Below are 57,671 nucleotides of genomic sequence, written 5' to 3' on the forward strand. Positions count from 1 at the left end.
GGGAGGCACGCACGCGTGCCTCCCTCTTCCTGTTGCCTTCTGCCGCGCTTACTCCTGCTTCTTGCGCCGCGTCCCGAAGACGATCTCGTCCCAGCTCGGTACGGCGGCCCGGCGGCCGGGGCGGACGCCGTCGGCCTCGGCCTGGCGGTCGGTGGCGCCGATCAGCCGGTCGCGGTGGCTGCCGACGGAGCGGGGCATGAGAACGTCCGCGTAGGCGGAGCCGGCCGAGGCCGCCGGGGCCGGGGGCTCCTCCGCCGCCGGTTCCGGCGCGGGCTCCTCCGGGACCTCCGCGGGGCGCTCCGGGACCACCATGTCGCCCCGGAAGCTCGGCACCGCCTCCAGCAGGCTGGTCAGCGAGTCCCGTTCGCCCGTGCTCTCCTCGGCCGGTTCGGACGACTGTGCGGGCAGGCTCGGCCGCTCGCGGTCCCGGTCGCCGGAACGGTCCAGCGGGCGGTCGCGCGGCAGCCGCGCGATGCGCGGCACGAACGGAAAGCTGGGCTCCGGTACGGCGAGGTCGTCGGACTCGCCGATCAGCGAGCGTGCCTCGTCGTCGACCGCCTGGACGAGCCGCCGGGGCGGGTCGTAGGTCCAGCTCGCCGAGTGCGGTTCGCCCGCGACCAGGTAGACGAGCAGGACCTCCCAGGTGCCGTCGTCGCGGCGCCAGGAGTCCCACTGCACGGTGTCCTTCTCGGCACCGCGCAGCACCAGCCGCTCCTGTACGGCCTCGCCGAGCAGTGGCCCGGAGTTCTCGCCGGGCCGGCGGACGGGCGTCTTGCGGGCCCGCTCGGCCATGAAGGCGCGCTCGGCCAGTACCGGACCCTCGAAGCGCCGCACCCGGTCGACGGGGATCCCGGCGAGCTGGGCGACCTCTTCCGCGGTCGCGCCCGCCCGTATCCGCGCCTGGATGTCTCGCGGCCGGAGATGGCTCTCGACCTCGATCTCGATCTGGCCGAGCCGGGGCCGGTCGCCGCGTACGGCGGCACGGAGCCGTTCGTCGATCGGAAGGGTGTACTCCGTAGAGTCGGCAGCCTTGAGCACCAGCCGTGTGCCGTCATTGGAGACGGCCACGACACGCAGTTCGGGCATGGGGACCTCCCGGGTGGTGCCTGCCGACGTCACGTGCGTCGCTGCTTCCGCTAGTCGAGTGTGGCCTGCCCGGGTGCAGCCTGCCACAACCTTGCCGAGTTGCCCGGCGTGTCGGGCGTGAGCCCTGGGCCGCCGTTATGGCACGGTTACCTATTCGCAACGCTAAGTGACCAAAGCTGTCACCCTGTGCAACTAGCCCCCTCCCGGCGGTCCTGCAAGGCCTCGGACGCCCCGGCGGGAGACCGGACCCAGGGTTCGCAACAGTACTCCATTCGGGCCACGTGCGTGGATTGGCGCGCCGCCCAACTTCTGGCAACAACCGCTCCTCGGCCGTTGTTTGCCCATCTCGGGCGATCTTGAACGTGGCGTACTTCACGCAATCCTCAGAAACGGAACTATTGGTTTCGTCCGTACGTCCCTTTCCTGCGTGGTCGATCGAACAAGTGCGGGAAGGGCGGGAGGGGTTGGGAATGCGCGAAAGGCCCGGTTCTGATGACCGGGCCGGTGCGGGGGAGGCTGCGAAGGGGAGTTCGGGGCCGGGCGGCTCCTCGGCTACTGACCGAGAACCCTTCGCAAGTAGTCGTTCTGGAACAGCCGGTCCGGATCGAGCCGGTCCCGCAGCGCCGTGAACTCACCGAAGCGCGGGTAGACCTCGGCGAAGTAGTCGGCGTCCCGGGTGTGCACCTTGCCCCAGTGCGGGCGGCCCTCGTGCGCGGTGAAGATGCGCTCGGCGGCGGTGAAGTACGCCTGGTACGGCGTGCCGCGGAACATGTGCACGGCGATGTACGCGCTGTCCCGGGCGGACGCGGTGGACAGGGCGATGTCGTCGGCGGGGGCGGTGCGGACCTCGACCGGGTAGCTGATCCTGAGGTCCGAACGGTCGACCATGGCCTTCAGTTCCCGCAGCGTGTCCACCAGGGCCGCGCGCGGGACGGCGTACTCCATCTCGACGAACCGCACCCGGCGGGGCGAGGTGAAGACCTTGTAGGGGATGTCCGTGTAGGTCCGTGCGGACCAGGCGCGGGTGGAGATCCGGGCGATGGACGGAATGGTCGCGGGCGCCGCGCGGCCGACCATGTTCACCGCCTGCCAGAGGCCGTTGGCGACGAACTCGTCGTCGAACCAGCCGGCCAGCTGTCCCACCGGCTGTGCCGGGCCCGCGCTGCGGTTGTTGCGCTTGGTGTTGGTCGACGCGGTGTGCGGGAACCAGTAGAACTCGAAGTGCTCGTTCTCCGTGCTGTGTTGGTCGAACTCGGACAGCACCCGGTCGAAGGTCATCGGTTCCTCGCGGGCCGTGACGAGGAAGACCGACTCCACCGCGAAGGTGATCGCGGTGACGATGCCCAGGGCGCCGAGACCGACCCGCGCCGCCGCGAAGACCTCCGGGTTCTCCTTCTCCGAGCAGGTGAGCACGGACCCGTCGGCGGTGACCAGTTCGAGTTCCCTGATCTGCGCGGCGAGCGACGCGGACTCGCGGCCGGTGCCGTGGGTGCCGGTGCTGGTGGCCCCGGAGACCGTCTGCTCCATGATGTCGCCCATGTTGGTCAGCGACAGGCCCTCCCGGGCCAGGGCCACATTGAGTCGCTTGAGCGGGGTGCCGGCCTCGACCGTGACGGTCATGGCCTTACGGTCGATGTTGCGGATGCCCGTCAACAGTTGAGGGCGGATCGAGACACCGTCGGTCGCGGCGATCGAGGTGAAGGAGTGGCCGCTGCCGACCGCCTTCACCTTCAGGCCGTCCTCCGCCGCCTGCCGTACGGCCGCCGCCAGCTCGTCCACGGAGGCGGGCGTGACCTCCCGCGCGGGGCGGACGGTGACATTCCCTCCCCAGTTACGCCACGTGCCGCTCTTCCCGCTCGCTGTGCTGCCCAACGGAGCCTCCCCGACCCGTGACCGGCCTGCTGAGCCGGCGGTACCCGAGGAAACCGACCGCGACCGCGACGGCTCCGGACACGGCCGGAACCCCGTACCCGGCACGGGCGCCGGCCGCGTCGATCACCCAGCCGGCGACCGAGGAGCCGAGCGCCACCCCGACCGCCAGGCCGGTGCTCACCCAGGTCATGCCCTCGGTGAGTTTCGCGCGAGGTACGTGCTTTTCGATGAGGGACATCGTCGTGATCATCGTCGGTGCGATGGACAGGCCCGCAACGAACAGCGCCACGGCCAGAAGCGGCAAGTTTCCGACCAGTAGGAGGGGGATCATACTCACGGCCATCGCACATATGCCCAGCAGCCACCTGCGTTCCGGTCTCCCCGCGAACCGCATGAGCCCGAAGACCGCTCCGGCCACGCAGGAACCGGCCGCGTACAGCGCCAGGACGACGCTGGAAGCGGCCTTGTGGCCCCGTTCGTCGGCGAAGGCGACGGTCACCACGTCGACCGCCCCGAAGATGGCTCCGGTGGCCACGAAGGTCGCCACCAGGACCTGGAGGCCGGGCGCGCGCAGCGCCGAACCGTCGCCGTGGTGCCCGCGCGGGTGCGGCTCGGGCTCGGTGGCCCGCTGGGCGGTCAGCCAGAAGACGCCGGCGGCGAGGAAACAGGCGGCCAGCAGCGGGCCCGCCTCCGGGAACCAGGTCGTGGACAGGCCGATGGAGAGGATCGGCCCGAAGATGAAGCACACCTCGTCGACGACGGACTCGAACGAGTAGGCGGTGTGCAGCTGCGGGGTGCCCCGGTAGAGGGCCGCCCAGCGGGCCCGGATCATCGCGCCCAGGCTCGGCACCGCGCCGATCCCGGCGGCGCACCCGAACAGCACCCAGTCCGGCCACCCGTAGTGCGCGGCGAACAGCAGCCCGGCCGCGGCCGTGAGCGCGAGGAGGGTGGCGGGGCGCAGGACGCGGCGCTGGCCGTGCCGGTCGACCAGCCGGGACACCTGCGGGCCGAGCGCGGCGGCGGACAGCGCCATGGTGGCCGACAGCGCGCCCGCGAGCCCGTACCTACCGCTGAGCTGGGAGATCATCGTGACCACGCCGATGCCCATCATGGACAGTGGCATCCGGCCGACGAAGCCCGCGGCGGAGAAGCCCCTGCTGCCGGGGGCGGCGAACAGGGCGCGATAGGGGCTGGGCACGGGGATCTCCGACAGATGTGCGAGGTAAGGCGTGATGGCGGCTGATACAGCTTACGAGCGCGGCCGCCGTGTTGCACCCGCTCGGCACCCGGGATAAACCTCCCGAATCCGACTCTTCACGCTCCTGTTTCCGGGCTGTCAGCGCCGGGTGGCAGGATCGGCTCATGTCAGACGCGCTCGATGCCACCCCCTACGACGCCCTGCTCCTGCTCTCCTTCGGCGGCCCGGAAGGCCCGGACGACGTGGTTCCGTTCCTGGAGAACGTGACGCGCGGGCGCGGTATCCCGACCGAACGTCTCAAGGAAGTCGGACAGCACTACTTCCTGTTCGGCGGGGTCAGCCCGATCAACGACCAGAACCGCGCCCTGCTGGACGCCCTGCGCAAGGACTTCGCCGAGCACGGCCTGGACCTGCCGATCTACTGGGGCAACCGCAACTGGGCGCCGTACCTGACGGACACCCTGCGCGAGATGGTCGCCGACGGCCGCCGCCGCGTCCTGGTGCTCGCCACCAGCGCCTACGCCTCCTACTCGGGCTGCCGCCAGTACCGCGAGAACCTCGCGGACTCGCTGGCCGCGCTGGCCGCCGAGGGCCTCGAACTCCCGAAGATCGACAAGCTGCGGCACTACTTCAACCACCCCGGCTTCCTCGACCCGATGATCGACGGGGTCCTCCAGTCCCTCGCCGACCTCCCCGAGGACGTCCGCGCGGGCGCCCACATCGCGTTCACCACCCACTCCGTCCCGACCGCGAGCGCCGACACCTCGGGGCCGGTCGAGGCGCACGGCGAGGGCGGCGCGTACGTCGAGGAGCACCTGGACGTGGCCCAGCTGATCGCCGACGCGGTCCGCGGGCGCACCGGCATCGACCACCCCTGGCGGCTCGTCTACCAGTCCCGCTCCGGCGCCCCGCAGATCCCGTGGCTCGAGCCCGACATCTGCGACCACCTGGAGGCGCTGCACGGCGCCGGGGTCCCGGCCGTCGTCATGGCCCCCATCGGCTTCGTCTCCGACCACATGGAGGTCCTCTACGACCTCGACACGGAGGCCACGGCCAAGGCCGAGGAGCTGGGTCTGCCGGTACGGCGGTCCGCGACCGTGGGGGACGACCCGCGGTTCGCCGCCGCGATCCGCGAGCTGGTGCTGGAGCGCGCGGCCGTGGAGAACGGGCGGGAGGCCATGCCGTGCGCCCTGGGCACGCTCGGCGCGAGCCACAACCTCTGCCCGGTCGGCTGCTGCCCGGCCCGTGCACTCCGCCCCGCCGCGGCCGGCGCCGACAGCCCCTACGCGTGAGGAGCCCCGTGACCGACGCCCCGCACAAGGACCTGCTGGACCTCGCCCGGGAGGCGGCCGCCCGCGCGGGCGAGCTGCTGCGGGACGGCCGTCCGGCCGGCCTCACCGTGGCCCGGACCAAGTCCAGTCCGATCGACGTCGTGACCGAGATGGACATCGCGGCGGAGAAACTGATCACCGACCTGATCGCCGGTCACCGTCCCGACGACGGCTTCCTCGGCGAGGAGGGCGCGTCCACGCAGGGCACGAGCGGTGTCCGCTGGGTGATCGACCCGCTCGACGGCACGGTCAACTACCTGTACGGGCTGCCGACCTGGGCGGTCTCCATCGCCGCCGAGCAGGACGGGGAGACCGTGGTCGGCGTCGTGGCGGCCCCGATGCGCGGCGAGACGTACCACGCGGTGCGCGGCGGCGGGGCCTGGGCGACCGGGGCGTGGGAGGGCGAGCGGGAGCTGCGCTGCCGCCCGGCGCCGCCGCTGGACCAGGCACTGGTGTCGACCGGCTTCAACTACGTCACCGACGTCCGCACCCACCAGGCCGAGGTCGCGGCCCGGCTGATCCCGCTGCTCCGCGACATCCGGCGCAGCGGTTCGGCGGCGATCGACCTGTGCGACGTGGCCTGCGGCCGACTGGACGGGTACTACGAGCGCGGGCTGAACGCGTGGGACTGGGGAGCGGGGGACCTGATCGCCCGCGAGGCCGGCGCCCGCACCGGTGGACGCCCCGGAGAGCCCCTGTCGCGCGACCTGACGATCGCCGGCGCCCCGGGCGTCTTCGAGCCCCTCCAGCGGCTCCTGGAGGACTTCGGGGCGTGGCACGACTGAGGGGCGCCGCCCGCGTGGGCTGAGGGGCTTCGGCACCGCCGGAGACCGCCGTGCCGGCCGGGCGCCGTCGCGGCGGGGAGCAACCACTGGTGGGGAGCCCGTTTCGACAGCGGGGAAGTCGGCAGCGGCGAACGGTCGGCCGGGCACCGCCGGAGACCGCCGTCGTGGCTCGGCGCCGTGGCGGCGGGAAAAGATTCCGGGCGGCGTTGCGAGAACTGCAGGCGCCGTCGCTCCGGGTGCACGCAGCCGGTCTCGAGAAAAAGATCTCGCGCCTTGCCAGCCGGCAGGAATCGAACGCCGTTGCGGTGGGAAAGGATCAGGTACGAGCAGGGCCCCGGCGCTGGATTCGCCGGGGCCCTGTTCTCGTGGTGCCGTGCTGCGGGACTGTCAGACGCTGGTCGCGCCGACTTCCACACCGTGTTCGGCTGCGAGGCGGCGCAGGTCGTCGAGCTCGGCCTGTTCCACTTCGACGAGGAAGTCGTCACCCTCGTCACGAGCCCTCGTGATGTCGGACTCGGTCGCCTTTATGCGCTGCAGAAGTCCTGCGGTGAATGCGTCCATGCTGCGCCCCCTCGTCCTGGGTCGTGGGTCGGTGGCACGGGGGTGTGCCGTTCAGAAGGGGCGATCACGTCTCTTGCGGGTGCCCAGCGCTGCCCTGCTGGGCGGCGACGGTGCCGGACACCCCCAACGTCCACTCTGCTGTAGCGGCGTTGTACGTACCGCATGGTGCTGCGGCACATGCAGAGCGTGATCGCGGGGTGTACATGCCGTCCTCCCCCCGCTCCCCTCCGTGGAAACCTCAACCGCAGGAGAAAATCTCGCATTCCCGCCCGGCGGCCTCCGATCCCGCTGCCGAGACCCCTGTCTTACTGCCGACTTATGGCCGAAAAGGGCAGGATGGAGGTCTCACCCCATGGAGACCCCTGCCCGCGTGCGCCGGTGCGCGCTACGCGAGTGGACAGAGGAAGGACAAGCGACGTGCGCGTACTCGTCGTCGAGGACGAGCAACTGCTCGCCGATGCGGTGGCCACCGGACTGCGCCGGGAGGCCATGGCCGTCGACGTCGTGTACGACGGTGCAGCCGCCCTGGAGCGCATCGGCGTCAACGACTACGACGTGGTCGTCCTCGACCGCGACCTCCCCCTCGTGCACGGCGACGACGTCTGCCGCAAGATCGTCGAGCTCGGCATGCCCACCCGCGTGTTGATGCTGACCGCGTCCGGTGACGTCAGCGACCGCGTCGAGGGCCTGGAGATCGGCGCCGACGACTACCTCCCCAAACCCTTCGCGTTCAGCGAGCTCATCGCGCGCGTGCGGGCCCTCGGCCGCCGTACCAGCGTGCCGCTGCCGCCCGTCCTGGAGCGCGCCGGCATCAAGCTCGACCCGAACCGCCGCGAGGTCTTCCGCGACGGCAAGGAGGTCCAGCTTGCGCCGAAGGAGTTCGCCGTCCTGGAGGTGCTGATGCGCAGCGAGGGGGCGGTGGTCAGCGCCGAGCAGCTCCTGGAGAAGGCGTGGGACGAGAACACCGACCCCTTCACCAACGTCGTGCGGGTGACCGTCATGACGCTGCGCCGCAAGCTGGGCGAGCCCCCGGTGATCGTCACCGTCCCCGGCTCGGGTTACCGGATCTGATGACCGTGGCCACCACTCCCGCACCCCCACAGGCACCCCCCAAGCCCACCTGGGACCCCAGAAGGCCGCAGCCTGTCCTCCCGTGGCTGCGCCCGACCATCCGCATACGGCTCACCCTGCTGTACGGCGGCATGTTCCTGATCGCCGGCATCCTGCTGCTGTCGATCATCTACCTGCTCGCAGCCCAGGCGATCAGCACCGGCAACCAGCCGCTGTTCAAGATCATCGAGGGCGTGAACATCAAGGTCTCCAGCGACAACTGTCCGGCGATCACCAGCGCCAGCGCCGGTACCCAGATCCAGATCCCGGACTTCAACGCCGCGATCGCCCAGTGCGTGGACCGCCAGCGCCAGGCGGCCCTGGACGACCTGCTGAGCCGCTCGCTGCTGGCCCTGCTGGGCCTGGCCGTGATCGCCTTCGCGTTCGGCTACGCGATGGCCGGCCGGGTGCTGTCCCCGCTCGGCCGGATCACCCGCACCGCCCGCGCGGTGGCCGGCTCGGACCTGTCCCGCCGGATCGAGCTGGACGGCCCGGACGACGAGCTCAAGGAGCTCGCGGACACCTTCGACGACATGCTGGAACGGCTGCAACGGGCCTTCACCGCCCAGCAGCGCTTCGTCGGCAACGCCTCGCACGAGCTGCGCACGCCCCTGGCGATCAACCGCACGCTCCTGGAGGTGCACCTCTCGGACCCGGGCGCACCCGTGGAGCTGCAGCAGCTCGGCAAGACGCTGCTGGCCACCAACGAGCGCAGCGAGCAGCTCGTGGAGGGCCTGCTGCTGCTCGCCCGCAGCGACAACCAGATCGTCGAGCGCAAACCGGTCGACCTGGCGGAGGTGGCCTCCCAGGCCGTCGACCAGGTGCACGCCGAGGCGGAGGCCAAGGGCGTGACGATCCGGGGCGTACGGAAGCCCGCGGTGGTGCAGGGCAACGGCGTGCTCCTGGAGCGGATCGCCCTGAACCTGCTGCAGAACGCGGTGCGCTACAACGTGCCCGAGGACGGCTGGGTCGAGGTCAACACGGAGATCCAGCACGGACAGGCGGTGCTGTACGTCGCGAACACCGGACCGGTGGTGCCGGCGTACGAGATCGACAACCTCTTCGAGCCCTTCAGACGGCTCCGTACCGAGCGCACGGGCAGCGACAAGGGTGTCGGCCTCGGCCTTTCCATCGTGCGGTCGGTGGCCCGGGCGCACGGCGGGTACATCGCGGCCCAGCCCCGGGAGGGAGGCGGCCTCGTGATGCGGGTCACGCTGCCGGTCTGATGCCGTTACAAGATCGCGACACACGCAGGGGATGTTCGCTTTGCGCTGAATTTTCCAGCGGCGCGGCACATTCCCCCGTGTGTGATCGATCACAAGGGCGGATTTCCGGCCATCTACTCTCCGTGATCATGGCTAGGGGAATAAAGGCGGGAAAATCCCTGTTTTCAGGGGTCTTGATCACGGGAAGTACAGGGTGAGGCGCCTTTGAAGTGCCTCGACAGGACCGTGTACGGTCCCCATCGCCATTCAACCTGATCACTCTCGAGGGGTCCGGTTGGGTGTCGATTGAGTAACAGACCTTGATGTGAGGCAAAATCTCCGCCTCGGGTCGGGCACAAGTCCGGCCTCTCACGCGTTACGTGCGCTGGAGACACCGCAGACACCCAGAGGGGGAGAGCGACATGGCAACCGATTACGACACTCCACGCAAGACCGACGACGACGTCGACTCGGACAGCCTTGAAGAGCTGAAGGCCAGGAGGAACGACAAGTCAACGTCCTCGGTGGACGTCGACGAGTTCGAGGCCGCCGAAGGCCTGGAGCTGCCCGGCGCGGACCTCTCGAACGAGGAGCTGGCCGTCCGGGTGCTGCCCAAGCAGCAGGACGAGTTCACCTGCATGAGCTGCTTCCTGGTGCACCACCGCAGCCAGCTGGCCCGGGAGAAGAACGGTCAGCCGATCTGCCGCGACTGCGACTGAGGACGGGTCGGGCATGACTGGCTCGACCCCACCTCGGAAGCGCCGCTCCCTGCTGCCGGGAGCGGACTCGGGGCCGTCCGACGGCCCACGTGCGCGTGAAGACGAGCGGGGCTCATCCGAACAGGGAGCCTCGCTCGAACCGGCGGCCGGCCGGGGTGACCTCCCGGCGCCGGCGGATCAGACCGCGCCCGTCGCCCGGCGACGGGCCGCGGCCATCCGTGACAAGGCCGTGGACATGGCCCGGGAAGGCGCCCGTAAGGGCGGCAGCCGCGCGAAAGCGGGGCTGGCGTACCTCGCGGACCGGATCATCGAGATCGCCCCGCGTGTCCCCGTACGCGACCTCGCGGCCCTGCGCCGGCAGTTCCCGGGCCTCGGGCCCGAGCAGCTCGCCGACAAACTGGTGGCGGGCGCGGCGGGTGCGACCTCGGCGGTCGGGGCCGGTGTCGGGGCGGCCGCGATGCTGCCGGTGCCGCCGGCCATGCCGACCGAACTGGCCGCCGAGATCACCGGGGTCGCGGCGATCGAGCTGAAGCTGATCGCCGAGCTCCACGAGGTGTACGGGGTGCGGCCGCCGGGGAACCTGAAGGCCCGCAGCACCGCGTATCTGTCCTCCTGGTCGGGGGAGCGCGGCATCGACGTGATGAAGCCGTCGACGATCAACACGGCCCTCGGGGGCCAGATGAAGCGCGAGCTGCGCCAGCAGATCATGAAGCGGGTGGTGCGGGACCTGCCCAACCTGATGCCGTTCATGGTGGGCGCGGCGGTGGGAGCGGTCATGAACCGCCGGGACACCAGAAAACTCGCGGCGCGGATCCGGGCGGACCTGAGAAAGATCCAGGTGCCGTGGGAGGAACTGCCGGAGCTGCCGCCGCTGGAGAAGCCGGCCGAGCCGCTGGCGATCGCGGAGCTCCCGGAGGACTTCGGCGGCTGATTTCCGCGTGGCCGCCGCGCGCGGGGTCGGCACCGCAGGACTCGGCCGCCGTGGCCGAGCGCCGCCGCGGCGGGCAGAGGCGGAGCGCCGTCGTGCCGGGCGGAGAGATCAGCGGCAGGCAGAGAGATCAGCGGCCGGGAGAAGGCCGGACCGTGGAGGACCAGGGCGGCCGGCGGGGCCGGCCAGTCGGCCTGAGCGGCCCGGAATCACGGCAAGACCGGCCAGACGGCTCAAGCAGGCCCCGGAGGGGGCCCGCAGACGGCTGCCGGGGCGCTCAGCGGGTCCGGCGAAGTCCACTGCGTTCGACAGCGCTCCGAAGGGGCGCGGCGCTGTATCGGCATGCGGCTCCGCCGCGATGGGGGTCCCCCCGGGTTCGAGCGAAGCCGAGAACTTGGGGGAGCGGCCGGCCGCGACGGCACCGCAGTCGGCAGATCGCGGCACTTCCAGCGGGGGCGCTTACCCCTGCGGGCTCTTCGCCGCCTCGATCGCCGCCGCCAGGGCCTCCGGCTCCCGGGTCGACAGGTACAGGTACGGCGTCGGGTCCTCCGGGTCGGTGACCTCCACGCGAAGGGCCCTCGGGATGTAGGAGCGCAGCAGGAGGAAGGCGCGGACGTCGGCCTTGTACGTGCGCCAGGCGCGCGCCTCGTCCGGGTCCAGGACCTCCGACGAGCCCAGGGCCGACACCGGGATCCTCGCCTCGCCCGCGATCAGCGAGTCGCCGACGACCCGGATGCGCGGGGAGCCGTACGAGCTGGCCACCACCGCTGCCGCCGCGGTGCCGCCCACCAGGCCGCCCAGCATCGGCAGGGTGCCGAACGGCAGCAGGACCAGGGCGAACGAGACGCCGATCAGGAAGCTGAGGAACCACCACGACCGGGGGGCGGTGAGGCGTTCTTCGTACGGGGTGGCGGAGAGCTGCATGGAGCCAAGCTTGGCACGGTGTCCGGATTCACTGGACGCGCGGGTAAGGTCTGCGCCTGTGAGTGGTAGTTCCGCAGCTCTTCAGCCTCCCGCCAGTGCCCGGAAACCGGAGCGGCACCCCGACGCGCCCGCGCCCGGTGAGCTCATCGGTGCACACTACGAACACTGTTTCGGGTGTGGTCATGGGCAGTCCCACGGGCTGCACCTGGAGGCACGGGCCGGCGAGGGAGTCTCCCTCACCGCCGAGTTCACCGTGCGCCCCGCCCACCAGGGCGCCCCGGGCCTCGCGCACGGCGGAGTGCTCGCCACCGCCCTCGACGAGACGCTGGGCTCGCTCAACTGGCTGCTGCGGAAGATCGCCGTGACGGGACGGCTGGAGACCGACTTCGTGCGGCCCGTGCCCGTCGGCACCACGCTCCACCTGGCGGCCGAGGTGGTCGCCGTGGCCGGCCGGAAGATCTACTCGACCGCCACCGGACGCATGGACGGCCCCACCGGACCCGTCGCCGTCCGCGCCGACGCCCTCTTCGTCGAGGTCCCGGTCGAGCACTTCGTCGACAACGGCCGTCAGGAAGAGATCCAGGCCGCCATGAAGGACCCCGACCAGGCCCGGCGGGCCCGCGCCTTCGAGGTGAATCCGTGAACTCCGCGAACCCCGTGGCCCCGGCCCGTCCGGCGAGCCCGCTCGGCGTCCTCGTCCGCCGCGTCGACCCCGACGTACCGCTTCCGGCGTACGAGCACCCCGGTGACGCGGGAGCCGATCTGCGTACCACCGAGGCGTGCGAGCTGGAGCCGGGAGAACGGGCCGTACTGCCCACGGGAGTCTCGATCGCCCTCCCGGAGGGGTACGCGGCCTTCGTGCACCCTCGTTCGGGGCTCGCCGCCCGATGCGGTGTGGCCCTCGTGAATGCCCCGGGGACGATTGATGCCGGGTACCGTGGGGAGATCAAGGTGATCGTGGTGAATCTCGACCCGCGCGAGACGGTGCGGTTCGAGCGCTTCGACCGGATCGCCCAACTGGTCGTCCAGCAGGTCGAGAGGGTCCGCTTCCACGAGGTGGCGGAACTTCCCGACTCGGCGCGGGCCGAGGGGGGCTTCGGGTCCACCGGCGGTCATGCCGCGGTGGGCGACGTGAGCGGCACAAGCGGTCAGGCCGCCGAGGGCGGTCGGACGGGTGGGAATCGATACGCTTCGGTCGTATCCGACCGGGAAGGACAGTGACGTGTTCGGACGTCGCAAGAAGAAGGGTGCCGCCGAGGATGCGGCCGGCGAGGCCGAGCAGGTCGTCGACAGCGTCGACACCGAGGCGGACGAGGAAGAGGGCGAGCGCGAGCGCGTTCGTCTGGAGCCGGAGCCCCGGCCCGACGGGCCGTGGGACGACACCGAGGTGCGCGAGGCCGGCGAGGGCCGGGTGGACCTGGGCGGTCTGTTCGTGCCCGGCGTGGACGGCATGGAGCTCCGGGTCGAGGTCGCGGGCGACGCGATCGTCGCGGCGACCGTCGTGCTCCGGGACAGCGCCATCCAGCTGCAGGCCTTCGCCGCGCCCAAGCGCGAGGGCATCTGGGGCGAGGTCCGCGAGGAGATCGCCACCGGTATCACCCAGCAGGGCGGCATCGTCGACGAGGTCGAGGGTCCGCTCGGCTGGGAGCTGCGCGCCCAGGTGCCGGTGCAGCTGCCGGACGGCACGGGCGGCTTCCAGGTCGTGCGGTTCGTCGGTGTGGACGGTCCGCGCTGGTTCCTGCGCGGTGTGATCTCCGGGCAGGGCGCGGTGCAGCCGCAGGCGGCCGGGCTCCTCGAGCAGATCTTCCGGGACACCGTCGTGGTCCGTGGCGAGGGCCCGATGGCGCCCCGCGACCCGATCGTCCTGAAGCTGCCCAACGACGCCCAGATGGTCCCCGAGGGCGTCCAGCAGGAGGAGTCCTCGCGCTTCTCCGGCGGCATGGGCCAGCTCCAGCGCGGACCGGAGATCACCGAGGTCCGGTAGCAGAGCCGAGAGCGGCGCAAGAACGACAAGGGCCGTACCCCGCACCCCGGGGTACGGCCCTTTCACATGCGCGGGCGTTCCGGTGTGAATGACTCCGGCTTCCTTCACACCTTGACGGAAGCTTGGTCCGTACCTACGGTCTCCGTTCAACGCCTATGTTCACAGAGGCGCCCCATGTTCACATACAGGAACGTGAGAACGGAGTCGCTGTGCGTCGCTTCCCCCTGCTCGCGGCCGTGGGAGCCCTGCTCCTGGGCGCCTTCTCGGCCCCCGCCGCCCACTCCGCCCCCAGTACCTTCGTGCACCCCGGAGTGACCGTCTCCAAGGCCCAGCTGGACTTCGCCCGCACCGAGGTGCTGGCCGGCGCCCAGCCCTGGAAGGCGGCCTACGACCAGATGCTGGCGAGCAAGTACGCCGACCTGAACCGCACCCCCACGCCTTGGGCGACCGTCGAGTGCGGCTCGTACTCGAACCCCAACTACGGCTGCACGGACGAGCGCGAGGACGCGATCGCCGCCTACACCGACGCCCTCGCCTGGTACATCACCAAGGACGCGCGCTACGCCCAGAAGGCCATCCAGATCATGGACGCCTGGTCGGCCACCATCACCAGCCACACCAACAGCAACGCGCCCCTCCAGACGGGCTGGGCGGGCTCCTCCTGGCCCAAGGCCGCCGAGATCATCAGATACACGTACACCGGCACCTGGGCGAACGAGGCCCGCTTCGCCACCATGCTGCGCAACGTCTACCTCCCCACCGTCATCAAGGGCTCCAACTCCAACGGCAACTGGGAGCTGTCGATGATGGAGGCCGCCGTCGGCATCTCCGTCTTCCTGGAGGACAAGACGTCGTACGACACGGCCATGGCGAAGTTCCGCACCCGCACGGCCGCGTACGTCTACCTGGCCTCCGACGGCTCGGTGCCCAAGACCGTGCCCAGCCAGAACCTCGACACCACCGCCAAGATCGTCTCCTACTGGCAGGGCCAGTCCACCTTCGTCACCGGCCTCACCCAGGAGACCTGCCGGGACTTCACGCACACCGGGTACGGCATCTCCGCGATCTCGCACGTCGCCGAGACCAGCCGGATCCAGGGCGACGACCTGTACGGCACGGACGTCGGCGAGCGGCTGCGGCAGGCGCTCGGCTTCCAGGCCAAGTACCAGCTGGGCACCGCCGTCCCCAGCTGGCTCTGCGGCGGCACCCTGAACCTCGGGCTCGGGCCCGTCACCGAGGTCGGCTACAACGCCCTCCACAACCGCCTGGGCATCGCCATGACCAACACCCAGACGCTCACCCTGAACAACCGCCCCGCGGGCAGCAACAACCTCTTCGTCGCCTGGGAGACCCTCACCGACGGCGACAACCCCAACTGAGCGCAGGATGACGGGCGCCGGAGCCGCGGCTCCGGCGCCCATCAGGGTTACGTCAAAGATGCCCGCTGCCGGGCTCCCTGCCCCGTTCGCCCGGATTGTTGGCCGTAAGGTCGACGCTGCGTAGGCGGCAGTTGCAGGAAGACAATAGGACCATGGCACGCGGCAAGCTTCGGATCTATCTCGGTGCGGCACCGGGCGTGGGCAAGACCTACGCCATGCTCTCCGAGGCGCACCGGCGGGTGGAGCGGGGCACCGACTGTGTGGTCGCCTTCGTCGAGCACCACGACCGGCCGCGCACCGAGGTGATGCTGCACGGCCTGGAGCAGGTCCCCCGCAAGGAGCTGGAGTACCGGGGCGCCGTGTTCACGGAGATGGACGTGGACGCCGTACTGCGCCGGGCCCCGGCCGTCGCCCTGGTGGACGAACTCGCCCACACCAACGTCCCCGGCTCCCGCAACGCCAAGCGCTGGCAGGACGTCGAGGAACTGCTGGCCGCTGGCATCGACGTCGTCTCCACGGTCAACATCCAGCACCTGGAGTCGCTGGGCGACGTCGTCGAGTCCATCACCGGCGTGCGCCAGCGCGAGACGGTGCCCGACGAGGCGGTACGGCGCGCGGACCAGATCGAGCTGGTCGACATGTCGCCCCAGGCGCTGCGCCGGCGAATGGCGCACGGCAACATCTACCAGTCGGACAAGGTCGACGCGGCCCTGTCCAACTACTTCCGGCCGGGCAACCTCACCGCCCTGCGCGAGCTGGCGCTGCTGTGGGTGGCCGACCGGGCCGACGAGTACCTGAAGCAGTACCGCAGCGAGCACCGGGTCTCGGCGATCTGGGGCTCGCGCGAGCGGATCGTGGTCGGGCTCACCGGCGGGCCGGAGGGGCGGACGCTGATCCGGCGGGCCGCCCGGCTGGCCGAGAAGGGCGCCGGCGGCGAGGTGCTCGCCGTCTACATAGCGCGCAGCGACGGCCTGACCTCGGCCTCCCCGAAGGAACTCGCCGTCCAGCGCACCCTGGTCGAGGACCTCGGCGGCACCTTCCACCACGTCGTCGGCGAGGACATCCCCGCGGCCCTGCTCGACTTCGCACGCGGGGTCAACGCCACCCAGATCGTGCTCGGCTCCTCGCGCCGCAAGGCCTGGCAGTACGTCCTCGGACCCGGCGTCGGCGCCACCGTCGCCCGCGAGTCGGGACCCGACCTGGACGTCCACATCGTCACCCACGGCGAGGCCGGCAAGGGACGCGGACTGCCGGTGGCCCGGGGCGCCCGGCTCGGCCGGGGCCGGATCATCGCGGGCTGGCTGGTCGGACTGGCCGGCCCCGTCGTGATGGCGGTGCTGCTGAACACCGTCGACCTCGGCCTCGCCAACGACATGCTGCTCTTCCTGACCCTCACGGTCGCGGCCGCGCTGCTCGGCGGGCTCTTCCCGGCGCTGGCCTCGGCGGCCTTCGGGTCGCTGCTGCTGAACTACTTCTACACCCCGCCCCTGCACCGGCTGACCATCGCCGACCCGAAGAACATCGTGGCCATCGTGATCTTCTTCGGGGTCGCGCTGTCCGTCGCCTCGGTCGTGGACCTCGCGGCCCGCCGCACCCACCAGGCGGCCCGGCTGCGCGCCGAGTCGGAGATCCTCTCCTTCCTGGCCGGCAACGTGCTGCGCGGCGAGACCAGCCTGGAGGAGCTCCTGGAACGCGTCCGGGAGACCTTCGGCATGGAGTCCGCCGCCCTCCTGGAGCGGGCGGGCGACGTCGAACCGTGGAGCTGCGCGGGCCGCGCCGGGTTCGGGCCCGCCCTGCAGCGGCCCGAGGACGCCGACGTCGACATGCCGATAGGCGACCACATGGCCCTCGCGCTGACCGGCCGGGTGCTGCCCGCCGAGGACCGCCGGGTGCTCGCCGCCTTCGCCGCCCAGGCGGTCGTCGTCCTTGACCGCAGGCGCCTCCAGGAGGAGGCGGAGCAGGCCCGCGCGCTCGCCGAGGGCAACCGGATCCGTACGGCCCTGCTGGCCGCCGTCAGCCACGACCTGCGCACCCCGCTGGCCGGCATCAAGGCGGCGGTGTCGTCGCTGCGCTCGGACGACGTGGACTGGTCCGAGGAGGACCGCGCGGAGCTTCTCGAAGGCATCGAGGAGGGCGCCGACCGGCTGGACCACCTCGTCGGCAACCTGCTCGACATGTCCCGGCTGCAGACCGGCACCGTCACCCCGATCGTCCACGAGACCGACCTCGACGAGGTGGTCCCGATGGCACTGGTCGGGGTAGCGGACGGCAGCGTGGACCTGGACGTCCCCGAGACCCTGCCGATGGTCGAGGCCGACGCCGGGCTCCTTGAGCGGTCGGTGGCCAACCTGGTCGAGAACGCCGTCAAGTACAGCCCGTCCGACCGGCCCGTGCTGGTCTCCGCCAGCGCCATCGCGGACCGGGTGGAGGTACGGATCGTGGACCGCGGGCCCGGCGTGCCCGACGAGGCCAAGGAACGCATATTCGAGCCCTTCCAGCGCTACGGTGACGCTCCGCGCGGCGCCGGGGTCGGACTCGGGCTCGCGGTCGCCCGGGGCTTCGCGGAGGCGATGGGCGGCACCCTGAACGCCGAGGACACGCCCGGTGGCGGGCTCACCATGGTCCTCAGCCTCCGCGCGGCAGGATCGGTCACCGCAGCGGCAGCAGCAACGGCAGAACCGGAAAGGCAGGCCTCATGACCCGTGTGCTCGTGGTCGACGACGAGCCGCAGATCGTGCGCGCCCTCGTGATCAACCTCAAGGCGCGCAAGTACGAGGTCGACGCGGCCCCCGACGGCCGTACCGCCCTCGAACTGGCCGCCTCCCGCCACCCCGACGTGGTCGTCCTCGACCTCGGCCTGCCCGACATGGACGGCGTCGAGGTGATCAGGGGGCTGCGCGGCTGGACCCGGGTGCCGATCCTGGTCCTCTCCGCCCGCCACTCCTCCGACGAGAAGGTCGAGGCGCTCGACGCCGGCGCCGACGACTACGTCACCAAGCCCTTCGGCATGGACGAACTGCTGGCCCGGCTGCGGGCCGCCGTACGCCGCGCCGAGCCCCTCGCCGGGGGCGGCGACGACGACGTCCTGGTGGAGACCGAGGGCTTCACCGTCGACCTGGCGGCGAAGAAGGTCAACCGGGCCGGCCGGGACGTCCGGCTCACCCCGACCGAGTGGCACCTGCTGGAGGTACTGGTGCGCAACACCGGGCGGCTGGTCAGCCAGAAGCAGCTGCTGCAGGAGGTGTGGGGGCCGTCGTACGGGACGGAGACCAACTACCTGCGCGTGTACATGGCACAACTGCGCCGCAAGCTGGAGGCGGACCCGTCGCACCCGAAGCACTTCATCACCGAGCCGGGGATGGGGTACCGGTTCGAGAAGTGAGCCGCGGGTCGGCCGGGGGTCCGGGGGTTGTCCCCCCCCGGGGGGTGCAGCATCACCGAGCCGGGGATGGGGTACCGGTTCGAGAAGTGAGCTGGTTCGAAAATGTGAGCTGGGTCGAGGAGTGAGCCGGGTCGAAAAAGTGAGCCGGGTCGCGAAGTGAGCTGGACTACGGCGGTGTCGGTGGGCCCCGGTACGCTTCAGACATGAGTGCTGTTCCTCGTTCCGAAAAGCCGGCCGGCCGGTTCCGGCGCATGCTCGACCGGCTCTCCTCGTCGCAGGAGGACCTGGAGTCGGAGGAGCTGCGGGAGGACGCCGACACCACGGGCTGCATCCGGATCGGCGACTGCCACGACCGGCAGATCGTCACCGTTACTGGTACCTTGCGCACGGTCACCCTGCGGCCGCGCGCCGGAGTCCCGGCCCTGGAGGCCGAGCTGTTCGACGGCTCCGCCGCGCTGGACGTGGTGTGGCTCGGCAGGCGTTCCATCGTGGGCATAGAACCGGGGCGCAGGCTGATCGCATCGGGCCGGATCTCGCTGAGCCGGGGCCGCCGGGTGCTGTTCAATCCCAAGTACGAACTGAGACCCCTCGGTAGGGAGTAGCCGGTGACGTCGCTCGACAAGCCGACCGAAGACACGCAGGCGGAGGACGCCCCGCAGCAAGACGCGCGGGCGGTGACCGAGGCCGCGCTCTTCGAGGCGTTCGGCGGTGTCCGGGGCATGGTCGAGACGGTCCTGCCCGGCCTGCTCTTCGTCACGATCTTCACCATCAACAAGGACCTGCACTGGTCGGCGATCGCCGCCCTCGCGGTCTCCGTGGTGCTGGTCGTGGTCCGCCTCGCCATGCGGGACACCGTCAAGCACGCCTTCAGCGGTGTCTTCGGCGTCGCCTTCGGTGTCGTCTTCGCGATGATGACCGGCAACGCCAAGGACTTCTACCTCCCCGGCATGCTCTACACGCTGGGCCTGGCGCTGGCGTACATCATCACGACCCTGTGCGGGATCCCGCTGATCGGCCTGATCCTCGGCCCGGTCTTCAAGGAGAACCTCTCCTGGCGCACCCGCAACCCCGGCCGCAAGAAGGCGTACGCCAAGGCCAGCTGGGCCTGGGGCCTGATCCTGCTCGCCAAGTGCGCGATCCTCTTCCCGCTGTACTGGTGGGCGAACACGGCCCAACTCGGCTGGGTGCTCGTCGCGTTGAAGATCCCGCCGTTCCTGCTCGCCGTCTGGCTCACGTGGGTCTTCCTGGCGAAGGCGCCGGCGCCGATCGACGTGTTCGCGGAGATGGAGGCGGCGGAGAAGGCCGAGCAGGCCGAGGAGGAGCGCAAGGCCGCGCTGGCCGCGGAGAGCGGTGAGACCTCGGGCAGCAGCGGACGCCACCGCAAGTAAGCACGTACGGCAGAAGGGCGCCCTCCGCAGCGGAGGGCGCCCGTCTCAAGGCCTGCCAGGGGCAGGAGTCTTGCCGCCGGAACCGCAACACGTGCAACACCGGCTCCACGCGGGCGCGGGCCGCCGCGCCCCCCCCCTACATTACCCTCGTCCGGCAGAGGGCCGCCCCCCGCGGGGGGGCCCCCCCTTCTCTCTGCCTGCCTGCGTCAGCTGTCTTCCCGCCGTACCGACAGCAGGTCCTCCAGCTGCTCCTCGCGGGCCTGGGCCGCGACGAAGAGGAGTTCGTCGCCCGCCTCCAGGGAGTCCTCGCGGGAGGGGGTGAGGACCCGGGTGCCGCGGATGATCGTGACCAGGGAGGTGTCCTCGGGCCACTCCACGTCGCCGACCTGGGTGCCGGCCAGCGCCGACTCCTCGGGCAGCGTCAGCTCCACCAGGTTCGCGTCGCCGTGGCTGAAGCGCAGCAGCCGGACCAGGTCGCCGACCGACACCGCCTCCTCCACCAGGGCCGACATCAGGCGCGGCGTCGAGACGGCGACGTCCACGCCCCACGCCTCGTTGAACAGCCACTCGTTCTTGGGGTTGTTGACCCGGGCGACGACGCGCGGAACGCCGTACTCCGTCTTCGCGAGCAGCGAGACGACCAGGTTCACCTTGTCGTCGCCGGTCGCGGCGATCACGACGTTGCAGCGCTGCAGCGCCGCCTCGTCGAGGGAGGTGATCTCACAGGCGTCGGCAAGCAGCCACTCCGCCTGCGGCACCCGCTCGACCGAGATGGCGGTCGGGGCCTTGTCGATCAGCAGGACCTCGTGGCCGTTCTCCAGCAGCTCGCCCGCGATCGAGCGGCCGACGGCACCGGCCCCGGCAATGGCGACCCTCATCAGTGACCGCCCTCCTCTTCCGGACCCCCGGCGAAGGCGGCCTCGACCTTGTCGACGTCGTCCGTCCGCATCATCACGTGCACCAGGTCGCCCTCCTGCAGGACCGTCTGCGAGGTGGGCAGCATCGCCTCACCGAGCCGGGTCAGGAACGCGACCCGGACACCGGTCTCCTCCTGGAGCTTGCTGATCTTGTGGCCGACCCACTTGGGGGAGGCGTGCACCTCGGCGAGCTGGACCCCGCCGGTGGGGTCGCGCCACAGCGGCTCGGCGCCCGAGGGCAGCAGCCGGCGCAGCATCTGGTCGGCGGTCCAGCGGACCGTGGCGACGGTCGGGATGCCGAGGCGCTGGTAGACCTCGGCGCGCCGGGGGTCGTAGATCCGGGCCGCGACGTTCTCCACCCCGAACATCTCGCGGGCGACCCGCGCGGAGATGATGTTCGAGTTGTCGCCGCTGGAGACGGCGGCGAAGGCGCCGGCCTCCTCGATGCCCGCCTCGCGCAGGGTGTCCTGGTCGAAGCCGACTCCGGTGACCCGGCGACCGCCGAATCCCGGGCCCAGCCTGCGGAAGGCGGTGGGGTCCTGGTCGATCACGGCGACCGTGTGCCCCTGTTGCTCCAGGGTCTGGGCGAGAGCGGAACCCACTCTGCCGCAGCCCATGATGACGATGTGCACGACCGTCCTTCCGGTGTCCAAAAGTTACTGCTCAGCCCCATCAGGGTCTCAGACCGTGGCCCAAGCTACACACGCACCGTCCCGGCCGGGCACCCCTGTGCGGGGCTCATCGTCGAGTGATGCTGCGCACGCTCCAGGCGGTGAGGATTCCGAGGCCGACGAGGGCGACCGCGGCACCGATCAGCTCTGCGGTCGCGGGCATGGGACCTCCGAAGTGCGAAGACAGGCGGGGTCTGCCATCTAGGCACGGATCGGGCGAAGGCCGCGGAATCCGCAGTTCCAGCAGTCACCTTTTTCACTCGGGAGGCAGATCATGTACTGCGGCTGGAGGACTGCCAGGTCGAAGGCCTACGATCCTCTCTCGTGTCCAAACTGACCGACGTGCCCAAACGGATCCTGATCGGGCGCGCTCTGCGCAGTGACCGGCTGGGCGAAACGCTCCTGCCGAAGCGCATCGCACTCCCCGTCTTCGCCTCCGACCCGCTGTCCTCCGTCGCCTACGCGCCGGGGGAGGTCCTGCTGGTCCTGTCCATCGCGGGCGTGTCGGCGTACCACTTCAGCCCCTGGATCGCCGTCGCGGTCGTCGTGCTGATGTTCACGGTGGTCGCCTCCTACCGGCAGAACGTCCACGCCTACCCGAGCGGCGGCGGCGACTACGAGGTCGCCACCACCAACCTCGGCCCCAAGGCCGGCCTCACCGTCGCCAGCGCGCTGCTCGTCGACTACGTCCTGACCGTCGCCGTCTCCATCGCCTCCGGCATCGAGAACCTCGGCTCCGCGATCCCCTTCGTCGTCGAGCACAAGGTGTTCTGCGCGGTCACCGTGATCGTGCTGCTGACGCTGATGAACCTGCGCGGCGTGAAGGAGTCCGGCAAGCTCTTCGCGATCCCGACGTACGTCTTCGTCGGCGGCGTCTTCATCATGATCGCGTGGGGTGCGTTCCGGGGGCTGGTCCTCGGGGACACGATGCGGGCGCCCACGGCGTCGTACGCGATCAAGGCTGAGCACCAGGGCCTGGCCGGTTTCGCCCTGGTCTTCCTCCTTCTCCGCGCCTTCTCCTCCGGCTGTGCCGCGCTCACCGGTGTCGAGGCGATCTCCAACGGCGTCCCGGCCTTCCGTAAGCCCAAGTCGAAGAACGCGGCGACCACGCTGGCCGCGATGGGTCTGCTGGCGGTCACCATGTTCTGCGGCATCATCGCGCTCGCCATGGTCACCAAGGTCCGCATGGCCGAGAACCCGGCCACCGACCTGCTCCACAACGGCGTCGCGATCGGCTCCGGCTACGTCCAGAACCCGGTGATCTCCCAGGTCGCCGAGGCCGTCTTCGGCAAGGGCAGCTTCCTGTTCGTCGTGCTCGCCGCGGCCACCGCCCTGGTCCTCTTCCTGGCGGCCAACACGGCGTACAACGGCTTCCCGCTGCTCGGCTCGATCCTCGCCCAGGACCGCTACCTGCCGCGCCAGCTGCACACCCGCGGCGACCGCCTCGCCTTCTCCAACGGCATCGTGCTGCTTGCCGGCGCCGCCGCCCTGCTGACGGTCATCTACGGCGCCGACTCGACCCGCCTCATCCAGCTGTACATCGTCGGCGTGTTCGTGTCCTTCACGCTCAGCCAGACCGGCATGGTCCGGCACTGGAACCGTCACCTGGCCACCGAGAACGACCCGGCCAAGCGCAGCCACATGATCCGCTCCCGCGCGATCAACGCGTTCGGCGCGTTCTTCACCGGTCTGGTGCTGGTCGTCGTCCTGGTCACGAAGTTCACCCACGGCGCCTGGGTGGCGCTGCTCGGCATGTGCATCTTCTACGCCACGATGACCGCGATCCGTAAGCACTACGACCGCGTCTCCGAGGAGATCTCGGCCCCCGAGGAGCCGGACGACGACCTGGTACGGCCGTCCCGTGTCCACTCTGTCGTCCTGATCTCCAAGATCCACCGCCCGACCCTCCGCGCCCTTGCCTACGCCAAGCTGATGCGCTCGGACACCCTGGAGGCGCTCACCGTCAACGTCGACCCGGCCGAGACGAAGGCGCTGCGCGAGGAGTGGGAGCGGCGCGGGATAGACGTACCGCTGAAGGTCCTCGACTCGCCGTACCGCGAGATCACCCGGCCGATCATCGAGTACGTGAAGGGCCTGCGCGCCCAGTCCCCGCGGGACGCGGTCTCCGTGATCATCCCCGAGTACGTCGTCGGCCACTGGTACGAGCACATCCTGCACAACCAGAGCGCGCTGCGGCTCAAGGGCCGGCTGCTGTTCACGCCCGGCGTGATGGTGACCTCCGTGCCCTACCAGCTGGAGTCCTCGGAGGCGGCCAGGAACCGGGCCCGCAAGCGGCAGGAGTGGAACGCACCGGGCGCGGTGCGACGCGGCCCGGCGGAGCACCGGCCCAAGGAGCACAGCGGGGGCTGACCGTGGGTGGGGGAGCGCCGGTGACCGCGGGGGCGGGTGTCGGCGGGCGGGTGAGGGACGGACGGAGACGGCCGTCCCTCCCCGTGCGCACGCGGCAGGTACCGGCTCGGCGACCACGTAGACTGGTGGGCTGTCGTCGGCCCTCGCCCGGGCCGTTTCCCTCCCCCTTTGATCTGGAGTCACCCCGCCATGCAGGCAGAACCGAAGAAATCGCTGGTGGGGACGGAGTACGAGGTCGAGGTCGGCCCGGTCGCGCACGGCGGGCACTGCATCGCCAGGACCGCCGAGGGCCAGGTGCTGTTCGTCCGGCACACGCTGCCCGGTGAGCGGGTCGTGGCCCGGGTGACCGAGGGCGAGGAGGGGGCCCGCTTCCTGCGGGCGGACGCGGTGGACATCCTGGACGCGTCCAAGGACCGTGTGGCGGCCCCTTGTCCCTATGCCGGCCCCGGTCGCTGCGGCGGCTGCGACTGGCAGCACGCGAAGCCGGGAGCCCAGCGCCGGCTGAAGGGCGAGGTGATCGCCGAACAGCTGCAGCGGCTGGCCGGTCTCACGCCGGAGGACGTCGGCTGGGACGGCACGGTGATGCCCGCCGAGGGCGACAAGCTGCCGGCGGGCGAGGTGCCGCAGTGGCGGACCCGGGTGCAGTACGCCGTCGACGCCGACGGCAACGCGGGACTGCGCCGGCACCGCTCGCACGAGGTGGAGCCGATCGAGCACTGCATGATCGCGGCGCCGGGCGTCAGCGAACTCGGCATCGAGGAGCGGGACTGGTCGGGCATGGCCGCGGTGGAGGCGATCGCCGCGACGGGTTCCCAGGACCGCATGGTCATCCTGGAGCCGCGCCCGGGCGCCCGGCTTCCCCTGGTCGAACTCGACAGGCCCGTCTCGGTGATGCGCGTCGACGAGCACGACGGGGGCATCCACCGCGTCCACGGCCGCGCCTTCGTCCGCGAACGCGCCGACGGCCGCACCCACCGGGTCGGCAGCGGCGGCTTCTGGCAGGTCCACCCGAAGGCGGCCGACACCCTGGTCACCGCGGTCATGCAGGGCCTGCTGCCGCGCAAGGGCGAGATGGCGCTGGACCTCTACTGCGGAGTGGGCCTCTTCGCCGGGGCCCTCGCCGACCGCCTCGGCGAGAAGGGCGCGGTCCTCGGCATCGAGTCCGGCAAGCGTGCGGTGGAGGACGCCCGCCACAACCTCGCCGACTTCCCCCGGGTCCGCGTCGAGCAGGGCAAGGTCGAGTCGGTCCTGCCGCGCACGGGTATCACGGAGGTGGACCTCATCGTCCTCGACCCCCCGCGCGCGGGGGCGGGCCGCAGGACGGTCGAGCACCTGTCGTCCCTGGGCGCCCGCCGCATCGCCTACGTGGCCTGCGACCCGGCGGCCCTGGCCCGCGACCTGGCGTACTTCCGGGACGGGGGGTACCGGGTGCGGACGCTGCGGGCGTTCGATCTGTTTCCGATGACCTCGCACGTGGAGTGTGTGGCGATTCTTGAGCCTGCGGCAAAGGCCATCTGACCTGCGCGTTCGTGGATTCGACAGGTCCGATCGACCTCTTTTGGAGTGCCGAGCGGGTGCACCGTGTGGAGTGCGGTGTAGTGCCTGAATCTGTCACCGATGGTCGCCCGATGCTCCGGAGCGCTGTCTTATAGATCGACGCGGCATCCCGGATGAGGCGGGCTGGTGGCAGCTCGGCGTTGGCTGACGTGGGCACATGGCAATGTGCGGGCGATCGACCTCTTGAGCCAGCTTCCGAAGATACCGGCACTGCGTGATGGTCTGGAGGCCAATCAGGACGAGCAGGGGCCTCAGCAGAACTTGGGGCTCATGTGGTTCGCCGCCGTGGGCGCTCCTGGCTGTCGGGCCGGGAGCACCCACGGCGGGAGCGGTCAGGGGATTTGCTGGTAGAGGGCCGTCACCTGGTTGGGGGTGAGGGCGTAGTTCCAGGCCTGGACGGTGCTGATGAGGCCGGGGAGGAGGTCGGTGTTGGTGCCGTTGTAGAGGCTGCGGCCGATGGTGAAGGCGTTGCCGGCGTTCCAGGAGGTGACGCCGGTGGCGGTGGCGGCGAGGGTGCCGTTGACGTAGAGCTGGGCGGTCTTTGTGGTGGCGTCGTAGGTGCCGACCAGGTGGGTCCAGGTGTTGGCGGTCGCGCCGGAGGCGTAGGCGTTCCAGAAGCCGGTGTTGGCGGTGTCGCTCTTGGCGAAGCTCATCGACCAGCCTGGGGACCCGGTGTTGGCGTAGTTGTACTGGAGGTAGAAGGGGCTGTTCTGGGTGCCGTCCTGGGCGGCGACGGTGGCGTTGCGGGTGGGCAGTGAGGAGAGTTTCACCCATGCCGAGACGGAGTAGCTGCCGGTGGTGTTGAGCGCTGGGCTGCTGCCGGCGGCGTAGCCGGTGGTGCCGTCGAAGGAGAGGGCTTCGCCGCGGGTGGTGTCGTTGGTCCAGGTGGTGGTGCCGTTGAGGGACAGGGTGTTGCTGCCGACGCCGGTGGTGTCGTTGACGGTGTAGGGGGTGTCGGTGGGGGCGGTGTCGTTGGCGATGGTGAAGCCGTCGCCGTCGTCGAGGGCCCAGGTGTCGTGAGGGGAGAGGATGGCGAGGGTTTCGGCGGCGTATCCGGAGTTGGTGAGGTTGACGTGGTCGCCGGTGTCGGCGGCCATGGCGAGTTTGTTCTCGCCGTTGCTGGTGTCGGGTACGGCGAGAGCGGTGTCGAAGTCGGCGAAGTAGACAGGCGGTGTGGACCAGGGGCTGCCGAGGTCCATGTCGTCGAGCCAGCCGTTGACGTCGGAGCGGTTGGCGTCGACGGTGCTGGTGCAGGGGTCGTTGGCGGCGGCACCGTCGCCGGCGAAGCCGTCACAGGGGGTGAGGGAGGTCAGAGTGGTGGAGATGCCCCAGCCCTGGAGTTGTTGGACGAGGGCGGTGTAGCCGTTGGCTTCCAGATCGTCCGGGGTACTGCCGCCGAGGAGGTCTTCGAGGCCTTCGTAGACCACGACGCTGCTGATGCCGGGCTGGTCGAGGATGTCGCGGTCGATGCGGGAGAGAGCTGAGGGGCCGCCGAGGGTTTTGGCGTTGTAGGTCTGAGGGTTGTCGGTCATGAGGTCGTTGGATTCGATGCCCTCGGCGATGGTGCCGTAGGGGCTCGGGGTGGTGGGTTCCGCGCCCTCCAGGGTGTCGGAGACGCGGCTTCCGCTGGCGACGGGGGTGGTGTTGGGCTGGAAGGCGTCGATGAGTCCGTCACCGAGCACCGCTTCGGTCGGGGTGTGGCTGGTGGTGACGTCGACATTGGTGACGAGGTCGGTGAACCAGCCCTGCAGGGTTCCGGTGCTGCCGTCGAAGGGCGTGCCGGTGGTGTCTGTGGTCTTGTCCCCGGCGCCGGTGACGGTGACGTACTGGTAGGCGTTGTTGGCGAACGAATGCTGGACCAGGTACGGCACGGAGTTGCTCAGTTGGTAGGAGACGAGGAGGTAGTGGTTGGCGGTGACGGGGAAGGTGAGCGGGTCGCTGTAGACGGAGCCGCCCACGGGGATGGTGACCGACTGGCTTCCGCCGAAGGTGAGGGTGGTGGGGGTGGCGGTGGGTACGGCGGAGGGGCCACCGGACGCGGAGTCCTGGGCGATGGTGGCGTGGCCGATGGACAGCTTGCTGGTGCCGAGGGCGTTGTCGAGCTTGATGCGGACGGTGTTGCCGGAGATCGAGGCGGGGAGGGCGATACGGAAGGTCTGGTTGGAGAAGTTCGCGCCCTGGAAGTTGTACTGGCCCTCGTTGGGGTTGGCCCAGGCGCCGGTCCAGCTTTGGCCGGTCGGTGCGGCGGCGGTGGTGCCGGTGGCCTCAGGGGTGCCGGTGGTGGTGTTGCGGGTGGCCATGCTGAAGATGTGCAGCGACTGCGTGTGGTAGCCGATGTGATTGCCCACATCGGGCAGCGTCACCGAGGCGATGGTCTTGGCCGCGTCGATGGGTACGGAGAAGGCGAAGAGCCTGTGCGGGGAGGCTGCCTGTCCCGCGACGTCGTTGCGGTGCGGCAGGACTACGGCGGCGATGGCGTCGTTGCTGACGCTCCAGTTGGGGACGGTCAGGTCGTATTTCGCGGTGGTGCCGTCGGTGTAGGTGATGGTGCCGGTGGCCGCGCAGGCTCCCGCCGGGTCGGTGCCGTTGAAGCAGTAGGAACCGCTCACCGGGGTGCCGGCCGGGACGTAGGGGGCGGTGTCGTCATTGGCGATGGCGCCAGGCGTGGACAGGCCGGAGTAGGTGGATGTGGCGAGGAAGTCCAGGGCGCTGCCGGATCCGCTGTAGGGGATGGTCTGGTTGGCGGCCAGAACGTTGTCCTTTTGTCCGGAGCCGAACGCGGGCAGGGTGAAAGTGGCCCCGTTGACGGTGACTTTGCCGCCGCTGGCCCAGCCTGCGGTGGTGAGGTCGGTGGCGGAGAAGCTGTCGCCGACGCCGTCGATGTCGGCCTGGCCGGGGTTGGCGTCGGCGCTGATGGCGGTGTTGTTGAAGCACGCGGAGAGGCTGGTGCAGGTGGTGCTGTTCGGGTCTCCGGTGGCCAGGAACGGGTAGCCGGTGGCGCCGGAGTCGTCGCCCGCGGCGTCCACGGCGTACACCCACAGGGTGTGCGGGCCGGGGGAGTAGGGGGTGATGGTCACGGCGGCGGCGTTGCTCGAGGCGGGGACGATCTGGGTAGCGGGCGGATTGCTCGTGGCGGGCGGCACGTCGACTGAGTAGACGAACTTCGTCGCGCTGGCCCCGCCGCTGGTGGCCACGTTGAAGGTGCCGGTGGTGCCGGCCGCGGCGCCTGCGCTCCCGTCGTTGTCGGTGTTGGGGTAGAGGTTGTTCTTCGAGGTGACGGTGGGGGCGCTCGGTGCGGTGGGTTCGGCGACGAAGTGGCAGGTCGGGGACTGGGTGTAGGCGGTGGAGTCCTCACCGTCGGTGACCTTGACCTGCCAGTCCACGATTTGGCCGCTGGTCAGCGAGCTGATGAAGCTCGACGGCAGGCTGTAGGCGGCGTAGGAGCCGCTGGCCAGGTTGTCGCTGCTGAGCCCGGTGTGCAGGGTGGTGGAGCCGTTGATCCAGTACTGGAAGGTCGCCTGCAGCTTGTCGCCGTCGGCGTCGGAGACCTTCGCCTTCAGCACGGGTGGGGTGCTGGCGATGGTCTTGCCCATGAACGGGTAGTCGGGACCGGTGGTGTCGCATGCCGCATCGTCCGCGCCGGCGACTGCGGCCATCGTCGATTTGGAAGGGACAGCGGGAGGGAGGTTGTAGAAGATTTCCAGGCTGGGGTTGTGTGAGAAGCGGGAGAAACCGCCGTCGTCGTGGCCGGCCTCGGCGGAGTCCTCGCTGAGTGTGGCGGTGAAGGTGGAGGAGTGACCGGCGGCGTTGTGAGCGATCGGCGTGAGCACGTTCAACCCGTGGGTCACTGAACCGTTTGAGGGGCAGTATGTGGGGTTGTAGGCGCGCGCGTAGCTGGCGGAGGTGGAGTATTTGTTGTAGACGGGCCGGTTGTTCCAGTCGGTGCCTGATCCGATGCCGCCGGACCAGTGCAGGTTGACGGTGTAGGAGCTGGAGCAGGACGCGGAGTAGATCTCCGTGGCGTTGACGGTGGCGGTGTTGATATGCGCGCCGAAGATGGTGGAGGACAGCTTCCACTGGTAGATCGCGTGCTCTTTGCCCGTGTAGCAGGAGCCCTCCTGCCAGCCGTTGTAGCCGACCCCCAGGTATCCGTTGTCGGCGAGTGAACCGGTCTGGTTGTAGAAGGACTTGTTCGGGCAGCCCTGTTTGACCTCGTCGAAGGACGGGGCGGCCGGATCGTAGGGGTGCCAGTTGAACGTAGGGTCGATATAGACCGGGAACACCGTGGAGTGGGCCTTCAGCATCCGCGCGTCCGGTACGAGAGACAGCCCGGCGGAGGACACCTTCGTACCCACCGGTGCCTCACGTGCGGCCAGTCCGGGGTGCGCGGCGTCCGAGGGGTCCGCGGCGACCTTGGCCTTGCTCGCGGTATGCGCTTTCCCGGCGGCGGGGGTAGGCAGGGTGGTGTTGGAGTCCCACATCAGCGGACTGGCCGCGTCCATCAGGTCTCGGCCACGGGTGTCACGCAGTGCGAGGTTGTCCGCGCTGCCCCGAGTCAGACGGCCGCCGGTCACCTGAGTGCCCAGACGCAGGGTGGCCAGCGCCGGATTCTGGGCGGCGGCAGGGGACTTGACGACCAGCGTGTCGGTGAAGCCGCCGGCGGCGGTGGCCCAGACCACCAGGTCCACCGAGGGCAGCACGGACCGGTACGTCGCGGATCCGCCCTTGATGACTGGAGCGGGCAGCGTGCCCGGCCAGGAGACGGCCATGCTCACGCCGTTGTAGCGGGTGGTGGCTAACGGGGAGTGGCCACCGCCGGAGAAGGACACCGTGCCGTACGCGGTCGCCGCCGGAGACCAGGTGCCGTCGCTGTCGTGATGCAGTGTCATGTCAACGGCGACCCAGCTGCCGTGCTGCTTGGTCCGCACGGGCTCGGGGTTGGCCGACAACTGGAATCCGCCGCCGGGACTGACGGTCACCTGCTGGACGGGGGTTGTCAACGAGCTGATCGTGACGGCCTTCCCGGTTTTCCGGGCAGTGGCTGTAGCGGTCTCCATCGCCTCACGCTGAGCGGCTGACGGGCCGTATCCGTTCGGCAACTGCAGCAGATCCGACTGCTCGGGCGTGTCTTTGGTGACCGGGGCGGATGCACCGGAGGAGTAGACGGCCCCGCCCCCAGTAGCGTCCCCGGGAATGCCGGCATAGGAGGGGGTCAGGCTCGCTGTGGCGGCGACCAGGGCAAGCGCGGCGGTGACTGCAGCTCTGCTGCTGGCGGTGGTTCTGCGCGCGCCAGGTATGTGGTGCCATCGCATGGGGAGATCCACCTCTGTCTGATGACCTGAAGATCCAGTGGTTCACGACGCTAGGAGTCCGCTGCGGTCCGTGGCCAGAGGGGCAGGGCGGCTGGAGGCGATTATTCCGCCGGATTGAACGCCGAATGTTGTCATGTAAGCGACGTAAAGGTCTAGTCATGCCTGGGCAGGAGGGTTCATCGAGCGTGAAGGGATGGGTAGCGTCCGCTCGGATCGAGTGATCGTTATGGACACCGAGGGGCGGGACGCTGTGGTTTCTGGTAGACGCCGGGGCAGCAAGGCAGTCCGAACGGGCCTGGCCGCACGCACCTGTCTGAGCCGCATTGCACTGCGCGCCCCCATCGTGGTTCTCGCCACGATGGCGTTATGCGCCGGTGTCCTACAGGCAACGCCGGCCGACGCGGCAGCTCGGCACCGGGCGCCCACCCCCGCTCGTGACAAGCCGGTGCCGGTCACCGCTGTGACCTCGCATTACCACAAGCCCAAGCCCATGCCGTCCTACCGCCCCCCGCACATCTCATGGCCCTCTGGTGCGGCGAACGTCACCCTGAGCGGGACCGGGGCGAAAACGAAGCAGGCATCCGGCGCCGCGATACGTGCCGGGTCGCTCCCGGTGTGGATAGGTCCGGCGAAGACCGCAGGGAAGCGCAACGCCGCGCGGGCCGGGAAAACCACGGCCGCCACTCCGTCGGGCGTCGGTGTGCGGGTGCTGCCCCGCAGCGGAGCGAGCGCCGCAGGTGTGAACGGCGTCCTGCTGGGCCTGGACCGCCGTGACGGCGGCAATGCCGAAAGCCGCGTCGGCCTCAAACTGGACTACTCGGCGTTCACCGCCGCCTTCGGCGCCGACTGGGCATCCCGCCTGCACCTGGTGACGCTGCCCGCGTGTGCCCTGACCACGCCGCGGCTGGCCCGCTGCCGCACCCAGACACCGCTCACGTCCGCGAATGACAGCAGCACGCGCCGGCTGAGCGCGAACATCACCCTTCCTGCAGTGAAGAGCAGAATCGCGGCCAAAGAAGCGTCGGTGGTGGTGGCGGCGACCTCGTCGACGGGCGGAGGCGGCGGCGACTACTCCGCGACGTCACTGAAGCCGTCCGGGTCATGGCAGGCCGGCGGAAGCACCGACGCCTTCAACTGGTCCTACCCGATCGACACACCGGCGGTACCGGGCGGGCTCGAACCGAAGATCGCGCTGGACTACAACTCGCAGTCCCAGGACGGTCTGACCTCCTCCACGAACAATCAGGCCTCCTGGATAGGTGACGGCTTCGAGTACAGCCCCGGCTACATCGAGCGGTCCTACCAGTCCTGCCATCAGAACCCGTCCGGCACGACCAAGACCCAGGACAACTGCTGGTCCAGCAACAACACCATCACGCTGTCGCTCGGCGGCCAGTCCACGACTCTGATTCAGGACGACACCCACGGCGACTGGCATCCCCAGGACGACTCCAACGAGCGGGTGCAGTACAAGACCGGAGCCACCAACGGAGCCCAGAACGGCGAGTACTGGGTCGTCACCACGGACGACGGCACCCAGTACTACTTCGGGCAGAACCAACTGCCCGGATACGCCAGCGGGAACACGGCCACCAATTCGGTGTGGACCGAGCCGGTCTACGCCACCGCCTCCGGCCAGCCCTGCTACAACGCGACGTTCGCCAACTCCTGGTGCCAGCAGGCCTACCGCTGGAACCTCGACTACGTCGTCGATACCCACCAGGACACGATCTCGTACTTCTACACCACCGAGACCAACTACTACGCCCGCGACCTGGGCACCACCGCCAACACCTCCTACATCCGCGGCGGCTACCTCAACAAGATCATGTACGGGCAGCGGGCCGGCACGGTGTACACCACCTCCCCGGCCGGCCAGGTCACCTTCACCGTCAACGGCCGCTGCTCCACCTCCGCCACAGGCTGTGCGACCTCGGGCCTTTCCTCCTCGACAGCCTCCAACTGGCCCGACGTCCCGTATGACCTCAACTGCGCCAAGGACGCGTCCTGTTCGATTAACTCCCCGACCTTCTGGTCGGAGTACGAACTCACCGGAATCCAGACCCAGGCCCTGGTCGGCACCACCGAGACCAACGTCGACTCCTGGACCTTCGCCCACTCCTTCCCGGCCACCGGCGACTCCACCACCGCCTCGCTGTGGCTGTCCTCGATCACCCGTACCGGGCAGGACACCAGCGCGGGAGGCTCGACGGCCTCGATCTCCACCCACGCGGTGACGCTCACCGGCACCGCGCTGTCCAACCGCGTCAACGTCACCAACGGCTACCCGCCGATCACCCGCCACCGGCTCAACACCATCACCACCGAGACCGGCGCCATCATCAGCGTCGCCTACTCCTCGGCGGCCTGCACATCCGGAACCCCGAGCGACCCGAGCCAGAACACCAAACTGTGCTTCCCGGCCTACTGGACCCCGGACGGTCAGACCGCACCGATCCAGGACTGGTTCAACAAGTACATCGTCACCGGCGTCACCCAGCAGGATCCGACGGGTGGTGGCGTCAACGACACCGTCGCCACCCACTACATCCCGGTCGGCCTCCCAGCCTGGCACTACGACGACAATCCGCTCACCCCCTCCGATCAGCGCACCTGGAACCAGTGGCGCGGCTTCCAGGGCATGAAGGTGACCACCGGTACGGCCCCTGATCCCGTCACCGAGACCGACTACACCTACTTCCGGGGCATGGACGGCGACACCCTGCCCAACGGCGGCACCCGGTCGGTGACGGTCAGCGACTCCCGAGGCGATACCGGCATCGACGACCTCGACCAGTACGCAGGATCGACGTACGAGACGATCGGCTACAACGGCTCGGGCAGCGACAAGGTCGTCACCGACACCATCGCCGACCCCTGGACGTCCGCCGCGACCGCCACCCACATCGTGGGCGGTGGCCTGCCGGTCCAGCACGCCTACTTCACCGGCGACAAGAGGCAGCGGGTCTACATCCCCCTGTCCTCCGGCGATACCCGCGAGACGGAGACCGACTACACCCACGACTCCCGCGGACGCGTAAACCAGACCGATGATCTGGGCGATGTCTCCACTGCCTCGGACGACCTCTGCTCCACGACCACGTTCGCGGACAACACCACCGCGTGGATCCTGAACGCGCCGGACGAGGAGACCACGGTCGCGGTGAAGTGCTCGGCCACTCCGTCGCTGCCGGCCGACGCGGTCTCCGACACTCGTACGTACTACGACCTCTCCACCGCATTCGGTACCGCCCCCACCATCGGCGACACCACCATGGTGCAGCAGGCCATCGCCTACACCGGCTCCACACCCACCTTCACCACGATGGCCACCAGCACGGTGGACCAGTACGGGCGCACGCTGACGGCCACCGACGCGGACAACCGCAAGACATCGACCGTTTACGCCCCGACCACCGGCGCGGAGCCCACCTCGGTCACCGTCACCGACCCGCTCACGTACACGACGACCATCGCCTACGACGCCCTTCGCGGGCTGCCGCTGAAGTCCACCGACGCCGGCGGATACGTGACGACGGAGCAGTACGACGCGTTGGGCCGACTGACCGCCGTGTTCAAGCCGGGCATATCGTCCGCCGTCTACAAGGACTCCTACGTCCTGTCCAACAGCGCGCCCTCGGTGGTCACCACCCAGACCCTCAACGACGACGGCACCTACCGCACCAGCGAAGTCCTCTACGACGCACTGCTGCGTACCCGGGAGGCCCAGACCGGAACCGAGGACGGTGGCCGGCTCATCACCGACACCGTCTACAACACCGATGGCCTGACCGCCAAGACCACCGACCCCTACTACACCACCGGAGTCCCCGGCTCCACGCTGGTCCAGGCGCAGGACGGTCAGATCCCCTCCGAGACCGGCTTCGCGTACGACGGCGCGGGCCGCCAGACCGCGGCCATCTCCTACGCCCTCGGCACGGAGACCTGGCGGACCACCACCGCCTACGGCGGCAATGTCACCACCACCGTCCCCCCGGCCGGCGGCATCGCCAAGAGCGTTCTGACCGATGCCCGCGGCAAGACCACGGACCTGTACGAGTACCACGCGGGTGCTGCGGCGGACCCGGTCAACGACCCGGCCTCGGACTACTCCGACACCCACTACACCTACTTCCCCAGCGGGAAGCAGGCCACCGAGACCGATGCCGCCGGGAACTCCTGGTCCTGGACGTACGACCTGCTCGGCAACCAGACCTCCGCCACCGACCCGGACACCGGCACCTCGCACTCGACGTACGACAACGCCAGCCAGCTCCTGACGGTGACGGACGCCCGAAGCAAGCAGACCACATACACCTACGACAAGGACGGCCGGAAGACCTTCGCCTACGACACCACCGGCGGCGCGCCCACCTCCACCGGCAATGAGATCGGTGCCTGGACCTACGACACCCTGAAGAAGGGGTACCCGACCTCGTCAGTCTCCTACCAGAAGGGCACCACCAGCCCGTCGGTGGCGAACACGGTCCTGGCCTACAACGGCTTGGCCAAACCCGCGGCCAGCAAGGAGACTCTGGCGAACCTGCCCTCCAACACGGCCGCCCTCGCCCCCGCTGCCGGCTACACAACCAGCTACAGCTACAGCCTCACCGGAAACGTCGCCTCCCAGGGCGACCCGGCATCCGGCGGCCTGCCCGCCGAGACCATCAACTACGGCTACGACACCTACGGCCGACCCACCAGCGCCGGCAGTGACGGTGCCACCGTCTCCTGGGACTACGTCACGGCCGTCGGCTACTCGGAGTACGGCCAGCCCCTCCAGTACACCATGGGCCCCTCCGGCACCTGGGTCGCACTGTCCCTCACCTATGACCCCCAGACCCGGGCACTGACCGACGCCAAGACCACCGACGCCACCGCCGGCAGCGTGGTCGACGACACCGGCTACACCTACGAGGACAAGAGTAGAAACGTCTCGGCCGGAGCGGGCCTGGTCACCTCCACCACCGACAAGCAGAACGGCGGCGCCACCACCGACACCCAGTGCTACCAGTACGACTACGCCACCCGCCTGTCCGCAGCCTGGACCGCCACAGACCAGTGCGCCGCCACCCCCACCCCTGGCAGCAGCGTGTCCGTCGGCGGCCCGAACGCGTACTGGCAGTCCTGGACCTACGACGCGGCCGGCGACCGTAAGACCCAGACGGACCACGACACCTCGGGCACCACGGCCAACGACACCACGACCACTTACAACTACCCGCCCCAGGGCTCGGCCACCGACCAGCCTCACACCCTCACCAGCACCACCGCGACCGGTCCCGACGCCGCCAGGAACACCGCGTCCTACACCTACGACCTGTCCGGTGACACCGGCACCATCACCGGGGGCGCTACCGGTGACCAGAGTCTGGTCTGGAACGACCAGGGCAAGCTGGCCACCGACACCACCAGCGCCGGCACCACCAGCTACCTCTACGACACCGACGGCAACGTGGTGCTGCGTACCGATCCGGGGCAGGCCACGCTCTTCCTGGGCGACGAGCAACTCGTGGAGAACACCTCCACCTCGGTCCTGTCCGGCACCCGCTACTACTCGATCGGTGGTACGACGGTCGCCGAGCGGTCCAGCACCGGTGACATCCAGTACCTGATCCCCGACCGGCAGGGCACGGACAGCCTGGCCATCGACTACCAAACGCTGTCCGTCACCCGCCGCCAGTACCTGCCCTTCGGCGGCACCCGCGGCACCGCACCCACCACCTGGCCCGGCGACAAGGGCTACATCGGCGGCACCCCGGACCCGGCCACGAGCCTGGAGAATCTCGGCGCCCGCGAGTACGACCCGGCCAACGGCCGTTTTCTGTCCGCCGACCCGGTCCTGGAGTCCGCCGATCCCACCCAGCTCGCCGGGTACGACTACGCGGGCAACAACCCGACCACCGGGTCCGACCCGACCGGCCTGGACAACTGGTGGGCCGACCCCACCATGAACAAGCCCGTGGTGCCCGGCGCTCCGCCCATCTCGCAGGACCTCGCCAACGCCCAGGGCTTCGGGGACAGCTGCAATGCGCACAACTGCTCCGACTACTCGCCGTACAAGAAGCCCAGCTTCAAGCGCAAGCTCATCAATGCGATCCAGGACTACGAGCGCAAGGAACAGCAGCAGAAGTCGAAGTTGCACCAGTGGTGGCAGAGCCTGAAGAACTACGGCCACGCCATCCTCGACAACGGCCCGAACCTGGTCATCCACGCAGGTGAGACGGCCCTGGGGATCTTCATCACCAACGTCGGGGCCGACGTGGCCGGCGGCGGGGTCGTCATCTGCCTCTCCGGCATAGGCTGCCTCGTGGGAGCCCCGGCCGCAGCGGCCGGAGTCGCCACAGCCGCCGGCGGGGCCGCGCTGGCGGGCTATGGTACGAAGGGCCTCGCCGACGACCTCGGCAAAGTATTCTCCGAAGCGTCCAGCGACGCGTCATCCGGAAGTGATTCTGCAGAAGAGGGGATTTCGGATGTCTGGAATGAGGGTACTTTCGCCTCCCCTGAGGATAGTTTTGAATACCACTACGGTAAGCATGGTGCGCCAGTGAATGTCTCACCCGAACAATATTTGAAAGATTCAAAAGACTGGGCGGCGCAATTGTCCAAGCCGGGAGGTAAGGCTGGATTGAACGCCAAGAGGATGCCTTTTGATGACGGTCATTTTGGCGTGAAGTATACGGATCCCAATGGGGGTATGGGAGGCATTGTCGGGCCAGATGGAAAAGTGGTTTCCTTCTGGTATACGAACGCCCACTAAGAGTAGGGGATGGATAGTGTTGAGCTTTATGGACTCCTATACTCTGTGGCGCCACCTGCCGTTCCCTCCCAGTGGGTCGGATAAGGAACTGGTTCTGGCGCACAGCGACCTGGCGGGTGCCGACGAGTACGTAACGACGGTAATCAGATATGTGGAACGCGGGATCTTCAAGCCGGCGCCGGTTGACCTCCTCGCATTGCTTGAGGAACTTATGCATCGAATCGATCGGCTCGGTCGCGTCGCGTCGGATGGCGACCAGGAGGTCGCCCGTTCGCAACATGCATACGCGGCGCTACTGGACCTCGTTTATCGCCAGTTCCTCGAAGTGGCGGCGGAGTAATCCTCCTGGAAATGATTGATGGCCACGTTTGAGGTCTCGTGGATCGACTGACGTAATCGTGGCGGGTTGGACGGGGCGGGAGTGCGGGGCAGGTCGACGGCAAGGCTCTCGGCCGGGGGCGGGCGCAGGGCGGAGCGTGGAGCGCGACGTCTGGTACGACGGTGGCGGGGAGCCGGATGCCGATTACGTGCCAGGCCCAGGCCCATTCCCGGCCTGTGGCCAGGCGGCGCGCAGTGCAGCCGTGTGGTGCTCGCATCCGCCCGCTGAAGGGGGACCTGCTGGAGGCCCATCGCAGCTGGCAACATCTGCCCGGCGCCCCACGGCCCTTCTGACGCGCAGCCCGGCGGGCAACTGCCTGCGCCTGGCCACACATCCATGTTGGTGGCGTGGTTCGAGGTCGGCGATCTCCTCGCCCGCAGTGTTGGTGGCGAATCAGGTCAACCGCATGCCGTCGGCGTCGGTGAAGCGCAGTAGGGAGCCGGAGTACGGCCGTTCCTCGGCGGGGCGCTCCATTCCGCGGTGCTTCTCTTGGGCGTTTGGACCCTGCTGGGAGTATCGATCGAGTCCGTGCTCATCTGACGCATAGCTGTGGCGGTGACGCACGTATGACGCACGAGGCTCTCTGGGAGGTTCGATTTCGTCCGCTAAAGTACCTCTGGCCTGCATGTTTTCTATGAGGAGGCAAACTGCACACCTTCCCGATGACGCATCACTTGGAGTGCGTCGCGATCCTTGAACCGGCCGCAAAGGCCGCCTGACCTGCAGGTTTGAGTGCTGTGCGTTATGTGCGTTATGTGCGGTGTGGGCGTTACGGGCGATATCTTGACGCTGAAATGACGCTCTCCGAGGTATCTTGACGCTCATTTGACGCTCGTTCTGATGGGGCGTCAGGTGTCCGTCAGGTACCCCGATGGGCGGGTCAGGACGTGTCGAGGTAGGCGAGTGCCGGTGGGGCGCCGAGGGTTGCTGATGATCGATGACGCCCCTGCGTTCGCCGGAGGCGGTGAGCCAGTAGTGCCCGCCCAAGTCTCGGGCGTCCCACAGTGAGCGGCTGGTCGCGCGTGCCCGGCGCGCGAAGGCATCGCATCGAGGGCGTACGCGAAGACATCAGCCCGTACGGCACTTTTCACGTCATGGCCCGGCCGTTCCCGTCCCTCGCACACCACGCCGCTAGTCCTGCTGGGCGGCGAACAGTTCCAGGTGTGCGCAGGTGGGGCAACGATAAGCATCGATCTGCCAGTGCGGTCGGCCCATCCTCCTGGCATTGCCGAGCGGACCTCGCTTGAGGGGGCCCGCGATCCACCGCGCGAACCCGCGAGCGCCTTGTCCGGAGTCCTCGACGAAGCCTGGCTCCAGCCCCACCGCACCGCATTGGGTGCACCGTATGTTGTTCACCGTGGGAGTGTAGTGAGCAACTGCGGGCGTTGGTCATGAGGACCAGTTCCCGTCACCCTCATCCCGCGTGACGCGCAACAAACGCCCCGTGGCCTTCGTCGTCCACGGCCCCGTCAAAGACGATGACCGTCGGATGGTGATGCCGTCTGTGCTGCGCCGTAGGTCGCTTCTGCTGCTGCAGGGTTTGATGGTGTCCCTCGTCGTGGTGTACGGGATCAGTGGCCGGGAGTGCGCGGGCGTCTGCCCGGGGCGCACTTCTATGGGTGAGTACCGCTCCCTGAACAGGAGGCGGGCCACCGCGTAACTCTCCTTGGTGAACGCCCAGTTCAACCACGAGGAGTGCACGATGGCCCTGTCTCAGTCTGAGCTGATACGGCTCCTTGAGTCACTACGCTCGACCGACGGAATCGAGCTCATCCGCGCCATCGCCGAGCGAATGGTGCAGGAGCTGATCGAGGCCGAGGCGAGTGCCCACATCGGCGCGGAGTGGAACGAGCACACGCCGACGCGGACCAATATCCGCAACGGGCACCGAGAGAAGGTGCTGACCACGTTGGCCGGCGACCTGGACCTGGAGATCCCCAAGGCCCGCACCGGCAGCTTCTTCCCCAGCCTGCTGGAGCGGCGGCGCCGCATCGACCAGGCCCTCTACGCCGTCATCATGGAGGCATACGTGCACGGCGTCTCCACCCGTAGTGTCGATGACCTGGTCAAAGCCCTCGGCGGGGACAGCGGCATCTCGAAGTCGGAGGTCTCGCGGATCTGCCAGGCGCTGGACCAGCCGCTGACCGCGTTCCGCACCCGACCGCTGGATCACGTCCGCTTCCCCTACGTCTACCTGGACGCGACCTACTGCAAGGCGCGCGTGAACCACCAGATCGTCTCGCGGGCCGTCGTAGTCGCCACCGGCATCACCGAGGACGGAGGCCGCGAGGTCCTGGGCCTGATGGTCGGAGACAGCGAGAGCGAGTTGTTCTGGAAGGAGTTCCTGCGCTCGCTGCGAGAGCGCGGTCTGTCCGGGGTCCGCCTGGTCGTCACCGACCAGCACGCCGGGCCGGTCGCCGCGGTCCGCAAGGTGATGCTCGGCGCCGCCTGGCAGCGGTGCAGGGTTCATTTCCTGCGCAACGTCTTCAGCGTGATCGACCGGGATTCCGGTGAAATGGTCGCCGCGACGATCCGCACGGTCTTCACCCAGCCCACCGCCGGCCTCGTGCGCACTCAGCTGGACACCGTCGCCGACATGCTCGGCGCCCAGTTCCCCAAGGTCAAAGCGATGCTGTTGGAGGCGAAGGATGATCTGACCGCGTTCGCGGACTTCCCGCCCAGGCACTGGAAGAAGATCCAGTCCACGAACCCGCTGGAGCGAGTGAACCGGGAGATCAAGCGCAGGATCGACGTCGTCCAGGTCTTCCCCAACGACGACGCACTCATCCGGCTGGTCACCGCCGTGCTCTTCGAGATGCACTACGAATGGATCGCCTTTCCCCGCCGCTACCTCCCCGAAGGCAGCATGGGCGAGATCTACCGCGAACTCCCCGAAAGCACCCCCGCACTACCCAACACCCCGAACACGCCCGTCAGTTGATCCCCAACACCACGACGAGGGACACGACCCAGGGTTTCGCGTATACCGTCACCGGCAGGCAGGAGTTGCCGAAGTCCGTTGATCCGGCGCGCTCCGCTCGTCTTGTCGTAGGGCTTGCCCATGGTCGGCCCGGTCACTGGCGGGGCGGAAGAGCAGACTTGAAGGAGTCCTGGGTGTGATCCTCGGACAGCTCCGTCACCCGAATCCCTTGTCCCAGGCGCCCCTTCAGCCTCGCGTCAAGATTCCGATGACGCGGCGTCAAAGACGCGACAAGACAGGACTACTCCGTGTTCGAAACGCAAGAGTGGCCCTCGCGGAAGGCGCGGCGCAGGCCGCTCCGCAGTGCGAAGGGGACTCAACGCAATGCCGGACATCAGCGCCACGGAACAGCGCCCCGCGGCACCGCCCCAGGCGTCGGCTGAGACGGGGCCCGACTCCTCCCGGCCGTCCAGGGGCCGGCATCGCGAACCGCGTGTTTCCCCTGACAGCTGGATACGCCGACCGTTGCGCAGAATACGACGGCCGCGCCTCAGAACCCCGCAACTGTGGCGCGGCCGTCTCCCCAGGACCGTCCCTCAGTGGTTGAGAATGCTGCGCGGTGCCGCGTTGAGCGTTTCGGCGCTGCTCGTCATCGCGCTCGTCCTGACCGGACTGTTCACGCGCTCCGCCTGGTCGGACATCCGGAACCACTCCGCACCCCAGATCACCAGCGCCACCGGCCTGTACTTCACGCTCAACGACATGGACGCGCAGCTGGCCAACCAGCTGATGTTCGGCACCGACAAGGACCTCGCCGACGACCGGAGCACCGCCGCCCACATCTACAACCAGCGGCGCAGCCAAGCAGGCGTCTACCTGCGCGATCTCTCCGTCGCGGCCCAGGGCGACCCGGTCGCCGAGGCGTCCGTCGCCCAGGCCATCGCCGACTTCGGCAGTTACGAGGAGGGCGCCTCCCACGCCCTGATCCTCAGCAAGCAGCACGCCTTCGCCGCGGGAAGAACCGACGCCGACACGCTGGCCGCCTACCGGTCCACCACCGATCTGATGCGCACCCGCCTGCTGCCGGAGGCCGACCAGTTGGTCACGGCGAACAACATCGCCTTCAACACGACCTACGCCACGACCACGGACAGTCTGTCCTCGGCCCGGATCGGTGTCCTTGCCGCCGGTCTGCTGCTGGTCGCCGTACTCGTCGTCCTCCACCTCTTCTTCACGTTCCGGTTCCGACGCATCGTGAATCCGGCCCTGGCGGCCGCCGTTCTGATCGCCGTCGGCGTCTCCATCACCGCGAGCGCGCAGATCTCCGCCCAGCAGGACCATCTGCACGTCGCCCGCCGCGACGCCTACGACTCCGTCGTCGCCCTCACCCGGGCCCGCGCCGTCGCCTACGACGCCAACGCCGACGAGTCCCGCTACCTGCTGGACCAGCCCAACGCCGCCGAACACCAACAGCACTTCTTCGACAAGACACAGCAGCTCATGCGGCTGCCCGGAGCCACCATCCACACCTACGACGCGAAGGCCGCCGCCGCCATGGCCGGCTACCGCGCCAACCAGGAGGACCTGCGCTTCACCGGCTTCTTCGGCGACGAGTTCCGCAACATCACCTTCCGCGGCGAACGCGAACAGGCCGAGGCCGTCGTCGCCCGCTACCAGGTGTACGAAGTGGACGACCGCAAGATTCGCGCCATAGCCGCCTCCGGGGACGTGACCGGGGCGATCGCGTTCTGTGTCAGCTACAAGCCGGGGGAGTCCAACTGGGCCTTCGGCGAGTTCGACACGGCACTGCAGAAACTGATCAAGATCAACACCAGTGCGTATGAACAGGCTTCGTCACAAGGCGCCGGCAGCGCGCTCTCCGCGCCGGTCGGTCTCGCCGGCGCCGCGGTCGTCATCGTCGCTCTCGCCGTGGTCGGCCTGCGGCGCCCGCTGGCCGAGTTCCCGACGAAGGGCTGAGTGCGTGTCCGAGATCGGGTGGCTGGGAGATGCCCCGCGGGAATTCGCAGCCCTGCTGCCCGGGAGCGGGCCCGCGAACGGGTCGGTGAACCCGCGCATGAACATTCGATGGGGAACAGGGTGGACACCATGAGCAAGTGCCGACGCCCGGGCTGCGCCGGGACCATCGAGGACGTCGGCGGCGGCGATCTGTACTGCGACGTCTGCGGGCGCGCGCCCGTGTCGCAACGCGCCGGCACCGGGCGTATCAGGGGTGCCGGGGGCGCCACGCGAGCCGGGGCCTCGTCCGGGAACGAGGGCCCGGGGCGCAGCAGCTCCGGGAACACCTCGGCCTCGCCCCCGTCCGCGCTCGGGCGGCTGTCCCGCACCCTCACCGGCACCGTCGGCGGCCCGTCGATGACCGTACGCAGTTCCGGTTCCGCAGGCAGCGGACCGACCCGTGGCAGGCTCGGCGCCGGCCTGGTGTCCGTACCTCCTCTCCCGCGGCCCGATCCGGCCGCCAGAGTTCTGGAGAGCCCCCTGGTCCCGGAGCGGAACCGGTATTGCGGCAAGAGCGCCTGCGGTGCGCCGGTCAGCCGCGGCCGAGCCGATCGTCCGGCGCGCCCGGAGGGCTTCTGTGCCAAGTGCGGCCACCCGTACTCCTTCACCCCCAAGCTGCGGGCGGGTGATGTCGTCCACGGCCAGTACGAGGTCGCGGGGTGTCTGGCGTACGGCGGGCTCGGCTGGATCTACCTCGCCGTCGACCGGGCGGTCAGCGACCGTTGGGTGGTCCTGAAGGGCCTCCTCGACACGGGTGACGAGGACGCGCTGGCCGCCGCCGTCTCGGAGCGCCGGTTCCTCGCCGAGATCAAGCACCCCAACATCGTCCGCATCTACAACTTCGTCGAGCATCTCGACCAGCGCACAGGCTCGCTCGACGGCTACATCGTCATGGAGTACGTCGGCGGCAAGTCCCTGAAGGAGATCGCCGAAGAGCGGCGCGGCCCGGACGGCAAACGCGAGCCGTTGCCGGTCGAGCAGGCCATCGCGTACGCCGTCGAGGTCCTGGAAGCCCTCGGCCACCTTCACAGCCGTGGCCTGCTGTACTGCGACTTCAAGCTCGACAACGCCATCCAGCAGGAGGACTGGCTGGAGCTCATCGACATGGGTGCGGTCCGGCAGACGGACGACCAGGACTCCCCGATCTACGGCACCGTCGGCTACCAGGCGCCGGAGGTCGCCGAGTACGGCCCGTCCGTCGCCTCCGACCTCTACACGGTGGCCCGCGCCCTCGCCCTCCTCACCTTCGACTTCCCCGGCTACACGACCACCTTCGTCGACAGCCTCCCCGACCCCGCCGACGTCCCCGTCTTCTCCCGGTACGAGTCCTTCCACCGGCTCCTCGTCCGGGCCACCGACCCCGACCCCGGCAACCGCTTCAGCTCCGCCGCGGAAATGTCCGACCAGCTCCTCGGGGTCCTCCGCGAGATCGTGGCCTCGCAGACCGGCAAGCCCCGCCCCGCCCTGTCCAGCATCTTCGGGCAGGAACTGCGGGTCGTGGAGGACAAGTTGGTCGCCCCCCTGGTCGGCGCCGCCTCGGCCCTCGGCGCGCACGTCTTCCCGCTGCGGCGCATCGCCCAGCGCCGGCCGGTGGCCGGGGCCGTAGGCGCCCTGCCGGGGCCAGGGTCGGGGCCGGGGCGTACGGCGGGCACGGCGGGGGAGCCCGGTCACATCCCTGCGCCGGTCGGCGCGTCGGGCAACGCCGTCGTCGGCCTCGTCCCGGCCGCGCCCGGTACGCCCCACACCGGCCCGGGCCAGGCTGCCGACCCGGTCGGCGGTGTCGAGGCGGGAGCAGGAGCGGCGCCCGCCCTCGCGCAGCTGGATGCGAAGGCCGCCGCCCTCGCCCTGCCCGTGCCGCTCGTGGACCCGACCGACCCCAACGCCAAGTTCCTGGCGGGCCTGGCGGCCGCGACACCGGCGGAACTGGTCACGGCCCTGCGGTCCGCGCCCGTCGACTCCGTCGAGAGACGACTGCGGGTCCTCAGGGCGCGGCTGGAGCTGGACGACGTCGAGGCGGCGTCGCGGGTGCTGGCGGCGCTCGCCGACGACGATCTCGACGACTGGCGGGTGGTGTGGCACCGGGGTCTGACCGCGCTGGCGACCGGCGACCACGAAACGGCCGCGCTGGCCTTCGACGCCGTGTACGACGCCTTCCCGGGCGAGTCCGCGCCGAAGCTGGCGCTGGGCATCTGCGCCGAGAAGCTGGGCCGAGTGGAGCTGGCCGCCAAGTACTACCGGTTGGTGTGGTCCACCGACGAGCGCTACGTCAGCGCCGCGTTCGGCCTCGCCCGCGTGCTGCTCGCCTCGGGCGAACGGACCGGGTCCGTGGCGGCGTTGGAGTCGGTGCCGGAGTCCTCGATCCACTTCACGGCGGCCCGGGTCGCCGCGATACGCGCCCGGCTGCGCGAGCGGTCCCCGCGGGAACCGCTGCTGGAGGACCTCCGGGCCGCAGCCGCCCAGGTGGAGGAGTTGCGGGAGCTCGGTATCGGCGCCGACCGGAGCGAACAGCTCGCCTCCGAAGTACTGGGCAGCGCACTCGACTGGATTCTCTCCGGCAGCCCCGGCGCGGGCCCGGAGGCCGTCGGGACCGGACTCCTGGACTGCGGCCTGACCGAGCGCGAGCTGCGCTTCGGTATGGAGCGCTCCTACCGGGTGCTGGCCCGACTCGCCCAGCAGCACAGCTCGACGACCGAACTGGTGGAACGGGCCAACCGCTTCCGCCCCTGGACGTGGGTGTGAATGATGCCGCAACCGACCACCTGCCCTTCCTGCACCGAACCTCTGGAGCCCGAGGACACGTTCTGTGGCGCATGCGGCAGGGAACTGACGTTCCCGGGCGAGGAGGCATCTGCCCGGCCGCGCCCCCGCGACCACCGGGAGCAGGAGCTGGCGGGCGTGGCCGCGGTCAGTGACCGGGGGCTGCGGCACTACCGCAACGAAGACGCCTTCGCGGTGTCCGCGACCACGCTCCCTGACGGCACCCCCGCCGTGGTCGCCGTGGTGTGCGACGGGGTGTCGACCGCGCACCGCCCGGACGACGCGGCCGCGGCCGCCGCCGAGAGCACCACCGGGTCGCTGCTCGGAGCACTCCAGCGCGGCGCCTCGTTCGACGACGCGATGCGAGGCGCGCTGCTCACCGCGGACCGGACCGTCACCGACCTCGCCGGCGAGGATCCCGTAGGGGGCCGGGCCCCGCACCGGATCGCTCCGGCCTGCACCTGCGTCAGCGCCATCGCGTCCGGCAAGATCCTCACCGTCGGCTGGATCGGCGACAGCCGCGCGTACTGGATCCCGGCGGACCGCAGTGCCCCCGCAGCGCGCCTCACCGAGGACGACTCATGGGCGACCTGGATGGTCGCGTCGGGTCTGCCGCCCGAAGAGGTGTATGCGGACAGCAGTGCCCACACCATCACCGCCTGGCTCGGCGCGGACTCGGACGAACCCGATCCGCACACCACCACCTTCGAGCCGGACGGACCGGGGGTCGTGGTGGTGTGTACCGACGGGCTGTGGAACTACGCCGAGTCCGCCGAGGAGTTGGCGTCGGCGGTACCGGCGGACGCCTGCGCGCACCCCCTGCGATGCGCCCAGGTCCTGGTGGAGACGGCGCTCGACAGGGGCGGCCGCGACAACGTGACGGTCGCTGTCCTGCCGTTTCCGGTGTCTGCCGTACGAGCGGAGCACGACGTCGCGCGAGCGGAACGCGAACCCGCCCAACCGGAACACGAACCTGCGTCATCCGCGTGAAGCGGGCCTAAGGAGCGCAATCGATGGCTGTCTTCTCCAAGTCGACCGTCCCGCAGTTCGCGGTCGACATCCACCAGAACGAATACCTCCCGGAGAGCGGCCGCGAGGTCAACGCGATCGTGACCGTGACCGCGACCGGCGGCGGTACCCTCGGCGGCCAGCCGCTGGGGACCCCGAGCCCGTCCTCCTGGACACCCGGGACCGCACCGGACGCGGCCGTGGTCGTCATGGTCGACTGCTCCGGCTCGATGAACAATCCGCCGGCCAAGATGCAGAACGCGCGCGACGCGACCGCCGCCGCGATCGACACCATCCGCGACGGCGTGGCCTTCGCCGTGATCGCCGGTACCCACAAGGCCCGTGAGGTCTATCCCGCGGACGGCCGGCTCGCCGTGGCCGATGCCGCCACCCGCCACCAGGCCAAGCAGGCCGTGCACAACCTGATCGCGGACGGCGGTACCGCCATCGGCAGCTGGCTGTGGCTCGCCGACGAACTGCTCGCCACGGCCGACGTCCCGATCCGCCACGGCATCCTGCTCACCGACGGCCGCAACGAGCACGAGGAGCCCGGTGCGCTGCGGGCCGTACTCGCCACCTGCGCCGGACGCTTCACCTGCGACACCCGAGGCGTCGGCACCGACTGGGAGGTCAAGGAGCTGACCGACATCGCCTCGGCGCTGCTCGGCTCCGTGGACATCGTCGCCGACCTGTCCGGCCTGGCCGACGACTTCCGGCAGATGATGGAGAGGGCGATGGGCAAGGGCGTCGCCGATGTGGCTCTGCGCGTCTGGACCCCGGAGGGCTCCGAGATCAAGTGGGTCAAGCAGGTCGCCCCCACGGTCGAGGACCTGACCCTCCGCCGAGCCGAGACCGGACCCCGCGCCGGTGACTACCCGACAGGCTCCTGGGGCGACGAGTCCAGGGACTACCACGTCTGTGTCCGGGTTCCCCGCTCGGAAGTCGGCGAGGAGATGCTGGCCGCACGGATCTCCCTCGTGGTCCCCCAGCCCGACGGTACGACGCAGACGGTCGCCCAGGGCCTCGTACGTGCCTGCTGGACCGACGACATGGCGGCCTCCACCCACATCAACCCCCAGGTCGCCCACTACACCGGGCAGGCCGAACTCGCCCAGGCCATCCAGGAGGGCCTGGAGGCGCGCAAGCAGGGCGACTTCGACTCCGCGACCGCCAAACTGGGCCGCGCCGTCCAGCTCGCCAGCACCTCCGGCAACGACGACACCGCCAAGCTGCTGGCCAAGGTGGTGGATGTCGTCGACGCCGTGAACGGCACGGTACGGCTCAAGGCCAAGGTGGCCGGCGTGGACGAAATGACGCTGGAAACACGCTCGACGAAAACCGTACGTGTGAAGAAGAAGTAGCGCGCCCAGCGCGCAGAGGGGCGAAGAGAGAAAGAACGAACATGCCGACGTGCCCGAACGGCCATCAGTCCGGAACAGACGACTGGTGCGAGGTGTGCGGTCACCGCATGACCTCCGCAGCGGCCCCCTCAGCCGCCGAACTCTGCCCCGACTGCGGCGCGCCCCGCGGCGACCTCGCCCGATTCTGCGAGGAGTGCCGCTACGACTTCACCACCGGGGCAGGGGCCTGCGCAGTCTCCGCGCCTCGGTCACCTTCCTGGACGGCCACCGTCTCCGTCGACCACGAATACTTCGCCAAGGTGATGGCGCGCAGCGAGCCCGAGGACCAGGGACTCTACTTCCCCACCCACTCCCCGGACCGTCACATCCCCCTCACCCACGTCCTGATCACCATCGGCCGTCGCCGGTCCACAGGCCACACCCCCTTCATCGACCTGGGCGTTGCCCCCGAAGACCCGGGTGTCTCCCACGAACACGCCATCCTCATCCAGCAGCCCGACTCGACCTGGTCCCTTATCGACAAGGGCTCGACCAACGGCACGACGGTGAACGGCGCAGAGGACCCCATCGCCCCCTACAAGCCGGTGCCGCTGGCGGACGGCGACCGCGTACACGTCGGACTCTGGACAACGATCACCATCCACCGGAACTGAACCGCTGTGGTGTGCGCAAGCGCCTCGTGCTCGGTCCGACCGATCGGTGGGCGCTCCCTGCCTCGGCACAGGAGAGTGCCTCCGCCTGAAGCGGAACAAGGCGAGCTGCCGACTGTGCTCTGATCTCGGGCCCTCACGAGACGGGCTGTCGTGGTCTGCGAGCAGCCTGACGAACCCTCATAAGTGAAGGACAATGAGCGGATGAGTGGCATACGCAGGGCTCTGGGGCCGTTGGAACGAGTCGATGACCGCTGGGTTGTGGGCGATCACCTACGGCCGGGCGGCACGTGGCTGGAGTTGCGCGCCGAGGGTCTGCACCAAATCGCGGGGGAGTCCGAGGGACAGTTGATTCCCTGGCCCAGGGTCATGCTGGTCGGCTTCACGCTGGGCGCCAAGTATCCCCAGAAGGGCTCGTACGGTGTGCTGGCACTGCTGGGTGGGTTGCCGGGCCCCTGGAAGGGGCGTGGCCGTGGATATCTGCACATGACACTGCGGCACCCGTACGAGAACTGGTCGGCCTCCTTCGACCGCCACCCCCGCTGGTACGACTCGACTGAGCTGGTGCTGTTCGAGGAACTGCTCAGGCAGACCGCCGGCGAGGGTGAGGCGGACAGGCTCGCCGACTCGGATTGGTTGGGCCGGGCGGTCGAACTGCTGGTAACGCAGCGGCCACGGACGCCCAGCGGAGTACGCGAGGCGGTGGCCAGGGCCCGTCAATTGTGACGTGCAGTGGTAGGTGCCGAACCCGGAACCGCCCTGCGGGGTGTGCCGTCGGGAGGCGTGCAACGGACCGGTATCGCTACGACGCTCCGCGTGCCCGGCACGGCGGTCTTCCTCAACCGGGGCAAGGAGACCGCACCCCTGGCGATGCGGGCCAACCTCGAACACAACCACGTACGGCACGACCACGTCGTGATCCTGGCCATCACGACCGAACCCGTTCCCCGTGTCCCTGCCGACCGCCGGATCACCGTCGACGGCCTCGGCTACGCCGACGACGGGATCGTCCACGTCACTGCGCACGTCGGCTACATGGAGACATCGGACGTGCCCGGCATCCTGGCGGCGCTTGACCCGGCCACGACCGAGGGGCCGCTGCAACTCGACGAGGCGTCCTACTTCCTGTCCACGATCGAGCTCCGGCGCGGAACGGCGCCGACGATGGCGCCCTGGCGCAAGCGCCTGTTCATCGCCACGTCCTACATCACCGCGGACGCCGCCGAGTACTTCGGCCTGCCCCGCGACCGGACGGTCATCATGGGCTCGCACATCGAGGTGTAGGCGAGCGCCGACCCCCGCACCGAGACCGGACCGGCCCCGCCCGGCCAGGCCATCACCACGCCGTGCGGCCCGGGCTCCTCGACGTCTGCGCCCCTTTCCGTCCGTTGCCGGAGTGCGACGAGGAAGAGTTCGAGGCTCGGGCCGAGGCCGCCGGCAGCAGGCGACGCCGCTGCCAGGACGCAGCGAGGATCCGCTCCCACGTGCCATCCGCATGGCACTTGAGCAAACCCGGTTGCGGGCAGCCCGGAAAGTACCGTGTGCCTCCGGCAGGTCCCGCCAAGGCGAACAGGTGTGGAACTTCCATCCGCGTGACGGAGCCTCGAGTTGGCGACTTGTCGCGCAAGTCTGCCCCGAACTGGCCATGTGCGTATCGACGCGACAAGCGGCCCCCACTCCGATGCCCGCGAGAGGATCACGTTCCGCAGCCGCATGGAGTGGTCACCGGGAGCCGGTTCAGTCGTCGGTCATCGCGATGAGTTCTCCGTACCGGCCGTGGTAACAGACCTGGCCCGTGGTGGCGTTGACCGACAGCATGCCGGTGATCTTCCCGTGGGCCAGTGTGCGCTGCGTGTAATGGCCAGGGAACGGATCGGCGTCGCCCGGTGCCTGGCCTGCGCGGTGGTCGTCCAGCCACTGCGGCCGACGATCGCCCGCCGCGACGGCATGGCCCACTGCTGCTGTCGCCTGGCTCTATCCGGCGCCGACGCTCTTCAGCAGCAGGTGGAGGTCGTGGGCGGCTTCGGCCGTGGCGAGTGTCGCGGACGTCAGGACGACGGCGGTCGCGGCGGTGAGCGCCGGGTGGCGTCCGAGGGGTGGGGCGAGGAGGGCGGCGACGCGGCGGGGTACCGGACCGGCCTTGGCGAGCGGGGCGCGGCGGCCGAGGATGCCGAGGGCGGCGCCCGTCGGGCGGCCGAGGGCCGGGGTTCCGTGGGCGGCGAGGGCGGCCTTGCCGACCGTGCGGGCGACCCGCCTCCGGTCGCCGGTGACACCGGCCGCGTTCTCGTCGGCCCAGCGTTCGATGGTGTAGGTGACGGCGGCGGCCAGCGGGCGCAGCAGCGGGTTGGCGGCGGCGCCGAACTGGGCGAGGGCGACGAACGCGTAGTGGTGGGCGCTCAGGTGGGCCCGCTCGTGGGCGAGCAGGATGTCGTGCTCGGTGCCGTCCAGGGTGTGCAGCATGCCGGTGGAGACGACCACGCGGCCGGGGAGTCCTGGCAGTGCGTAGGCGTCGGGGGCGTCGTCCTCCACGACGACCGTGCCGTTCCGTGCGGGCATGCAGGCGGCGTCCAGGGTTGCGGCGGCCAGGGTACGGGCGCGTCGCCAGAGCATGCGGGCGGCGGCGAACAGGGCGCAGCCGAGCAGCAGGCCGGCGATGAGCGCGACGGGGAGCCGGGCCGGGTCGTCCTGCTGGGCCGAGAGGGCCGACCAGTGGCCGATGCCGGCGAGCTGGGGGATGCGGAGCAGGCCGGTGACGGCCAGCAGGCCGAGGGCGGTCGTGCTCGCCGTGCCCAGGACCAGGGACAGGGCGGTGAGCAGCCAGGTGGCGAGGCGGGGTTCGCAGCGTTCGGACAGGGGCCGGGCGGCGAACGGTGCGACGACGGAGAGCAGCAGTGGCAGGTAGACGGCGATGCGCATCGGGTCGGGCCTTCCTACTGGTCGCTTTCCTGCTCGGCGGCGAGCAGCTGACGCAGCAGGTCGGCGTCCGTGTCGGAGAGGGTGTCGGCGAAGCGGGCGAGGACGGTTTCGCGGTCGGGCCGTTCCTCCAGCACGGTGTGCATACGGCGGGCGGCGAAGCCGGCGTCGTCGGTGACGGGGGCGTACGCGTACGCCCTGCCACGAGGCGTGCGGGTCAGGAGTCCCTTGGTGTGCATGCGGGTGAGGATCGTCACGACGCTGTTGTAGGTCAGCTCGCCGCCCAGACGTTCGGTCACCTCGCCGGGAGTCAGCGCGGTGTCGGCCTGCTGCAGGTGGCCGAGGATCTCGGCCTCGCGGGCACCGTTGGCCCGCTTGGGGCTCCGGCCGTGTGCGGTGTCGGTCATGGGGGCTGCCGTACTCCCGTTCGTCTTCCGTAACCCAACACGCTCCTACGCGCGTGTAAAAATTCTCTCGCGCTCCGAGTCTGCCATGCACCCGCACCCCGGAGCGCTCCCTGGGGTCACGGGCGCCGGAGATGCGCAGGTCAGGGCGGAGACGGGCGATCCATGGCGTCGACGGTCACCAGGTATGGGGTTCACCTGCGCGGGTTGCGGCGCCCGCTCCCGGGCTTCTGCATTCTTACTCCCACACGCGTGTAAAAGTAAGCTCTCTTCGGACGAGCCCTCTCCGGGCCCGCACCTCCGTCTCCCTCCCCATGCCCGACGAGGAGTCCTCGTGACCGAACTGTCCTATCTCCAGGCCGTCGCCATCGGCGCCCTGCAAGGCGTGACCGAGCTCTTCCCGGTCTCCAGTCTCGGCCATTCCGTGCTGGTGCCCGCCTGGATCGGCGGCTCCTGGGGCCATCTGGTCACCGAGAACGCCACCGGAGACTCCGAGGGCTCCCCGTACCTGGCCTTCATCGTCGCCCTGCACGTGGCGACCGCGGCGGCCCTGCTTGTCTTCTACCGCAAGGACTGGGTCCGCATCGTCCGCGCCCTCGTCACCACCGTCCGCACCCGCAGGGTCGAGACCTCGACGGAACGCCTCGCCTGGCTGCTGATCGTGGCCACCATCCCGGTCGGCCTCACCGGACTGGCCCTGGAGCACACCTTCCGTACGCTGTTCGCCAAACCGCTGGCCGCCGCGGTGTTCCTCACCGTCAACGGACTGATCCTGCTGGTCGGAGAACGGCTGCGGCGCGGCTCGGAGGCCCGGCGGGCAGCAGCCCGGACGGCCGTGGTGAGCGCCGGTCCCGGGGCGGCCCTCGAAGCCGGCATCCCCGCGGGGTCCGCGAGCCGGCGACTGGACGCCCTCAGCTACCGCGAGGCGGGTGTCATCGGCCTGTTCCAGACCCTGGCGCTGCTGGCCGGGATCAGCCGGTCGGGCATCACCATGGTCGGCGGGCTGCTGCGCGGCCTGGACCACGAGGACGCCGCCAAGTTCTCGTTCCTGCTGGCCACCCCCGTCATCCTGGCCGCCGGCGTCCTCAAGCTGCCGAGCCTCGCCGGGCCCGCGGCCGCACACATCCACGGCCAGGTGATCGTCGGCTTCTTCACCGCCGCGATCGCCGCGTACGCCGCCGTGCGCTTCCTGTCCCGGTACTTCGCCACCCGCACGCTCACCCCGTTCGCCGTGTACTGCCTGGTGGCCGGGGTCGCCAGCATCGTCCGGTTCGGGTGACGGCCGGCGCGTTCGTGCGCCGTCCCCGGGTGTCGGCCGTGCCCGAGCCGGAAAGCTGAACGGTCTCCGGGTCAGTCCTGGTGCCGGCGGCGCAGTACGTGCCGGAGGACGAGTGCGGTGACCAGGGCGACGAGGGCGACGAGTGCGTAGAGCTGGTAGCGGCTGATCTCGTCGTAGATCGCGGTGATGTGGGTGCCCGCCACATAGGCCAGGCTCGCCCACAGGCCGACCCACAGTGCGGCGCCGAGGGCGTTGAAGACGAGGAAGCGGCGCCAGGGCATGCCGCTGGTGCCCGCGATGATGCCGTTGACCTGGCGCAGTCCCTCGACGAAACGGGCGACGGTGACGATCTTGCCGCCATGGCGGGTGAAGAACTCCTCGGCCGCCTCGAAGCGCTTCGGCGTCAGGAACACATAGCGGCCCCAGCGGTGCACGAAGGCCCGTCCGCCGGTGTGGCCGATCAGATAACCGATGTTGTCCCCGACGACGGCGGCGGCGAACGCGATGACCGCCACGGCCACGATGTTCAGATCTCCCGCCCCCGCGTAGATCCCGGCGGCGATCAGGATGGTCTCTCCCGGCGCGGGGACACCGAAGTCCTCCACGAGGACGACACCGCCGACGGCCCAGTAGCCGTAGTGGGTGAGCAGCGGGGCCAGGTGGGCCAGCGGGCCCGGAAGAGGCGGCGCCATGCCCCCACCGTACGCGGCCACCGAACCCGTGTGCCGGTCAGCAGGGCAGGGCGAGGACGACGCGGACCCCGCGCCCGGTGTTCTCGGCGTACGCGGTGCCGCCGTGGGCGGTGGCCACCGCTTGGACGAAGGCGAGCCCCAGGCCGGAGCCCTCGCCGGTCCGGCTGGCCTCCGCCCTGGCGAAGCGGTCGAAGGCCCGGGGCAGGAACTCCGGCGGGAAGCCGCTCCCCTCGTCCGTGACGCACAGCCGCAGCCCGTCCTCGTCGACCGTGGCCGTGAGCCGGACGGTCCCGGCGCCGTGGCGAAGGGCGTTGTCGACCAGGTTGCCGATGGCGGGCCGCAGCCACCGGCCGTCGACGTCGACGATCGCGCGGACGGCGTCGACGGTCAGGGCACGCCCCTCCCGCTCGGCGGTGCGCCGATGGGGGGCGACGGCCGTGCCGGCGAGGTCGGCGAGGTCGGTGGGAGCCCGGCTGAGGTGCTGGGCGGTGCCGAGTTCCTCCAGGTCCAGCAGGGCGTTGGAGAGCTCGATCAGGCGCTGGACCTCGGTGTCCACCGAACGGAGGGTCTCGGTGAGTTCTCCGGCGGAGCGGGGGCGGTGCAGGGCGACGTCGAGTTCGGCGCGCATCAGGGTCAGCGGGGTGCGCAGTTCGTGGCTGGCGTCCGCGACGAACCGGCGCTCGCGTTCGGCAGAGGCTTCGAGACGGTCGAGCATGTGGTTGAGGGTGTGGCCGAGCCGGGTGATCTCGTCGTCGCGGTCGGCGGGTACGTCCAGGCGCAGGTTCTGGGCGCCGTCCGCGAGACCGGCGGCACCGCCGCGGTAGCGCTCGACGGGACGCAGGGCGGCGCGCGCGGTGCGGTAGCCGACGTAGGAGGCGGCGATCAGGGTCAGGCCGGAGGCGAGGGCCAGCTGGGCGAGGAGTTCGCGCAGCGCCTCGTCACGGTGTCCGCGCCGGACGGCGGCGATCACGATCCGTCCCTGGCCGCCGACCGTGACGCGCTTGGCTTGCAGCCGCAGGGTGTCCGAGGTGATCGGCAGCAGGGAGCCGACGTCACGCCGGACGGTGGCTCCGTGCGCGGCGGCGCCCAGCTCGACCGGGGTCAGCAGTGACCGGTCGTGGAGGGCGGCGCTGGAGACCAGGACCCGGCCCTGTACGTCGAGGACCTGCCGGAGGCTGCCGCTGGGGCCGGGCGGGAGCTGTCCTCCGGCCGCCCGTACGGCCTGGTCGAGGCTGCGTTGGTAGGTGGTCAGGTCGTCGTTCAGCTGCCGGTCCAGGGCGGCCTGGACCCGCCAGTAGACCAGGCCCGCGGCACCCGCCAGCACCAGGGACATGGTGACGGCGACGGCCAGCACCAGACGGGCGACGACGGGCAGCCGGCGGAACCACGGCCACGGCCGCAACCGCAGCCGCTCGGTAAGACGGCTCACGGGGCGGTCTCCAGGCGGTAGCCGCGTCCGCGCAGGGTCGTGATCGTCGTACGGCCGAAGGCCCGGTCGACCTTGCCGCGCACCTTGGAGACGTGCACGTCGATGGCGTTGCTGCGCAGGTCGGTCTCGCCGTCCCAGACCTCGTCGAGCAGCTGGAGGCGGGTGACCACGCACCCGGCGTTCTCCATCAGCACCCGCAGGACGTCGAACTCCCGGCGGGACAGCTCCAGTTCGGCGTCCGCCCGCCAGGCCCGCTGCTGCTCGGGGTCGAGGACGAGGTCGCCGACCCGCAGCCGCCCGGAGGGCTCGGGGCGCCGCCGGGATATCGCCCGCAGCCGGGCCAGCAGCTCCTCCATGGCGAACGGCTTGACCACGTAGTCGTCGGCGCCGGCGTCCAGCCCCGCCACCCGTTCGCTGATCGCACCACGTGCGGTGAGCAGGATCACGGGAACGTCGATGCCCTCGCCGCGCAGCGTCCGGCACACCTCGACGCCGTCCATGCCCGGCAGCATCACGTCCAGCAGTACCGCGTCCAGGCGCGGATCGCGGGCGGCGGCGAGGCCGGACGGCCCGTCGTAGCGGCCCTCGGCGGTGTGGCCGGACTCGGTCAGGTAGCGGACGACCAGATCGGTCAGGCGGGTCTCGTCGTCGACGACCAGGCAGTGCATGCCGGCCAGGCTAACCGCGCGCCGGACCCGCCACCGCCACCGGGAAGGCTTCATGGTCTGTTCATGTGACATCCCTACCGTCCTTCAGGTCGCGGTGCTCCGCGGACCGCGACCGGTCCCCGTCCGACGTGCCGTGACGGAAGGGACCTTCCATGCACGCATCGGTGCTCGCCGCCAAGGGCATCACGGACCACCTCACGGTCACCGATCTGATGACCCGCGGCGGTCTCGACGTCCTCGCCCTGCTGCTCCTGGTCGGCTGGCTCTACCGGCGCCGGCCCAGCGTGCCCGCGATGCCGCTGGTGCTGGCGGCCCTGAACATCGGCCTGTTCGCCGCGATGAGCACGATCAGCGCCGGCAAGTTCCCGGCCGGGGTCGGCTTCGGGCTGTTCGGCATCCTCTCCCTGGTCCGCCTGCGCAGCGCGGCGTTCACCCTCCGGGATGTCGCCTACACCTTCGTCGCCCTGGTGATCGCCCTGTGCACGGGCCTGCCGCAGCGGCAGACCTGGCTCGTGGTCGCGCTGGACGTGGTGGTGCTCGTCGCCGTCCTCGTGGTCGACGACCCCACGTCGTACGAGCCGCCGACCCGGACCGTGAAACTCACCCTCGACCGCATCTACCCGGACCCCGCCGTGATCGCCGGGGACGTGGCCTTCCGCTTCGGTCAGGCGCCGCTGTCGGTGGTCGTGGACGAGGTCGACTACGTCCGTGAGACCACCCGGGTCTCCGCCCGTTACCCTGCCGGGCCGGCCGACGCCTCGGACTCCGAGACGCGTGAGCCGGTGATGGCGCCGTGACCGTCGCCCCGCCCCTCACCACGCCCCTCGCGGCCCGGCTGGGTCTGGCGGAGCTGCGCGGCGCGACCCTCACCGAGGTGGATGCGGCGGCGGCACTCCAGCACCGGGTCGACCGCAAGTACCTGGTCCCACTCGACCGGGCCCGCCGCCTCGTCGCCCGCCTCGCCGACAGCCACCACGTCCTCGACCTGGGCGAAGGCCGTCGTACGACGAGCTACCTCAGCACGTACTTCGACACCCCGGAACTGGGCTCCTGGCGCGCCCACGTCCAGCAACGGCGGCGGCGCTGGAAGGTCCGCACCCGCCTGTACGCCGAGGACGGCCTGTGCCGGGTGGAGGTGAAGACGAAGGACGGTCGCGGCGCCACGGTCAAGCACGCCCTGCGGGTCCCGGCCGCCGAGTACGGCGAACTGACCACCGCCGCGGCCACGTTCGTCGACGAGCTGCTGGGGCGGGCCGGCGTCCCCGTCACGGCCGGGGCCCTGTCCGCTGCCGTAGAGGTCCGCTACGTTCGCGCGGCCCTCGCCGACCTCCGTCACGGCAGCCGCGTCACCCTCGACTCCACCCTCAGCTGCCGTCGGGACGACCGGGCCGCCGCGCTCGACCCCGGGCACGTCCTGATCGAGACCAAGGGCGGAGCACGCCCCGCCCCCGCCGACCGCCTGCTGCTCGGGATGGGGGTCCGGCCGGTCTCGCTCAGCAAGTACGTCGTCGGCCAGTCCCTGCTCACCCCGGGCCTGCCCGACAACGACGTACGCCGCCTCGCCCGCGCCCACTTCACCACCGAGACGCATACGGCACCGTCCCCGGCACAGCTTCCGGCATCGCTCCCCGAAAGGATTCCTGCCGCATGAACGTCCTGCGCGGCGTCAAATGGCGCTACCCCCTGATCGCACTGCTCGCCGTCGCGGCTGTGGCGGTCAGCACCCTGCGACCGCAGCTGGTCACGGCCGTCACCT

The 57,671-nt window shown here is 69.9% G+C and carries 44 protein-coding genes (1 of these 44 running past the window's edge); 30 read left to right on the forward strand and 14 right to left on the reverse strand.

Annotated features, from left to right (window positions below):
* Positions 1–48 precede the first annotated feature (48 nt).
* The 3 genes from sepH to ACFWPS_RS35210 all read right to left on the reverse strand — a co-directional run bounded on the left by sepH (position 49) and on the right by ACFWPS_RS35210 (position 4,156).
* Positions 49–1,086 carry a septation protein SepH gene (gene sepH, locus ACFWPS_RS35200; RefSeq protein WP_383712835.1) on the reverse strand — a complete coding sequence of 346 codons (1,038 nt, stop codon included), beginning with the start codon at positions 1,084–1,086 and terminating at the stop codon, positions 49–51.
* A gap of 552 nt (positions 1,087–1,638) precedes the next feature.
* The gene (locus ACFWPS_RS35205) at positions 1,639–2,958 is read right to left on the reverse strand and encodes a D-arabinono-1,4-lactone oxidase (protein ID WP_383712838.1); all 1,320 of its coding nucleotides are present in this window, start codon (positions 2,956–2,958) and stop codon (positions 1,639–1,641) included.
* Positions 2,918–4,156, reverse strand: a complete 1,239-nt coding sequence (locus ACFWPS_RS35210; RefSeq protein WP_383712841.1) for an MFS transporter — start codon at positions 4,154–4,156, stop codon at positions 2,918–2,920. The genes ACFWPS_RS35205 and ACFWPS_RS35210 overlap by 41 nt, the downstream gene beginning before the upstream one ends.
* A gap of 164 nt (positions 4,157–4,320) precedes the next feature.
* Here ACFWPS_RS35210 and ACFWPS_RS35215 point away from each other — a divergent pair, with 164 nt between their 5' ends.
* Positions 4,321–5,448 carry a ferrochelatase gene (locus ACFWPS_RS35215; protein WP_383712844.1) on the forward strand — a complete coding sequence of 376 codons (1,128 nt, stop codon included), beginning with the start codon at positions 4,321–4,323 and terminating at the stop codon, positions 5,446–5,448.
* An 8-nt stretch (positions 5,449–5,456) separates the two neighbouring features.
* Positions 5,457–6,272, forward strand: a complete 816-nt coding sequence (locus ACFWPS_RS35220; protein WP_383712847.1) for an inositol monophosphatase family protein — start codon at positions 5,457–5,459, stop codon at positions 6,270–6,272.
* Positions 6,273–6,659: 387 nt separating this feature from the next.
* Here ACFWPS_RS35220 and ACFWPS_RS35225 read toward each other — a convergent pair whose 3' ends face one another.
* Positions 6,660–6,833, reverse strand: a complete 174-nt coding sequence (locus tag ACFWPS_RS35225) for a hypothetical protein (RefSeq protein WP_167450044.1) — start codon at positions 6,831–6,833, stop codon at positions 6,660–6,662.
* 417 nt (positions 6,834–7,250) lie between these two features.
* Between ACFWPS_RS35225 and ACFWPS_RS35230 the strand changes: the two genes are divergently transcribed.
* From ACFWPS_RS35230 to ACFWPS_RS35245, 4 genes are all read left to right on the forward strand, one after another.
* Positions 7,251–7,904 (forward strand): response regulator transcription factor, encoded by a 654-nt coding sequence (locus ACFWPS_RS35230; RefSeq protein WP_003993508.1) that lies wholly within the window; start codon positions 7,251–7,253, stop codon positions 7,902–7,904.
* Between the two features lie 5 nt (positions 7,905–7,909).
* Positions 7,910–9,169 (forward strand): sensor histidine kinase, encoded by a 1,260-nt coding sequence (locus tag ACFWPS_RS35235; protein ID WP_383712850.1) that lies wholly within the window; start codon positions 7,910–7,912, stop codon positions 9,167–9,169.
* Between the two features lie 401 nt (positions 9,170–9,570).
* On the forward strand, positions 9,571–9,867 hold the full coding sequence (locus ACFWPS_RS35240) for a DUF4193 domain-containing protein (protein ID WP_003997302.1): 297 nt from the start codon (positions 9,571–9,573) through the stop codon (positions 9,865–9,867).
* A gap of 13 nt (positions 9,868–9,880) precedes the next feature.
* On the forward strand, positions 9,881–10,798 hold the full coding sequence (locus tag ACFWPS_RS35245; RefSeq protein ID WP_383712853.1) for a hypothetical protein: 918 nt from the start codon (positions 9,881–9,883) through the stop codon (positions 10,796–10,798).
* Positions 10,799–11,254: 456 nt separating this feature from the next.
* Here the strand turns inward: ACFWPS_RS35245 and ACFWPS_RS35250 are convergent, their stop codons facing one another.
* A complete protein-coding gene (locus ACFWPS_RS35250; protein WP_383712856.1) occupies positions 11,255–11,719 on the reverse strand; it encodes a DUF3093 domain-containing protein in 465 nt (154 codons plus the stop codon).
* A gap of 58 nt (positions 11,720–11,777) precedes the next feature.
* On the opposite strand from ACFWPS_RS35250, the gene ACFWPS_RS35255 reads away from it, so the two are divergent.
* From ACFWPS_RS35255 to ACFWPS_RS35290, 8 genes are all read left to right on the forward strand, one after another.
* Positions 11,778–12,362: a PaaI family thioesterase gene (locus ACFWPS_RS35255; protein WP_217554662.1), complete on the forward strand. Its 585-nt coding sequence runs from the start codon at positions 11,778–11,780 to the stop codon at positions 12,360–12,362.
* Entirely contained in the window at positions 12,359–12,940 is a 582-nt protein-coding gene (dut, locus tag ACFWPS_RS35260; RefSeq protein WP_383712859.1) for a dUTP diphosphatase, read from the forward strand. Before ACFWPS_RS35255 ends, dut begins: the two co-directional genes overlap by 4 nt.
* A gap of 1 nt (position 12,941) precedes the next feature.
* Entirely contained in the window at positions 12,942–13,703 is a 762-nt protein-coding gene (locus ACFWPS_RS35265; RefSeq protein WP_189262384.1) for a DUF3710 domain-containing protein, read from the forward strand.
* Between the two features lie 209 nt (positions 13,704–13,912).
* On the forward strand, positions 13,913–15,082 hold the full coding sequence (locus ACFWPS_RS35270; protein ID WP_383712862.1) for an alginate lyase family protein: 1,170 nt from the start codon (positions 13,913–13,915) through the stop codon (positions 15,080–15,082).
* Between the two features lie 152 nt (positions 15,083–15,234).
* Complete coding sequence (locus tag ACFWPS_RS35275) at positions 15,235–17,781, forward strand: ATP-binding protein (protein ID WP_383712865.1); 2,547 nt, start codon at positions 15,235–15,237, stop codon at positions 17,779–17,781.
* Complete coding sequence (locus tag ACFWPS_RS35280; RefSeq protein ID WP_383712868.1) at positions 17,778–18,464, forward strand: response regulator; 687 nt, start codon at positions 17,778–17,780, stop codon at positions 18,462–18,464. The genes ACFWPS_RS35275 and ACFWPS_RS35280 overlap by 4 nt, the downstream gene beginning before the upstream one ends.
* Positions 18,465–18,667: 203 nt before the next feature.
* Complete coding sequence (locus ACFWPS_RS35285) at positions 18,668–19,066, forward strand: OB-fold nucleic acid binding domain-containing protein (RefSeq protein WP_089104283.1); 399 nt, start codon at positions 18,668–18,670, stop codon at positions 19,064–19,066.
* Between the two features lie 3 nt (positions 19,067–19,069).
* The gene (locus tag ACFWPS_RS35290) at positions 19,070–19,852 is read left to right on the forward strand and encodes a DUF3159 domain-containing protein (RefSeq protein WP_383712871.1); all 783 of its coding nucleotides are present in this window, start codon (positions 19,070–19,072) and stop codon (positions 19,850–19,852) included.
* Positions 19,853–20,058: 206 nt separating this feature from the next.
* Here the strand turns inward: ACFWPS_RS35290 and ACFWPS_RS35295 are convergent, their stop codons facing one another.
* Both ACFWPS_RS35295 and ACFWPS_RS35300 read right to left on the reverse strand, forming a co-directional pair.
* The gene (locus ACFWPS_RS35295; protein WP_355709978.1) at positions 20,059–20,730 is read right to left on the reverse strand and encodes a TrkA family potassium uptake protein; all 672 of its coding nucleotides are present in this window, start codon (positions 20,728–20,730) and stop codon (positions 20,059–20,061) included.
* Positions 20,730–21,401 carry a TrkA family potassium uptake protein gene (locus ACFWPS_RS35300; protein WP_089104280.1) on the reverse strand — a complete coding sequence of 224 codons (672 nt, stop codon included), beginning with the start codon at positions 21,399–21,401 and terminating at the stop codon, positions 20,730–20,732. Before ACFWPS_RS35300 ends, ACFWPS_RS35295 begins: the two co-directional genes overlap by 1 nt.
* Before the next feature lie 363 nt (positions 21,402–21,764).
* Here ACFWPS_RS35300 and ACFWPS_RS35305 point away from each other — a divergent pair, with 363 nt between their 5' ends.
* The gene (locus ACFWPS_RS35305) at positions 21,765–23,810 is read left to right on the forward strand and encodes an APC family permease (RefSeq protein WP_383712874.1); all 2,046 of its coding nucleotides are present in this window, start codon (positions 21,765–21,767) and stop codon (positions 23,808–23,810) included.
* A 189-nt stretch (positions 23,811–23,999) separates the two neighbouring features.
* Complete coding sequence (locus ACFWPS_RS35310; RefSeq protein WP_383712877.1) at positions 24,000–25,328, forward strand: class I SAM-dependent RNA methyltransferase; 1,329 nt, start codon at positions 24,000–24,002, stop codon at positions 25,326–25,328.
* 371 nt (positions 25,329–25,699) lie between these two features.
* Here ACFWPS_RS35310 and ACFWPS_RS35315 read toward each other — a convergent pair whose 3' ends face one another.
* A complete protein-coding gene (locus ACFWPS_RS35315; RefSeq protein WP_383712880.1) occupies positions 25,700–30,367 on the reverse strand; it encodes a LamG-like jellyroll fold domain-containing protein in 4,668 nt (1,555 codons plus the stop codon).
* Between the two features lie 772 nt (positions 30,368–31,139).
* On the opposite strand from ACFWPS_RS35315, the gene ACFWPS_RS35320 reads away from it, so the two are divergent.
* The 10 genes from ACFWPS_RS35320 to ACFWPS_RS35365 all read left to right on the forward strand — a co-directional run bounded on the left by ACFWPS_RS35320 (position 31,140) and on the right by ACFWPS_RS35365 (position 49,814).
* Entirely contained in the window at positions 31,140–37,439 is a 6,300-nt protein-coding gene (locus tag ACFWPS_RS35320) for an RHS repeat-associated core domain-containing protein (protein WP_383712883.1), read from the forward strand.
* A gap of 28 nt (positions 37,440–37,467) precedes the next feature.
* A complete protein-coding gene (locus ACFWPS_RS35325) occupies positions 37,468–37,779 on the forward strand; it encodes a hypothetical protein (RefSeq protein ID WP_383712886.1) in 312 nt (103 codons plus the stop codon).
* Positions 37,780–39,520: 1,741 nt separating this feature from the next.
* Positions 39,521–40,759 carry an IS256 family transposase gene (locus ACFWPS_RS35330; protein WP_383712889.1) on the forward strand — a complete coding sequence of 413 codons (1,239 nt, stop codon included), beginning with the start codon at positions 39,521–39,523 and terminating at the stop codon, positions 40,757–40,759.
* Positions 40,760–41,365: 606 nt separating this feature from the next.
* The gene (locus tag ACFWPS_RS35335) at positions 41,366–42,715 is read left to right on the forward strand and encodes a hypothetical protein (protein ID WP_383712892.1); all 1,350 of its coding nucleotides are present in this window, start codon (positions 41,366–41,368) and stop codon (positions 42,713–42,715) included.
* Positions 42,716–42,844: 129 nt separating this feature from the next.
* Positions 42,845–45,493, forward strand: coding sequence for a tetratricopeptide repeat protein (locus ACFWPS_RS35340; RefSeq protein ID WP_383712895.1), 2,649 nt, complete (start codon positions 42,845–42,847; stop codon positions 45,491–45,493).
* Between the two features lie 156 nt (positions 45,494–45,649).
* Positions 45,650–46,501, forward strand: a complete 852-nt coding sequence (locus tag ACFWPS_RS35345; protein ID WP_383712898.1) for a PP2C family protein-serine/threonine phosphatase — start codon at positions 45,650–45,652, stop codon at positions 46,499–46,501.
* 23 nt (positions 46,502–46,524) lie between these two features.
* The gene (locus ACFWPS_RS35350; protein ID WP_383712900.1) at positions 46,525–47,880 is read left to right on the forward strand and encodes a VWA domain-containing protein; all 1,356 of its coding nucleotides are present in this window, start codon (positions 46,525–46,527) and stop codon (positions 47,878–47,880) included.
* Between the two features lie 107 nt (positions 47,881–47,987).
* Complete coding sequence (locus ACFWPS_RS35355) at positions 47,988–48,533, forward strand: FHA domain-containing protein (protein ID WP_383712903.1); 546 nt, start codon at positions 47,988–47,990, stop codon at positions 48,531–48,533.
* Between the two features lie 258 nt (positions 48,534–48,791).
* Positions 48,792–49,256, forward strand: coding sequence for a hypothetical protein (locus ACFWPS_RS35360; RefSeq protein ID WP_383712906.1), 465 nt, complete (start codon positions 48,792–48,794; stop codon positions 49,254–49,256).
* A 90-nt stretch (positions 49,257–49,346) separates the two neighbouring features.
* Complete coding sequence (locus tag ACFWPS_RS35365; protein WP_383712909.1) at positions 49,347–49,814, forward strand: hypothetical protein; 468 nt, start codon at positions 49,347–49,349, stop codon at positions 49,812–49,814.
* A 453-nt stretch (positions 49,815–50,267) separates the two neighbouring features.
* Here ACFWPS_RS35365 and ACFWPS_RS35370 read toward each other — a convergent pair whose 3' ends face one another.
* Genes ACFWPS_RS35370 through ACFWPS_RS35380 form a run of 3 tightly spaced genes read right to left on the reverse strand, consistent with a single transcriptional unit; the run spans position 50,268 to position 51,850 of the window.
* Entirely contained in the window at positions 50,268–50,486 is a 219-nt protein-coding gene (locus tag ACFWPS_RS35370; protein WP_383712912.1) for a hypothetical protein, read from the reverse strand.
* Positions 50,487–50,504: 18 nt separating this feature from the next.
* Positions 50,505–51,446: a M56 family metallopeptidase gene (locus ACFWPS_RS35375; protein ID WP_383712915.1), complete on the reverse strand. Its 942-nt coding sequence runs from the start codon at positions 51,444–51,446 to the stop codon at positions 50,505–50,507.
* Positions 51,447–51,460: 14 nt separating this feature from the next.
* Entirely contained in the window at positions 51,461–51,850 is a 390-nt protein-coding gene (locus ACFWPS_RS35380) for a BlaI/MecI/CopY family transcriptional regulator (protein WP_383712918.1), read from the reverse strand.
* Between the two features lie 331 nt (positions 51,851–52,181).
* On the opposite strand from ACFWPS_RS35380, the gene ACFWPS_RS35385 reads away from it, so the two are divergent.
* Positions 52,182–53,126, forward strand: coding sequence for an undecaprenyl-diphosphate phosphatase (locus ACFWPS_RS35385; RefSeq protein ID WP_383712921.1), 945 nt, complete (start codon positions 52,182–52,184; stop codon positions 53,124–53,126).
* 71 nt (positions 53,127–53,197) lie between these two features.
* Here the strand turns inward: ACFWPS_RS35385 and ACFWPS_RS35390 are convergent, their stop codons facing one another.
* From ACFWPS_RS35390 to ACFWPS_RS35400, 3 genes are read right to left on the reverse strand one after another with little or no spacing between them, the layout of a single operon-like run.
* Entirely contained in the window at positions 53,198–53,818 is a 621-nt protein-coding gene (locus tag ACFWPS_RS35390) for a DedA family protein (RefSeq protein ID WP_383712924.1), read from the reverse strand.
* A 37-nt stretch (positions 53,819–53,855) separates the two neighbouring features.
* Positions 53,856–55,247, reverse strand: coding sequence for an ATP-binding protein (locus ACFWPS_RS35395; RefSeq protein WP_383712927.1), 1,392 nt, complete (start codon positions 55,245–55,247; stop codon positions 53,856–53,858).
* Positions 55,244–55,915 carry a response regulator transcription factor gene (locus ACFWPS_RS35400; RefSeq protein WP_383712930.1) on the reverse strand — a complete coding sequence of 224 codons (672 nt, stop codon included), beginning with the start codon at positions 55,913–55,915 and terminating at the stop codon, positions 55,244–55,246. Before ACFWPS_RS35400 ends, ACFWPS_RS35395 begins: the two co-directional genes overlap by 4 nt.
* Positions 55,916–56,067: 152 nt before the next feature.
* Here ACFWPS_RS35400 and ACFWPS_RS35405 point away from each other — a divergent pair, with 152 nt between their 5' ends.
* The 3 genes in view from ACFWPS_RS35405 to ACFWPS_RS35415 are tightly spaced (each overlapping or abutting the next) and all read left to right on the forward strand, a layout consistent with a single transcriptional unit that may run on beyond the window.
* A complete protein-coding gene (locus tag ACFWPS_RS35405; RefSeq protein ID WP_383712932.1) occupies positions 56,068–56,712 on the forward strand; it encodes a DUF4956 domain-containing protein in 645 nt (214 codons plus the stop codon).
* Positions 56,709–57,566, forward strand: coding sequence for a polyphosphate polymerase domain-containing protein (locus tag ACFWPS_RS35410; protein ID WP_383712935.1), 858 nt, complete (start codon positions 56,709–56,711; stop codon positions 57,564–57,566). Before ACFWPS_RS35405 ends, ACFWPS_RS35410 begins: the two co-directional genes overlap by 4 nt.
* Positions 57,563–57,671, forward strand: the start of a protein-coding gene (locus ACFWPS_RS35415; protein WP_383712937.1) for a phosphatase PAP2 family protein. The gene runs 746 nt beyond the window's last position; 109 of the gene's 855 nt are visible here — the first part of the coding sequence; it begins with the start codon at positions 57,563–57,565; its stop codon lies beyond the right edge, outside the window. The genes ACFWPS_RS35410 and ACFWPS_RS35415 overlap by 4 nt, the downstream gene beginning before the upstream one ends.

The sequence above is a fragment of the Streptomyces sp. NPDC058457 genome, assembly GCF_042720695.1.
GTDB lineage: Bacteria > Actinomycetota > Actinomycetes > Streptomycetales > Streptomycetaceae > Streptomyces.

What these genes read in the sequence shown, in the direction of transcription:
- ACFWPS_RS35310 (WP_383712877.1), top strand. Translation starts at nt 24,000, where the DNA reads ATGCAGGCAGAACCGAAGAAATCGCTGGTGGGGACGGAGTACGAGGTC.
- ACFWPS_RS35245 (WP_383712853.1), top strand. Translation starts at nt 9,881, where the DNA reads ATGACTGGCTCGACCCCACCTCGGAAGCGCCGCTCCCTGCTGCCGGGA.
- ACFWPS_RS35400 (WP_383712930.1), bottom strand. Translation starts at nt 55,915, where the DNA reads ATGCACTGCCTGGTCGTCGACGACGAGACCCGCCTGACCGATCTGGTC.
- ACFWPS_RS35275 (WP_383712865.1), top strand. Translation starts at nt 15,235, where the DNA reads ATGGCACGCGGCAAGCTTCGGATCTATCTCGGTGCGGCACCGGGCGTG.
- ACFWPS_RS35250 (WP_383712856.1), bottom strand. Translation starts at nt 11,719, where the DNA reads ATGCAGCTCTCCGCCACCCCGTACGAAGAACGCCTCACCGCCCCCCGG.
- ACFWPS_RS35380 (WP_383712918.1), bottom strand. Translation starts at nt 51,850, where the DNA reads ATGACCGACACCGCACACGGCCGGAGCCCCAAGCGGGCCAACGGTGCC.
- ACFWPS_RS35340 (WP_383712895.1), top strand. Translation starts at nt 42,845, where the DNA reads ATGAGCAAGTGCCGACGCCCGGGCTGCGCCGGGACCATCGAGGACGTC.
- ACFWPS_RS35215 (WP_383712844.1), top strand. Translation starts at nt 4,321, where the DNA reads ATGTCAGACGCGCTCGATGCCACCCCCTACGACGCCCTGCTCCTGCTC.
- ACFWPS_RS35390 (WP_383712924.1), bottom strand. Translation starts at nt 53,818, where the DNA reads ATGGCGCCGCCTCTTCCGGGCCCGCTGGCCCACCTGGCCCCGCTGCTC.
- ACFWPS_RS35295 (WP_355709978.1), bottom strand. Translation starts at nt 20,730, where the DNA reads ATGAGGGTCGCCATTGCCGGGGCCGGTGCCGTCGGCCGCTCGATCGCG.
- ACFWPS_RS35405 (WP_383712932.1), top strand. Translation starts at nt 56,068, where the DNA reads ATGCACGCATCGGTGCTCGCCGCCAAGGGCATCACGGACCACCTCACG.
- ACFWPS_RS35280 (WP_383712868.1), top strand. Translation starts at nt 17,778, where the DNA reads ATGACCCGTGTGCTCGTGGTCGACGACGAGCCGCAGATCGTGCGCGCC.
- ACFWPS_RS35285 (WP_089104283.1), top strand. Translation starts at nt 18,668, where the DNA reads ATGAGTGCTGTTCCTCGTTCCGAAAAGCCGGCCGGCCGGTTCCGGCGC.
- ACFWPS_RS35225 (WP_167450044.1), bottom strand. Translation starts at nt 6,833, where the DNA reads ATGGACGCATTCACCGCAGGACTTCTGCAGCGCATAAAGGCGACCGAG.
- ACFWPS_RS35355 (WP_383712903.1), top strand. Translation starts at nt 47,988, where the DNA reads ATGACCTCCGCAGCGGCCCCCTCAGCCGCCGAACTCTGCCCCGACTGC.
- ACFWPS_RS35240 (WP_003997302.1), top strand. Translation starts at nt 9,571, where the DNA reads ATGGCAACCGATTACGACACTCCACGCAAGACCGACGACGACGTCGAC.
- ACFWPS_RS35350 (WP_383712900.1), top strand. Translation starts at nt 46,525, where the DNA reads ATGGCTGTCTTCTCCAAGTCGACCGTCCCGCAGTTCGCGGTCGACATC.
- ACFWPS_RS35330 (WP_383712889.1), top strand. Translation starts at nt 39,521, where the DNA reads ATGGCCCTGTCTCAGTCTGAGCTGATACGGCTCCTTGAGTCACTACGC.
- ACFWPS_RS35375 (WP_383712915.1), bottom strand. Translation starts at nt 51,446, where the DNA reads ATGCGCATCGCCGTCTACCTGCCACTGCTGCTCTCCGTCGTCGCACCG.
- ACFWPS_RS35325 (WP_383712886.1), top strand. Translation starts at nt 37,468, where the DNA reads ATGGACTCCTATACTCTGTGGCGCCACCTGCCGTTCCCTCCCAGTGGG.
- sepH (WP_383712835.1), bottom strand. Translation starts at nt 1,086, where the DNA reads ATGCCCGAACTGCGTGTCGTGGCCGTCTCCAATGACGGCACACGGCTG.